The organism is Saccharomonospora amisosensis (assembly GCF_011761185.1).
Classification (GTDB): domain Bacteria; phylum Actinomycetota; class Actinomycetes; order Mycobacteriales; family Pseudonocardiaceae; genus Saccharomonospora_A; species Saccharomonospora_A amisosensis.
In genome coordinates this window covers 111009-166586 of sequence record NZ_JAAOYM010000003.1, presented here as the reverse complement: position 1 = coordinate 166586, position 55578 = coordinate 111009, and the positions used below count along the sequence as shown (strand labels likewise).

Sequence of the window (55578 nt, the reverse complement as noted above, 5' to 3'; positions counted from 1 at the left end):
GCTCACAACAGGGTGAGAAGCCCGATCACGGTCCCGGCCGCGAGGCCGAGCGCGGCAGCGAGCAGCAGTACCCATCTGGTATCCAGCGGCCGGTTTGCCTGGCCCGGTTCGGGTGAGGCTGCCGGTGCAGACTCCGCCTGAACGGCCTCGTCGAGCGCTGCTCGTTCTCGTTCGAGTGAACCTTCGCCTGCGCCGGACAGCAGGCCGTAGCCGCCGGGGGTCTCGACCACCGGCGGCGGGCTGTGTCTCGGCTCGGCAGCCTGCGGCGGCGCGTTCCTGGCCTGCGCGCGCAGTGCCTCGGCGAGGAGGCGCTCCGGGTCGTCACTCATCGCCGTCAAGCCTAGCCAGCACGTGGTGCGGGCATAACTCAGAAGCCCTCCCGAAGCACCCATTCGCCACGCCGCAGCACCCCACGCGGCCGCAGCTCGTCGTCGAGGACCACGAGGTCGGCGTACAGCCCCGGGCGCAGCGCGCCAGTCCGGTCGGCGATACCGAGCAGCTCGGCCACGTGGCCGGAGGTGGCTCTGACGGCTTCCTCGACGCTCATGCCGGCGCCGAGGACGAAGTTGCGGAACGCGAGGTCCATGGTGAGCGTGCTACCGGCGAGCGTGCCGTTGCCCGCCAGCGTCGCGACACCGTCGCTGACCTCTACGGCCAGCCTGCCCAGCCGGTAGGTGCCGTCGGCGGCGTCGGTGGCCGAGATCGCGTCGGTCACCAGCACCGTCCGTGCCGTACCGACGTGGCGGGCGGCCAGCCGCAGCACCGTTGGATGGACGTGAACCAGGTCGCAGATGAGTTCGACGGTGACCCGTTCGTCGTCAAGCAGCGCGCCGATCGGCCCGGGGTCGCGGTGATGCAGTGGCCGCATCCCGTTGAACAGGTGGGTGGCCACGGTGGCGCCCGCGTCGATCGCGGGCCGGATCTGTTCCTCGACCGCGTCGGTGTGTCCGATCGCGGCCACCACGCCCGACTCGGTGAGCTGCCGCACGGCCTTGATCCCACCGGTCAGCTCGGGCGCCAACGTGACCATCCTGATGTGGCCTCGCCCTGCCTCCAGCAGCGCGTCGACGGCGCTGGTGTCGGGCTCGCGCAGCATCGCGGGGTCGTGCGCGCCGCAGCGTGCGCTGGCGATGAACGGTCCTTCCAGGTGGACGCCCGCCAGCTCGCCGGTGGTGACGAACTCGGCGAGCACGGCCAGTTGGTCGGCCAGCGCCGGGATGGGGTCGGAGACAAGGCTCGCCAACATGGTGGTTGTGCCGTGTCTGCGGTGGGCGGCGATCGCCGTGGCCACCTCCTCGTTGTCGCCGCTGGAGAAGGACCCGCCCCCGCCGCCGTGACAGTGCATGTCGATGAAGCCGGGAACGACGAGCGCGCCGCCGAGATCCACGTGGTCGCCTTCGGGCGGGGCGGAGGTGCCGATGCCGGTGATCCGCGCTCCGGACACCGACACCCATGCGGCGTCGCGCACACCGTCCGGGCAGGCCACGCGCCCGCTCGTCAGCACGAACTCGTCAGCACCGTTCACGACCACATCCTATTGGTCCAGACCAGAATGTGGGCAGTCGAAGAGGTGCCGAGATCCCGGTCGCTCAGCCGCGGCCGTCGTGCATGGCTCTCTGCAACGCCTCCAGCGCGCGGCTGGCCGTGGACTTCACGGTGCCCTTGGATATCCCCGCGGCCTCGGAGATCTCCGCCTCCGACAACCCACCGTAGTAGCGTAGTACAAGCACTTCCCTTTGCCTCGGCGGCAGCTTGGACAGCGCGTTGACCACGGCCTGATGCTCGGTGGACAGCATGGCGAGACTCTCCGCCGAACGGGCGTTGACCGCGTGCGGGGGGACGTATTCCCGGGCGGTCTTGCGGCGGCGCAGCACGCTGCGTGACCCGTTGACCACCGCTGTCCGCAGATAGGCGACCGCGGCGGCGGCGTCCCGGAGCTTGCTCCAGTTGCGGTGCAGCCCGGTGAAGGCCTCCTGTACCACGTCCTCCGCTGTCGCAGGCTCGTCCACCAGCAGGATCGCCAGCCGCACGAGCCGCATCCGGTGCTGGCGGTACAGGTCTTCCAGCGTCAGCGGGCCGGACGGCTGCGCCTTCGGCGCGGGCGCGTCCAGCGTGCGCAGGTGGCTCAGCGTCTGCTCGACGCTGCTTTGCGCGCTTCGAGTGGTGTTTCGGTGGCGCATGGGCTCGGCACTGCCATGCATCGGAACCTGCCCATCCCTCGACGGCGTCTTTCGAGTCCCTCTCGCCCGTGGACTCACGCGCGCCAAGCGTATCGGTTCCACTCGGCGTGACCCAGCATGTTCGGTTCAACACCGGACCGGGCGATACGGTTCCGGGAACGGTGTACGGCCGTCGACGTCGGGAGGACCCAGTGGCCTGGTTCGTGGTGGAGATCCGGTACGTGCAGGACAAGTTCGGGCCGGTGCGACCTCGGCACCGCGAGTATCTCGCCTCGCTCGCCGAGCAGGGCAAGGTGCTGGTCGCGGGCCCGTTGCAGGACGACACCGGCGGACTCACGCTGTACGAGGCCGCCGACAGGCAGGAGTTGCAGCGGCTCATCGACGCCGACCCTTACCACATCGAGGGCGCGATCGCGGAGCGCACGGTCCGCGAGTTCAAACCGGTCCTCGGTTCCTGGGTGCCGAAGGGGTCGTGAGCGGTTCGCGGTCCCGCCGCACACTCACGACCCCGGGCTCACCTCAGTCGGCGTAGGTGATCACGCCGCGGATGTTCTTGCCGTCGCGCAGGTCCTGGTAACCCTCGTTGACCTGCTCGAGGTTGTACTTGGTGGTGACAAGCTCGTCGAGCTTCAACTGGCCGGCGTCGTAGAGCCGCAGGATCTTGAGGATGTCGTACTGCGGGTTAGCCGACCCGAACAGCGTGCCCTTGATGGTCTTCTCGAACAGCGTCAGCACGCCGCCGGAAACGTGCACGGTGAGTTTCTCCGGGTGGGCGAGTCCGGTGACTACCATCGTGCCGCCCTTGCCGAGCACGTTGAAGGCGTCGGTGATCACCTGCTCGTCCACGACTCCCACCGTGACGAGGGCCTGGTCCGCCAGTTGGCCCCAGGTGAGCTCGGCGACCTTCTCGGCCGCCTCCTGCGCGGTGGCGAAGGCATGGGTCGCGCCGAACTTCAGCGCGGTCTCCCGCTTGAACTCCACCGGGTCGACCACGACGACGTTCTTGGCGCCCGCGTGCGCGGCCCCCTGCACGGCGTTGATGCCGATGCCGCCGATGCCGTAGATGACGGTCGTGTCACCCGCGCGGACACCACCGGCGTAGTTGGCGCTGGCCCACCCGGTCGGCACACCACAGCCCACCAGCACAGCCGTCTCCAGCGGCAGCCAGTCGTCCACCTTGACCACCGAGTGCTCCGAGATGGTCGCGCGCTCGGAGAAGGTGCCGAGCATGCACATGCCGCCGAAGTCGGTGTCGCCGGAGTGGAAGCGGAAGGTGCCGTCGGGCATGTGCCCATCGAGGATCGTGGCGCCCATGTCGCACAGACTCGAACGGCCGGTGGCGCAGTAGCGGCAGTGGCCGCAGTTGGGAATGAAGCTGCACACCACGTGGTCGCCCGGCTTCACCTTGGTGACGCCCTCACCGACCTCCTCGATGATCCCGGCGCCTTCGTGGCCGCCGACTATCGGGTAGCGCGGTACGAGGTCACCGTCGATGAGGTGCAGATCGGAGTGGCAAAGACCTGCGGCCGCGTACTTGATCAGCACCTCGCCCGCCTTGGGTCCGTCCAGGTCCAACTCCATGATCTCGAACGGTTTGCCCGCGTCGAACAGGACCGCAGCCTTGGTCTTCATGAGGCCTCCTCGCGTGCGTCATTGCTACGTTGCCTTGCTCACAAGTCTGCGCCCGCTCGGCTTGCCGTGGGTGTGCAAATCCTGCACACCTCGGCTTGGCTAGCTGGTGATCCGCAGCGCCCGCATCCGGTTGTAAAGCGTCGAGCGGCTGATACCGAGGTGCTTGGCGGCGTGCACCTTGTTGCCTCGTGCGGCCGCCAGCGCGGCGGTGATGGCGTCGTGCTCGGCCTGTTCCCAGCCGCTGAGCGCTGGGGCGGCAGCGCTGACGGGGCAGCTCGGGGCGAGGTCACGTGCGGTGATGTCACCGCGGGTGCGGCGGCGGGCGGTCTCGGCGAGCACCGTCGCCAACTCCCGCAGGTTTCCCGGCCACGGTTGGGCCGCCAGCAATTCGAGGGCGCCAGCGGTTAGCCGAGGCGGGTCTTGTGGGACCTGCGCAGCGAGCACCGTCCTGGCCAGCATCGGGATATCGGCCCGGCGGTGCCGAAGCGCGGGCAGTTCGACCCTGCGATGCACCCTCGCCGCGAGCGCGGCCTGCTCACCGCTCAGCTCGGACAGCGGGCCCGTGGTCAGTGCCAGCCAGGCGCGCGACTCGTCGAGCAGGCGGGCGACCTTGGCGGCCAGCACGGGCCCGAGCAGGTGTGCGCCCTCGATCGCGACCAGCCCGGTGTGGGTGCGGGCCAGCTTCTCCAGCTCCGCGTACCAGCGTGACTGCCCTGTGGTGAGGACGTTCTCACCCGACACCGCTACCAGCGGGTGTGCCCCCGCCAGCGTGGCCAGCGCGGTGGTGCGGCCGGAACCCGGCTCGCCGCAGATCAGCACTCGGCGGCGGGAGTGTGCCGCGTTGCGTAGCCGTTCCTCGACGTCCGCGGGCAGCACGCCGCGATGCTCACGGCGGCGGGTGGTCCGCGAGTAGGCGGGTCGCACCGGCGCGATCTCGAACAGCATCCCCGCGTTGACGGAGACCGCCTCCATCCGCACCTCGACTTCGGTGCCGGAGGTCAACCGCAGTCGCCGCACCCCTCTCCTCGTCCGGCTCACGTCCCTGAGCAGGACGTGATCGGCCGGATCGATGAGGTCGACGGCGGCGCTGTTGGCCAGCGCGACGTCCTCGCCGAGCGCGAGCACCGCGCGGCAGCGGTGCTGTGCCGCCTGGAACGCGGCGAGCAGGTGCTGCTGTGCCTGGTTGGACCCCTCCAACAGGCGCTGTTCGATGTCGGCGACCGCGTGCACGAGGAATGGCGCGAGCAGCGGGTTGGTGTCCTCGGCGAGGCCGGTGATGTCGAGGACGCCTTCGAGCCGCTTCGTCGCCGGGTGCACGATCGGGTGGCCGTAGCAGGTGAACCGCTTGAGACCTTCGAGGTAGTGCTCGCTGCCGTGGACGGCGACGCCTCGGCGCAGCTCGAACGGTGTCGCGATTGAGTTGGTGCCGCTGGTGTCCTCGGTGTACCGGCAGCCTGGTATCGCGCTGACGTCGTCCAGTGCGCGTTCCACGGAGCGGCTGCCGAATCGCCTCGCCACGATGCGGCAGTCACGGTCGGCCAGCACCAGGCACAGGCTGGTGTCCCCGAGGTGCCTGGCGATGTCGTCGAGCACCGGGGTGGCCGCACGCAGCAACCTGCTGCGGGGGTCGATGTCGCGTACCTCGAGCCGGTCGGTCGGAGCGCTCGGCTTGAGGCCGCTGAGCTCCGACCGCCGCCATGACTGCGCGATTTCCGGGCGTAGCTCCACGGCGCACTCCTCGTCGAGCGGTGCCTCCATCATGACACCCCGACCTGGAACTGTTCGACTTCGTCGCGCCCGGTCGCCAGGTGCTTTCGGCGCGGTCAGCGAGCCGAGCGAGTCAACCGCCCTTGCTGGCCGGGTGGCCTGCTACTTGATCGCCGCCCTGCCGCCGTGACCGGTGACGGCCGCCTCCCGCGCACCCCTGGTGGCTATGTCTTCCAGCGCGGCCCTGTCGGCAGCGGGCACACGGGCACGTGAGCCCAGTTCGATGATCGGCGGCAGGAACGCGCGCATCAGCTTCAGCGCGCCGACCCATCTCGGCACGTGGATGGTGCGTGCCCGGCGGCGGATGCCCGCCTGCAGGCAGTCGAGCGCGATGTCGAGCGGGTAGGTCTTGCCGATCGGGCCGCCCATGCTCGCGCGGAGCTTGCCGAACACCGGGTGTGCGTCGGCGCTGGACACCAGGTCGGTCCTGATCCAGGTGGGGTGTGCGACGCCGACCTTCACTCCGAGGTGGGCGACCTCGGAGCGCAGGCTGTTGCAGAAGGCCTCGACGCCCGCCTTGGCGGCGGAGTAGTTGGCCATGCCCGGCGCGTGCGCGATCGCGGCGAGTGAGGAGATGGCGAGCAGGTAGCCGTTCCGCTCGATGACGTGCGGCAGGGTGACCCGGAAGGTCCGCCACACGCCGAGGAGGTCGACCTCGATCACCTTCTCGAAGGCCACCGGGTCGATCGAGCGGACGAACCCGGTGGTGGCTATCCCGGCGTTGGCGATGACGATGTCGATGCCGCCGAAGTGCTCCACGACGCCCTTGGTGGCCTGCTCCAGTGCGGTCCAGTCGGTGACGTCGGCTTCCCAGCAGCGAGCGGCCTCGCCGATGCGGGCTGCGACCTTCTCCTGCTCGGCCGCCTCCAGACCGACAAGCGCGACCTTCGCGCCGTCCTCGGCCAGCCGCTCGGCCAGTCCGGCGCCGATTCCTCTCGCTGCCCCGGTGATGAGCACAACCTTGTTCTTCACGCTCTTGCCGGCCAGGAACGCCATTCGTGCCTCCATCGGTGCGTCTCGAAGCGCACCGTACCGTAACTTACTCGCGGTAGGCTACTGCTTGGTAGGAACTTGTCGGGAATGCCCGCACCTCATCGGGCTGTTGCGGAGGACATGACTGCGAACCTGGGTGAGATCGGTATCTGGCGGTGGGCGAACGGGCTGAGCCCGGAACTGGCCGTGGAGGTCGAGCGGCTCGGCTACGGCACGATCTGGGTTGGCGGCTCGCCTCCTGCCGACCTCGAAGTCGTGGACACGCTGCTCGACGCCACCAGCACAATCACGGTGGCTACCGGGATCGTGAACATGTGGAAGGACGACGCCGCATCGGTGGCGCGTTCCTACCACCGAATCGTCGACAAGCACCCCGGCCGGTTCGTGCTCGGCGTCGGCGTGGGGCACCCGGAAGCGACGAAGGAGTACCGCAAGCCCTACGACAAGATGGTGGCCTACCTCGACGAGCTCGACCGCGCGGGCGTTGCCGCTTCGGACGTGGTCCTCGCCGCGCTCGGTCCCAAGGCACTCAGGCTCGCCGCCGAGCGCACCGCGGGGGCGCACCCGTACCTGACCACTCCGGACCACACTCGCTGGGCACGGCAGGTCGTGGGCGAGGGCGTGCTGCTGGCTCCTGAGCAGAAGGTGGTGCTCGACACCGATCCGGAGCGCGCGAGGAACATCGCTCGGCCGGTGGTCAGCAGGCCCTACCTCGGGCTGGTGAACTACGTGAACAACCTGAAGCGACTCGGCTGGTCCGAGCAGGACATCGCAGACGGAGGGAGCGACCGGCTCATCGACGCGCTGGCCGTGCACGGCGACGCCGAGACTGTCGCACGCGGGGTCAGGGAACACCTGCGAGCCGGTGCCGACCACGTTTGCGTACAGGCTCTTCCAGTCGACGCCGACCCGTTGCCCACCTACCGCGCGCTAGCCAAGGAGCTGCTGTGACCGGCGCCGTAACTGGCGCGCCGCGACGTGGCGGCGACCCTCGTAGGATTGCGGGGTAAAGCGCCCGCTCTCGAGGAGGACAGCCGATGCCCATCGCCACACCCGAGATCTACGCCGAGATGCTGGACCGGGCCAAGGCGAACGAGTTCGCGTACCCGGCCATCAACGTGACCTCGTCGGAAACCCTGAACGCGGCCCTGCGCGGCTTCGCGGAGGCTGAAAGCGACGGGATCATCCAGTTCTCCACCGGTGGCGCCGAGTTCGCATCGGGGCAGAAGGTGAAGGACATGGTGACGGGTGCGACCGCGCTGGCCGAGTTCGCGCACGTCGTCGCGGCCAAGTACCCGATCAACGTCGCGTTGCACACCGACCACTGTCCCAAGGACAAGCTCGACGGCTTCGTGAACCCGCTGATCGAGATCTCCAAGGAGCGCGTCAACGCGGGCAAGAACCCGCTGTTCCAGTCCCACATGTGGGACGGCTCCGCCATCGACCTCGACGAGAACCTCAAGGTAGCGGCCGACCTGCTGGAGCGCACCGCCGCCGCGAAGATCATCCTTGAGGTTGAGATCGGCGTCGTCGGCGGTGAGGAGGACGGCGTCTCCAACGAGATCAACGAGAAGCTCTACACCGCGGAGGGTGACTTCCTCAAGACCGTCGACGCGCTGGGAGCCGGTGAGAAGGGCAGGTACCTGCTCGCGGCGACGTTCGGCAACGTGCACGGCTCCTACAAGCCGGGCGCGGTGAAGCTGCGGCCCGACGTGCTAAGGCGCGGGCAGCGGGTGGCCGAGGAGAAGCTGGGGCTTGCTGAGGGCTCGAAGCCGTTTGAGCTGGTGTTCCACGGCGGGTCCGGGTCGCTGCTGGAGGAGATCCACGAGGCGGTCTCCTACGGCGTGGTGAAGATGAACGTGGACACCGACACCCAGTACGCGTTCAGCCGACCCATCGCGGATCACATGTTCAAGAACTACGACGGGGTGCTGAAGATCGACGGCGAGGTCGGCAACAAGAAGGTCTACGACCCGCGCAGCTACCTCAAGGTCGCGGAAGGCTCGATGGCTGCCCGGGTTGTCGAGGCGGCGCAGAACCTGAAGTCGGCGGGCAACAAGCTGTAGGCGCGACGGCGGTTCGTCGCGGGCGGTGTGCCCGCGACGAGCCGTTCCTTTTTACGATGGCTTTCCATGATGCCGAGACGAGTGGTGGCCGCGGTTCTGATCGTGGCCCTGGTGCTGGCAGGTGCCACCACTATGCTCACGTTGCTGCTGTGAAGGCTCGCTTCGACCGGTACGGCAGAATGACCTCATGATGCACGGCAACCTGTTGGAACCGGACGCGACCAAACTGCCGGATCGGCCGCAAGCGCAGGCCGCCATGGACACCGGCACCGACCCGGCCGAGGTCGCCGCGGAGTATCTCGACTTCAGTGAGGCGTGGGCCGCGCTCGCCGAGCGCGCTATCGCGCGGGAGGAACTGGTCGCCGCCTACGCCTACGCCCGCACCGGCTATCACCGTGGGCTCGACCAGTTGCGCAGGGCGGGTTGGAAGGGATTCGGTCCCGTGCCGTGGTCACACCGCCCCAACCAGGGTTTCCTGCGCGCACTCGCCGCACTCGCCAAGGCAGCCGGTCGCCTCGGCGAGGACGACGAGTACGAAAGGTGCAGGCAACTCCTCGCCGACTCCGACCCGGCCGCCGTCGAGGCGACCGGGCTGTAGTAGCGGCTTGCTGCTACTCGTTTCAGCGTGACTCGTCGCAGGATGACTCGTCACAGCGCTGCATCGCCGTTCAGCAGCGGTCGAGCATGTCGGCGAGTGCGGCGTGCTCGGCCTCGTCGACGGTGAGTTCCCAGCGGTACTTGACGTTGATCCACATGCTGGCGTAGGTGCACCAGTAGCTCTGCCTCGGCGGTTTCCACTCGTCGGGCGACTTGTCACCCTTCTCCTGGTTGACGTTGTCCGTCACCGCGATCAGTTGCGGGCCCTCGAGGTCGTTGGCGAAGCGTTCGCGTTTCGCGGTGGTCCACTCCGAGGCGCCGGTGCGCCAGGCGTCGGCGAGCGGCACGACGTGGTCGATGTCGACATCGGAAGGCTCCGACCACGTGTCCCCGTCGTAGGGGCTGGTCCAGGTTCCGGACGTGGGATAGCAGTCGTTGCCGGTTTCGACGTTGTCGCCGTCGCGTGCCAGCACGGTCTCGCGGGTGTTGCAGTTGTCGCCCTGGTCGCTCCAGTGCGGGAACTTGTCGCGGTCGTAGCCGTCCGGTGAGCCTTCCGGGGCCACCGTCAGTTCCGCCAGTTGCGCTCGTGCCGTGGCCTCGTCCGGGATTCCAGGAGGGTCGGCCACGGCGGTCACGTTGGCGCATGCCATGAGCGTGAAGGCGGCACTCAGCGTGGTCAGTCCTTGCCAGAGAGTGCGGGGTTTCGGCACTGCGAACCTCTCAGCCGTTTCCGTGGTGAGGTGGGTCGGTTCCAGACTGTGGCTGAGTAGGGTTACGTGATCAACACTTTCGGGTTAACTGGGGGGCCGGACGAGCCGAAGATCCTCCGTATGCCGGTACCAGGTCCAGCGGTCGATCGGCCGAGGGTGGGGTACGCCGTCGGACATCGGGACCAGCGGGTCGCAGCCGAGCTGGAACGCCCGCGAAGTGAAGACGTCCCTGCGCCTGCGCAGCCGCCCCCTGGTGACCGTGACGACGAGGCCTTCGGCGGCTACGTCACTCGGGTGCACGACTACCGAACGGGCCTCACCCCGCAACGCCACGGTGTCGTCGCAGTACGCGATCCCACGCACCCGGGGTAGTTCGCCCTGCCCGACCAGCACGCCGCCTACGTCGTCCCTGATCAGCGGTACCGGCCGGTCCGGGCCCGTCAGCGCGAGCCGCATGGCCTTCCCTGGGTCGGTCGGCAGCCGCCACAGCGCGGCGACAGCCGAGCGGGGGTCCGTGGGGACATAGCCGACCGTCGTCTCGGCCACCAGGTTCTTGCGTAGCAGCCGTAGCACCACGGCCGCGAGGTCGGCGTCGGTGCCCGCGACGACAAGCGCCGGGGTGAGCAGTGGATCGACGTCGGCCTTGCCGGGGCGGGCGGGAACCGATTCGATGCGAGCCTGCCCGGCGGGTGGCAGCGAGTCGGCGGCGTCACCGCAAGCCAGCACCAGTCCACGCACGCGAAACTCCTCGGTTAGGCTCATGCACCGGCAATTCTTGCGCCTGCCGTCTATTACCAGGAGTGTCACATGCCGGCGATCGTGCTCATCGGCGCCCAGTGGGGCGACGAAGGCAAGGGCAAGGCCACCGATCTGCTCGGCGACCGGGTTCAGTGGGTGGTCCGCTACCAGGGCGGCAACAACGCGGGACACACGGTGGTGCTGCCCGACGGGCAGGACTTCGCGCTGCACCTCATCCCTTCCGGAATCCTCACGCCAGGGGTGACCAACGTGATCGGCAACGGCGTGGTGGTCGACCCTGGTGTACTGCTCGACGAACTGGCGGGACTTGAGCAGCGCGGCGTCGACACCGCAGGGCTGTTGATCTCGGCGGACGCGCACCTGATCATGCCGTACCACGTGGCGATCGACAAAGTCACCGAGCGCTACCTGGGCGCGAAGAAGATCGGCACGACCGGGCGGGGTATCGGCCCGTGCTACCAGGACAAGGTCGCCAGGGTTGGCGTGCGGGTGCAGGACCTGCTGGACGAGAAGATCCTGCGGCAGAAGGTCGAGGCGGCGCTGGAGTTCAAGAACCAGGTGCTGGTCAAGGTCTACAACCGCAAGGCGCTCGACCCGGGCGAGGTCGCCGACACGGTGCTCGAGCAGGGCGAGCGGTTCGCCCACCGCATCGCCGATACCCGGCTTGAGCTGAACAAGGCGCTCGAACAGGGCCAGACCGTGCTGCTGGAGGGCTCGCAGGGAACCCTGCTCGACGTCGACCACGGCACCTACCCGTTCGTGACCTCCTCCAACCCGACCTCCGGCGGCGCGAGCGTCGGCTCGGGCATCGGACCGGGCCGCATCACGACGGTGCTCGGCATTCTCAAGGCCTACACCACCAGGGTCGGCTCCGGTCCCTTCCCTACGGAGTTGCTCGACGAGGCAGGTGAGAACCTGCGCAAGGCGGGCGGGGAATTCGGCGTCACCACAGGCCGCTCGCGGCGCACCGGCTGGTTCGACGCGGTCATCGGCCGCTACGCGGCGCGCGTGAACGGCATCACCGACTTCTTCCTCACCAAGCTCGACGTGCTTTCGGGGCTGGAGCGGGTGCCGGTGTGTGTGGCGTACGAGGTGGACGGCTTCCGCACCGACGACATGCCGATGACCCAGACGGACGTGCACCACGCGTTGCCGATCTACGAGGAACTGCCCGGCTGGTGGGAGGACATCAGCCAGTGCCGGTCCTTCGAGGAACTGCCCGCCAACGCGCGTGCCTACGTGGAGCGGCTGGAGGAACTCCTCGGCGCGCGGATCTCCGCCATCGGCGTGGGGCCGGGCCGCGAGCAGGCGATCGTGCGCCACCAGTTCATCTAGCCGAACCGTCGGCCCGAAGCAGTTCGTCGATCGCCTCCAGCACAGCGGCGACGGCCGGAGCGGCCCTCGCGCCTCGCCGGGTGCAGGTGAGGAACCGGCGCGACGGCGCCGTGCCGCTGACCCCCACGCCGCACACGTCCGCGCCAGGAGGAAGCTGTGCCAGGTTCGGGAACAGCGCCACGCCGAGTCCCAGCTCGACCAGCGAGGCGACGAGACTGGAGTCGCACGCCTCGTGCGCGATCGTGGGGCTGAAACCGGCAGCCGCGCAGGCGGCGAGCACGTGCACGCGCCACGCATCACCGGGCGGCCCGATGATCCACGGCTCTGCGGCCACCTCTGACAGTTCGACACAGCGCCGCCCCGCGAGCCGGTGACCGCAGGGCAGCAGCAGGTGAAACGGATCGTCCAGCAGCGGGCGCTGGTCGAACCGCTGGTCGCCTGCAGGCGGGTTGCCAGGGATGGCCTCCACCACCGCGATGTCGATCTCACCGTTGAACAGCAGGTCGAAGCACAGCGGTGTCTCGGCCTCTCGCAACCGCACCGTCAGCGCCGGGTATCGCTCCCGAAGCGCAGCGGTGACCGGACCGAGGAATCGGCACATGGCGGTGGGGAACCCGGCCAGCCGTACCACCCCGGCCGGCTGGCCGGCTGTGGCGTGCAGTTCCGTCTCCGCCTGCTGCCACCTGGCCTCGATGGCATCGGCGTGTGCGAGCAGGGTGCGGGCACCGCCGGTGAGCCTGACCTTGCGCCCGTGCGGCTCAAGCAGCGGGACACCGAGTTCTCTGCCCAGCTGGCGAATCTGCTGCGACGCCGCTGAGGGCGTCAGGTGCAGTGCCCTCGCCGCGGCGGTGACCGTGCCGTAGTAGTCGACCGCTCGCAGGACGGTGAGCCTGCGCAGGTCAATCATGTAGGTGATTCTTCACGATCGAATCCAGAAATCCAACCTGGACCTGCACGCCCGATGCCCCCATGCTGGCTTGCATGAGTACCTGCCCGTTCTGCGGCTGGCCCGACGAGGACCCGTACGCGGTGGTGTCACGGCACCGAACCCCGGATGGCGAGACGGTATGGACGCGTTGCGCGTGCGGCTCGCTCCAGGCTCGGGTGGTGAGTACGGGCGGGGTCGTGATCTCCGCGCGCGGCCGACCGTCGCGCGAGGTCGCACGCTGCGAGGACGGAGCTTGACCTGGAGTGCACTCCAGGTGCGACTCTGGTTCGGTGAGCTTCTATTCTCCGGCCGAGGTCGCCGAGAAGACCGGCTTCAGCATCGACACCCTCCGCTACTACGAGAAGATCGGCCTGCTGCGCGGCATCGACCGTACGCCGGGTGGGCGGCGCCGGTTCACCGACGAGGACCTGGGGCTGCTGCGGCTGCTGCGCTGCCTGCGCGACACCGAGATGCCGATCGCACAGATGTTGCGGTACGTGGATCTGTTGCACGACGGGCAGGCGGGGGTGCGGCAACGCCTCGCCATCCTCGTCGAACACGACCAGCGGGTGGAGCAACAGATCAACCGGCTGCTGGAGCACCGGCGGCTGATCCGGCGCAAGATCGAGAGGTACAGCGCGGCCGCCTGCGACGGTGACCGCATGCTCGAGGCCGCCGGACAGGGAAACTGAGCGGCGGCCTCGAGAGTGTGCTGAGTCAGCGCCGCTGCCGCGCCGCCTCCACCGCGATGTCCGGCTGATCCGCGAACACCCCGTCGATGCCGGTGGCGAGGAAGGTCTCGTACTCGGCGAGGATGTCGCCCCAAGCCGCCGGGTCGTCGGAGGAACGCAGCTCGGCGGGCAGGAACGCGTTCTCCGCGCGGAACGTCCACGGGTGCACGGCAAGGCCAAGCCGGTGCGCGTCGTCCACCAGCGCCGTCGGCTCGGTCAGGTAGCCGTTCTCGTCGCGCGGGATGATCCGGTCCTTGGTGGGGCCGAGGCCGTCGGCGTAGGTGGCGATCTCGGCAAGACCCTCCGGCGTCACCAGGTCGTCGTAGGTCCTTGGGTCACCAGAGGCGACGAAGTCGTAGGGCGCTCCTGAACCGCCGATCAGCTGCACCAGCGGAACCCGCAACGTGCGGTTCAGCTCGACGAGGTTGCCTACCTCGAACGACTGCACGTACACCTTCGCGTTGGGCCGGTCCAGCCCGTTTCGCCGCAGCGCGCGCACCAGCGCCGGTTCGAGCGCGAGCCCCTGCTGCCGGAAGTACGTCGGGTGCTTGGTCTCCGGGTAGATGCCGATCTCCCGGTGCAGTTCCCGCGACAGCCGCTTCGCCAGGTCGATGACCTCCTGCAGGGTCGGAATCTGGTAGCGGCCGTCGTAGATCGTGTTGTTCGGACGCAGTTGCGGAATCCGTTCCTGCGCACGCAGCGTCTTGAGTTCGGAGAGGGTGAAGTCCTCGGCGAACCACCCGGTCACCGGTTCGCCGTCCACCACCTTGGTGGTCTTGCGATCGGCGAACTCCGGGTGGCTGGCCACGTCGGTGGTGCCGCCGATCTCCGGTTCGTGTCTGGCGACCAGCACGCCGTCCTTCGTGGTCACCAGATCGGGCTCGATGTAGTCCGCGCCCATGCGCGCGGCGAGTTCGTAGCTGGCGAGCGTGTGTTCCGGTCGGTAACCGGACGCACCACGGTGTCCCACGACGACGAAGCCGCTTTCGGCACCCGCTTCCTTCGGTGCCGCGTCGGCCGGACTCGCAGGGCCCGCTACGCCGGTGATGCTCAGCACGGCGAAGCCGGCCATGGCGACGGCGGTCACTCGTCTTAGTGTCAACAGCGTCATTCTGCCTTCTCTCCTGTGCCGTCCTGGATCCGTCGCAACCTTGCTCGGGGATGGCGACCTTCGCACGACGGGGCGGCGGCAGTAAGGAGACATGCCGGTGAACGAAGGGCGACCCGCGCCGCTTACGCTGTGGCCGTGCGCGTCCTGGTTATCGGCTCCGGAGCCCGTGAGCACGCCCTGGCACTGGCCGCCTCCCACGACCCGGCGGTGACGGCGCTGGGCTGCGCGCCCGGCAACGCGGGCACGGCCGCGCTCGCGGAGGCCGTCGGTGTCGACCTGACCGAGGTGTCCGACATCGCCGCCGCGGCGGTGCGGTGGAAGGCCGACCTCGTCGTGATCGGTCCGGAGGTGCCGCTTGTCGCGGGCGCGGCCGACGCCGTACGCAAGGCGGGTATCGCTTGCTTCGGGCCGTCGGCGCGGGCGGCCCGCATCGAGGGTTCCAAGTCGCTCGCCAAGGAGATCATGGCGGCGGCCAAGGTGCCGACGGCACGCAGTGAGGTTGTGGACAACCCGGCCCACCTCGACGCCGCGCTCGGACGGTTCGGCCCCACCTGGGTGGTGAAGGACGACGGGCTGGCCGCTGGCAAGGGCGTGGTGGTGACCGGCGACGTCGAACGTGCCCGCAAGCACGCGCTGATGCTGCTCGACGGCGGCCACCCCGTGGTGCTGGAGTCCTTCCTGGACGGTCCGGAGGCTTCGCTGTTCTGTCTTGTCGACGGCCGAACCGTGGTGCCGTTGCTGCCCGCGCAGGACTTCAAGCGCGTCGGCGACGGTGACACCGGCCCCAACACCGGCGGCATGGGCGCCTACGCGCCGCTGCCGTGGGCGCCGCCCGGACTGGTCGACGACGTGGTGTCGGCCGTCGTGCAGCCCGTTGTCGACGAACTAGCGTCGCGAGGCACCCCGTTCTCAGGGCTGCTGTACGCCGGGTTGGCACTGACGACGCAAGGCCCACAGGTAATCGAGTTCAACTGCCGTTTCGGCGACCCGGAGACGCAGGCCGTGCTGGCTTTGCTTCGCACCCCGATCGCGGGGCTGCTGCACGCGACGGCCACGGGGTCGCTGGCCGATCACCCGCCACTGGAGTGGGCCGACGGCGCCGCCGTCACGGTCGTGATCGCCGCTGACGGTTACCCCGGAAGGCCGCGCACCGGCGACGTCGTCAGCGGAAGCGAGGCGGAAGGTGTGCTGCACGCGGGTACCCGCCGCCGCGACGACGGCGCCGTTGTCTCCAGCGGTGGCAGGGTGCTGTCGGTGGTGGGCACGGGCGACGACCTGGCGGCCGCGCGGGAACAGGCCTACGAGCGGGTCGCCAAGGTGCACCTGCCGGGTGCGCACCACCGCACGGACATCGCGCTGCGCGCCGTGCGTGGCGAGATCGTGGTGCCGACCGGTTAGCCCGGTTTCGCGCGCGCGAACGGAATCGGTGGCCAGGTTTCCGTCCCGAGTTCAGGCCACGGCCACACTCCGGTTGGTAGCCTGCTTACGGAAACCGGCTGGCTACCGCACGTAGCAGGGGGTGTGCAGATGTCACGGGACGGTGAGCTGCCTCGGTCGTTGACCACCATGTTCGGTTCCGCCGCCGACACTCAACTCGCCGCGAGCGTGCCACCGGTGCCCGGTGCCGCCGACCTCAGGGTGGCTCCTGACCAGATCCTCGCGGTCGCCAAGGTCATCGAAGAGCAGGCGGCTTCGTTGCAGCGCGAACTCGCGCAGCGGTTGGAGGCGTTGCGGATTCCCTCGCCATCGCAGGACATCGTGTCAACGCACGCCGTCGCGGCCTGGAACGAGGTGATCGCGGGTGGCGAGGGCTCGTACGAGCAACGCGTGCGCTCCTACGTGCGGCAACTGCGCGGCCTGGCCGAGCGGTTGCGGGCCGCGAGTGCCGAGTACGGGGCCAGCGAGGAAGAGAAGGCCGCCGCCTTCGGTGACCGCCGTGGCTTCGACGGCTAGCAGCGCCGCACCGGCCCGGCTCCCACCGGTCACCGCGGCCTTGGCATTCACCGGATTGGTCGCCGTGCTGGTTTCGAGCTGTACGGCCACCCGTACCGGCTCCGCGAGCTCGGGTCCGGCGGCAAGCGCCGAGTCCGCGCGGCCCACCCTCGACCGTCCCCACGAGCTGGCGCTGACCGGTCTGGACCCGTGCTCGCTGTTCACCGAGGAACAGTTGGACGAGCTGAAGGTGAACAGCACGCCGCATTCGGAACACTCAGGCAGACAGGGCCCGACGTGCTCACTGGATGTGGACCGGTCGTCGCCGTACTACAGCTATTACGTCGAACTCGTCACCGAAGCCGATCTCACCGAATGGACGCAGGGCCCACGCGCCGAAGAGGTCATGGTCAATGAGCGGATCGACGTGGAGTCCTATCCGGCGCTGCTGCACTACGCGAGAGGCTCCAGCGCAAGCGACTGCGAGACGCTCGTCGGGGTGGCGCGTGGGCAGACGTTGCGGGTGCAGTTCTACCCGACCGACCCCGGCGAGTTCAGCCAGGCACGGATGTGCGAGCTGGCGCGGCACGCGGCCACGCTCGCGGTGAAAACCCTGCAGGGCAGGAGGTAGGAACCGACATGGACAACCTCGACATCACCGCGCTGGCCGACCGGATCAGCAGCCACCGCTTCGACGGCTACACCGACAACATGCTGGCCGACGAGATCGACAGGTTCCGCTCCGGCGCGAGCACCAGTGGGATCGCCGACGCCGTCGACGCGTTGAAGGCGGTCGCGGCCACGCTCGCCGAGACCGAAGCCACCCTCAGAACCGAGCTCGGCAAGTTGGGTGTGCGGTGGCAGAGCCAGGCGGGCGCGGAGGCCGGCTCGGCGGTCGCGGCGCAGGCGTCGTTCTCCGAGCAGGCGGTCGAGAAGGTCAACGACTCCGCCGAGCGGATCTTCGCCCAGGGTGATGCCTTCAGCCGTACCCTGCATCAACTCCCCGATTCACAGACCCTGCGAGAAGGTTCCGGCGGCTACACCACGCTCGACTCCATGATCAGCCTGCTCGGCTTCGAGACCGACAACGTCGTCAAGGTCGCGCGGGCGCGGGAGGCGCGGGAACAGGCGACCAGGGCGTTGAACGACTACGCGGCGCTCAGCGGGGAGAACTTGGCAGGGGTTCGCAGGTTGGAGGCCGAGCCGAGGCCGTTGCGGGTCGAGACCTCGCCGCGCGTGCCCAGTTCGATCGACGCGGGCGGTGGTCCCGGCGACGTCACGGTCGCGGCCGGAGCGGGCGGCACCGCGCCGTACCCGTCGAAGCCGGCCGCTCCGACGGCCGTCACCGGGGGCGCGGGAACGCCGTGCCCGCCGTCGGTGGCGGCAGCACCAGTACCGCCTGCGTCGGCTCCGGCGAAGGGCAGCGGGGCTTCCTCGGTCCCCTCGCCGGTTTCACCCGCGACCACCGCACCGAGCAGCGCGCCGCCCGCTGCTGCCTCGGCACAGCCTTCGGGCTTGCCGGGGCCCGTCGGCGCCACGCCCGGCAAGCAGCCGGAACAGCTTCGCGGCGCACCGCCGGGAAGCGGGGCGGGGGTTCCGATCGGCCCCGGCTCGGGCGCGAGCGTGCCCGTCGAACGCGCGGACGGACAGCTCAGCGCGGGTATTTCCGGTGCCGGACAGCAGCCAGGGCGCGTGGGCGCTGCGCAGGGCGCGGTTCCGCCCGCTGCGGGGATCGTCGGCAAGCCGGGCGCTCCCGGCGCCGGGTCACCCGGTGATCAGCAGCCGGAGCCGCTGCCCAAGGGCAAGTCGTTCGGTGCGGCACCACAACCGCCCGGCCTGCAGCAGGGTGGGCTGAGTGGCGCCACGACGGCGGGCTCGGTCCCACGGCCCGGTGTGTCGGCGAACGACATCGGCGCGGGCGCCGCCGCGATCGGCGCCGGTGGTGTGGCGGGGGCGCTGAGCGGGGATGGTGAACGCAGGGGACGTGGTGTGGGGCGCAGCGCGCCGGGCGCGGCGCGTTCGCCGCACCAGCTGGCCATCGGTGACCTCCCGGAAGAGGAGTCCAGGGCGCAGCGCCACTCCGAGCGGCTCAACCCCGGTCACGGCGAGCGCACGACGGGGTTCCTGGAGCGCGCGGGAGCGGCGCAGGGGGAGGCCGACGACGCGCACGTGCGGCGGTACGGCGTGGACGACAGCGACCTGTTCGGTGACGACCGCATGGTGGCTCCCGACCTGATCGGCGACGACGACGCGGACGGCCGCCTGTGAGCACACCGGGGGGTGGCAGCCTCGTGCTGTCGGCCCTGGAGTTCGACGTGTTGTGGCAGGCGCAGCGGTTGCCACGGCGACACGTGGCGCTCGATGTTCCCAGCCCCGGGGTCACCCACGCCGAACGCGCGCGGCTGGTCGAGCAGGCATGGGAGTCGCTCGCGCGGCGCGGGTTGGCACGGGGTCGCGAACCGTCGGTGGAGCTGGTCGACATGCTCGGTCTGCTCGCCAACCCGAAGGTCAGCGTCGATGTCTGGGTGTGGGTCGAGCGGCAGATCTCAGGACTGGCGGCGGGCTCGGGTCGAGAGGCGCTGCTCGGCGTTGTCGACGGCGACGAGGTGTGGCTCATTCCGGTGAGTGACAGCGCGCTCGCGGAGGCGGCGGTGTCCGTGGCGGGTGAGCCGGCGCCCGGTGTCGGCCGTTCGGTGAGCGTGCCGCACGACGTGCTGGTCGCGGCCGACGCCGAGGCCAAAGGTAATGCGAAGGCACTGGTCACAGCCCTCGAGGATCGCGGTGTCGCGCTGTGGGAGGCGCAGGAACTGGCGGGAATGCTGCTGGGCACCCTCACCCGAGGTCAGTTCGGTGCGCAACGGCTTGGCAGGGACGGCCGCACCAGGCGTGCCGGCAGGGTGATCGCCTTCCACGACACCGACGCCGGGCGGTACCTGTTCCAGGTTCGGCCCGGTGAAGACGGCAGGGACTGGGCGACGGTGACGCCGTCGGACAACGCGTTGCTTGCCGAGCGCGTAAGGGAACTGCTCGACGAGGTCTGAACATGCCGGCCAGGGATGAAGGAACCACCGGGGTGGGGTGGACGTCGTATCGGCGCCAGCCGAAGTGATGCGAAGGAGAGGGCGAGACGGTGCCGGTGTACGACGCCGAGTCGATGAACATCACGGCGGGCCAGGTCGATCGCATCGCCGAGGACTTCCGCAGGTCGAAGGCGGCGATGCGGGGCGTGGAGGGGGTAAGCCCGTTCGGTGAGGTGGAGGACCCCGACAACCCGGAGCAGGTTTCGGCGACGCTTCACTCGTTCACCACGGGAATGCGGGCCGAGTTCGACGCGGCGGCTTCCCTGGTGTCCGCCGCGGGCACGGCGCTGCGCGACGCCGTGCGTGCCATGACCGAGACCGACACGGTCGCGGCCGACAACCTGACCCTTCGGGACGTGCGATGACCGGCGCGGGGATGCCGCCCGAGTGGGCCGATGTGGAACGTGCGGCGGCCAGGGTGGACAAAGTGGACCCTGGCCGGATTCAGGAGGTCGCGCGGCAGTTCGACGAGGCGTCGAGGAACACCGGTGATCACACGGCGGCGCTCACCGGCGCGGCGGCACCGCTTAGGGACGGTGGCGTGTGGGAAGGTCCTGCCGCCGACGCGTTCTTCGACTACGTCGCCAAGGTGGCGAACGCGGGGAACAAGGTCAGGGACAAGCTGGACGAGGTGGCGGTGGAGCTGACCTCGTTGCAGGAGACGCTGGCGAACACCAAACGCCAGATCGAGAGCATCAAGCACGACGCGAGGAGCGGCATCGACGACCGCAACAACGAGGCGCAGCGGCGGGCCGACGCCGCCGAAGCCGAAATGCGTGCCTATCGCGAAGGCGACCGGGACGCGCCACCTTCGCCGACGGCGGAGGAGATCATCCGCGCCGCGGGCGAGGCCAACAGCGCCACGGCGGCCCAGGCCGCTCGCCGCATCGACGACCTGCTGGGTCAATCAGGCGACGCGATCCGGCGGGCGCAGGAGCTGATGAAGACCCAGGTGTCCGGCGGCTTCTCCAGCGTTCCGCCTCCCGGTTCCGCCGGCTCGCGGCTGGGGTCCACGTCGGGTGCCGGTGGTGGCGGCGACGGTTCCGGGGGTGGTGGTTCCGGGGGTGGCGGCGGGCTCGCAGGGCTGGGCCCCAGCGGCGGTCCCCCCTCGAGTGGCCCCCCGCCCGGCAATGTCGAGCAGTGGATTCGCGAGGCGATCGAGATCCTGCGGGCAAGCGGCATTCCGGTCACCGAGGACAACATCGACGAGATCTGGACGATCATCGAGAAGGAGTCGGGCGGAAACCCGCACGCGCTCAACGACTGGGATTCCAACGCTGCGAAGGGAACCCCCTCCAAGGGATTGATGCAGTGCATCGACCCCACTTTCGACGCCTACAAGCTGCCAGGACACAGCGACATCTGGAACCCCGTGGACAACATCATCGCGGGCGTGCGCTACACCTTCGACCGCTACGGTGGTTTCGAGGGACACCCCGGGTTGAAGTCGATGGCGGCGGGCGGCGGTTACCAGGGCTACTGACCAGCCCGGCTACCGGTGCGGCACCTAAGGTGGCGTGCATGGTCGAGTTCGCCCCGTTCCCTGGCCCTTCCCACCGCAGCGACGTGGCTCCCTTCCACGTCATGGAGGTCCTTTCCGCCGCGCAGGCGCGGCAACGCAGCCACGGTGACGTCGTCTCGCTGTGCGCGGGACAGCCGACCGCGGGCGCGCCCGCCCCGGTCATCGAGGCCGCGCAGCGGGCACTGCGCGAAGGCGACCTCGGCTACACGGTCCAGTTGGGAATCCCCCGGCTGCGCGAGGCGATCGCCGGACACTACGAACGGTCCTACTCGCTGGAGGTAAGTGAGGCCGACGTCATCGTCACCACCGGCTCCTCCGGTGGTTTCCTGCTGGCGTTCCTGGCCGCGTTCGACGCGGGTGACCGGGTGGCGATGGCCCGACCAGGCTACCCGGCCTACCGCAACCTGCTGTCCGCGCTCGGCTGCGAGGTGGTCGAGTTCGCCGTCGACGAGAGCACGCGGTTCCAGCCCACAACCGAGCTGCTCGACGAACTCGGCGACATCAAAGGCCTGGTCGTGGCGAGCCCGAGCAACCCGACCGGCACGGTACTGCCACCCGGTGAGCTGGCCGCCATCGCGGGTTGGTGTTCGGCGCGAGGTGTGCAGCTGATCAGCGACGAGATCTATCACGGCATCTCCTACGAGTCGGAGGTCGGCTGCGCGTGGCAGACCTCGAACGAGGCGGTGGTGCTCGGCTCGTTCTCCAAGTACTTCGCGATGACGGGCTGGCGGCTCGGTTGGATGCTCGTGCCGCAGCGCCTGCACCGGGCGGTGGACGTGCTCACCGGCAACTTCAACATCTGCCCTCCCGCGCTCGCCCAGCACGCGGCGATCGCGGCGTTCACGCGGGAGTCCTACGCCGAACTCGACGCGAACGTCGCCCGCTACCGCGGCAACCGTGACGTGTTGCTCAGCGGGCTCGCCGGGATCGGTCTCGACCGGGTGGCACCGGTCGACGGCGCGTTCTACGCCTATGTCGACGTTTCGGCGCACACCGACGACAGCCTCAGCTGGTGCCAGCGACTGCTCGCGGACACGGGTGTGGCGATTACGCCGGGGATCGACTTCGACCCGGTGAACGGTGGACGTTTCGTGCGGTTCTCCTTCGCCGGGTCGCGGGCCGAGGTGGCCGAGGGGGTTCGCAGGCTGGGCGGCTGGCTGTGACCGGCTCAGGGGGAACCCCGAGTTGTCCCTGAACGTTGGTCTGGTATGGCGCCAGCCGCGCCAAGCCGTGCCACTCTGGGGTCAGCGAAGGGTTACACGCGACAGCAGCGGAGGAAGCACATGTTCTGGAAGATCGTCGGGGGCCTGCTCCTGGCCTGGGTCGCGTTCATGGTGATCGGTTCTGTCATCGGCTTCCTCGTGGAGGCGGTGTTCTGGATCGCGTTGATCGCGGGGGCCGCGTTCCTCGGTACGGCGGCGTACGGCGCTATCAAGGGTGGCGGCAAGAACAAGCAGATCCGCTCCTGATCGACCGGCGAGCATGTCGATCGTCGTCGGGGTGCTTTCGCTGCTGCTGACGATCGCTTTCGTTGGCGCGGGCGGCGCGCGGCTCGCCGGGGCGAAGCCGATGCGGGCATACTCCGAGCATCTCGGTCTGTCGGCAGGCGTGAGCAGGACGATCGGCGCGCTCGAACTCGCGGCCGCAGCTGGGCTGATCGCGGGCCTGTGGGTGCGTCCGGCCGGCCTGGTCGCTTCCATCGGACTGGTATTTCTGCTGGTGGCAACCGTGGCAAGGCACGTGAGCGCAGGTGATCCCCCGGCGTTGGCCGCGCCACCCGCCGCGCTCGGGGTGCTCGCGGTCGCCAACGCGGTGCTGCTCGGGCTGGTCTGAGCCGGCCGCGACGCTACAGCAGCGCGCGCGCGGCTTCGGCGCCCCGCCAGATGTGGGCGCGCAGTCCGGCCGCGCGGGCCGCCGCCACGTTGGTTTCCCGGTCGTCGAGGAACACGCACTCGCCGGGGTCACAGTCGAGCCGGGACAGCAACAGCTCGAAGATCTCGGCGTCGGGCTTGGCCATTCGCAACTCGCCTGAGAACAGCCGCAGCCGGAAGTGCTGTGCCCAAGGTTGCCGCCCCGCGAAGCTGGCGAACGAGGCGGGCGCGTTGGACAGCAGGGCCAGCGGTGAGCCGGCCCCCGACAGTGTCCGCAGCAGCCGCACACTGCTCGGCTCGATCCTTGACCAGCCGTGGATGTCGATGCGGGTCAGCTCCGTGACCGTCGCATCATCGACGTCCACACCCACGGTGTCGCCGACCGCCTGCCAGTAGTCGGTGTCGGAGGCGCCTCGATCGTAGGCGTCGCGGTGGGCCCAGTACGCGCGCCGGAAGTCCTCCTCCGGCACGTTCAGCCGCCGCGCAAGCACCGGCAACGCCGTGGTACGCGAGCACAGCACCTCCCCGTAGTCGAACACCACCCATCGACCGGTCACCGGCCGCCCTCCTTGATCCGCCGCAGTGCCTCGTCCACGTCTTCTCCTGTCACGTCCCGGTGCAGCACGAACCGCACCTTGCCCGCCATCGGCAGCGCGAGCACTCCGAGCTCGCGCAGCGACTCGAGCGTGAGCCGCACGTCGGGCACGGCGGCGAGCACGATGTTGGTCTGCGGCTTACTGACACTCCAGCCGAGCTCGGCGAGTCCGGTGGCCAGGGTGGTGGCTTTCTCGTGGTCCTCGGTGAGCTCGCCGACGCGGTCCAGCGCCACGAGGCAGGCGGCGGCGAGTACGCCGCCCTGCCTGACCCCGCCACCGAGCATCTGTCGCACCCGCCTTGCTTCGTCCACGAACTCGGCACTGCCCGCCACGACCGAGCCGACGGGGGCGCCGAGGCCCTTGGAGAAACAGGCGGACACGGTGTCCACACCTACGGTGAGGGCGGCGGGCGGCAAGCCGAGCGCCGCCGCCGCGTTCCACAGCCGCGCTCCGTCGAGGTGCACGTTCAGCCCCACGTCCCTGGCCGCCGCCACCAGTTGCGCGTGCTCGTCCGGCGGTGTGATGGCGCCGCCCGCGGCGTTGTGGGTGTTCTCAAGGCACAGCAGCGTTGTTCGCAGCACGTAGTAGGGCCCCGATCTGGTGCCCGCTGCCGCCCGTACCGTCGCGGGAGTGGGTCTGCCCGGTCCCGCGTCGTGTTCGAGCGGCTCGGGCATCCCGCCCGCGAGCCAGGCTGCCGAGCCCAGTTCGTTCGTCAACACGTGAGCGCCGCGCGTGGCGAGGAAACGGTCGCCCCGGCGCAGGTGCACGCTGAGCGCGATGAGGTTGGCCATCGTGCCGCTGGGTGTCCACAGTGCCGAGGCCGTCGCGAGTACGTCCGCTGCGCGGTCCTCCAACTCGCGAATGGTGGGATCGGTGTCGATGACGTTGTCGCCGACTTCCGCCCGCGCCATCGCCGAACGCATCGCGTCATCGGGCTGCGTGATGGTGTCCGAACGGAGGTCGATGGGCGGAAACGTTCCGAAGGTCACAGCTCGATCACATCACACGGTTAGTTGATCTCACAACAGGCACCGGGCAGGCGCCGCGGCGTGAACTCGTGCAACCTGTGGGCGGGGTCGCTCCGTCCTTGAAGCAGACAACACAACCGACCGGAGACCATCGCGTGGACCACCGCGACGAGCAGGAGTTCGCGGAGTACTTCGCTGCCAAGCGGGACTCCGTGCGCCGGACCGCGTACATGCTCTGTGGCGACTGGCACCGCGCCGACGATCTCGCGCAGACGGCGTTCGTCGCGCTGCACCGGCGGTGGCGCAAGATCCGCGACCGGGCGGCGACCGACGCCTACCTGCGCACAACGCTGGTGCGGGCGGCCATCGACGAGTCGCGCCGTCCCTGGCGCAGGGAGCGGCAGGCCGAGCAGCTTCCCGAACCGCCGGATGTGGACGACGCGCTCGCCGACCGCGTCGCGACCCGTGAGGACCTGCTCGCGGGCCTGCGGAAGGTGCCGTCCAGGCAGCGGGCGGTGCTCGTGCTGCGGTACTTCGAGGGACTCGACGTCGCCGGGGTGGCCAGGGTTCTCGGATGCAGCGAAGGAAACGTGAAGAGCCAGACCGCGCGGGGACTGGCGAACCTGCGTGAGGCGCTTGGAGAGGAGGTGGACACCCGTGGATGAGGGTGAGCTGCGGCAACTGTTCCGCGAAGCGCCGGGCGAGCCGCCCGAACCGACCTTCACCGCGCAGGACGTGGTCACCGCCTCGCGCAGGACGACCGCCAGGCGGCGCGCGGCCGTCGCGGGAGTGGCCGCCGCCGTCGTGCTGGTCGCCGGGGTGGGGGGCACCGTGGGTGTGCTGCTCGGCGACGGCTCGGGGTCGGAGACCGGGACTCTCTCGCCCGCGCTCGCGCCGGAACAGGGGCAACCGGGTGAGGGCCGGGCACGTCCCCCCAGCATCGAAGGCTTCCCCGGTGTCTCGCCGAAGCAGGGCGGCGAGGCAGGGGAGGACGGCCCTCGGGCCGACAGCACCGGACGGTGCGAAAAGGTCGATCGGGAGCTCGCCGCCGCCCTCGCTGGCGAGCTCCCGATCGGCGCCGCTGAGCAGGCCTCGACTAGCCCGGTGTGCCCCGCCGGTTCCCGCGCCGCGGCCTACCGCGTCGAGGAGGGGACGGTTTCCGTGGTGCTGGTGGCACCCGGGGTGGCGCCGCAGCTGCCGCGACAGCCGAGGGGCACTGCGATCGCCGAGCGCGACTCGCCGCAGGGTGGCACATTGCTCGTGGTCAGCATCCCCGCCCAGGAGTCGACCGTGGCCCCGTTCGCCGACCAGCTGGAACGCGTCGCCGCCGCGCTGGCCGCCCGGTTCTGAACCACCGGCCGCGGCGGGGAGTCAGCCGGTGGTTGGCGCACCCGGCTGGCAGACTAGCCGGCCATGACGTCAGCAGCGAGCACGCCGAAGGGCGAGCGGCGGCGGGCCGCGCTTGTCGCCGCCGCGGCAGAGCTGCTCGTGGAGGGTGGCTTCGACGCGATCCGGCACCGCGCCGTCGCTGATCGCGCGGGCCTCCCACTGGCCTCGACCACCTACTACTTCGACTCGCTCGACGACCTGGTGTATGCCGCCATGGAGCACTACGGCCGCTCCGAACTCGCGCGTGGCCGGGAACGGCTCGCCGGGCTGAGCGTCGAGCAGCGTGGCGTGGACACCCTGGTTGAACTCGTCCTGGACCAGTTACTCGGCGCCGACCCCGATTACGACGCGGTGCTGCTGCGATACGAGCGGCTGGTAGGTACCGGCCGTAGGCCGTACCTGCGTCCGCTGATGCGTACTCTGGCCGCCGAGTTGCGGGAACTGCTGACCGAAAGCTTCGTCAGGTCCGGTGTCGATGTGGACGCGCGGCGGCTGGAACAGCTCATCGCCTTGGTGGACGGTGCCGTGGTCAACGCGCTCATCGAGGTGGACCCCGACCCAAGGGCGGTGGCGGCGCGGATGCTGCGCGATGCGCTCAGCGATTGAGCACTGCGCCGAGTGGCAGGCCGAGGACACGTTCTTCGTTGCCGATGGCTTCGACGCTCGAGTACGACCAGCGCCTTGGTGGCATGCTGACAAGTGGTGGTTGTACCGGCGGATCACCTCGCGTGGCGCACCGAACACGGCACTGATCATCGCGAACTCCCCGCCGAGGTGGGCACCAAGTTGTGACCACCCCGGTGCCGCGAATGTGACCAGGCAGGCCGGATAGCCTGACGGGCGTGACCGAAAAGCCTCGGATCCCGAACGTCCTCGCGGGCCGCTACGCCTCGCCCGAGCTGGTGGTGCTGTGGTCGCCGGAGCACAAGGTCAGGCTGGAGCGGCAGTTGTGGCTGGCCGTGTTGCGTGCGCAGGCCGAACTGGGCGTGGCTGTGCCCGACGGCGTGCTCGCCGACTACGAGCGCGTGCTCGACCGCGTCGACCTCGGTTCCATCGCCGGGCGGGAACGGGTGACGCGTCACGACGTGAAGGCCCGCATCGAGGAGTTCAACGCGCTCGCCGGGCACGAGCACATCCACAAGGGCATGACCTCGCGCGATCTCACCGAGAACGTCGAGCAATTGCAGGTGCGCCGCTCGCTGGAGCTGGTGCGCGACCGGGTGGTGGCGGTGCTCGCCAGGCTCGGCTCGCTCGCGACCGAACACGCCGACCTGGTGCTGGCAGGCCGATCGCACAACGTCGCCGCACAGGCCACCACCCTCGGCAAGCGGTTCGCGACCGCGGCCGACGAGCTGCTGGTGGGCTTCGAGCGGCTGGAGGAGTTGCTCGCCCGCTACCCGCTGCGTGGTGTCAAGGGGCCGGTCGGCACCGCGCAGGACATGCTCGACCTGCTCGGCGGTGACGCCGCCGTGCTCGCTGAGCTGGAGCGGCGCGTTGCCGCGCACCTTGGTTTCGAGCGGGTGCTGACCAGCGTCGGCCAGGTCTACCCCCGGTCGCTGGACTTCGAGGTGGTTTCGGCACTGGCGCAGCTGGCGGCCGCCCCTTCCAATCTGGCCACCACCATCCGACTCATGGCGGGCCATGAGCTGGTCACCGAGGGATTCCAGCCCGGCCAGGTCGGTTCGTCCGCTATGCCGCACAAGATGAACACCCGCTCCTGCGAGCGGGTCAACGGCCTTGCCGTTGTGCTTCGCGGCCACCTCGCCATGGTGGGTGAGTTGGCGGGCGACCAGTGGAACGAGGGCGACGTGTCCGACTCGGTGGTGCGCAGGGTCGCGCTGCCGGACGCGTTCTTCGCTATCGACGGCCTGCTGGAGACCTTCCTGACCGTGCTCGGCGAGTTCGGGGCCTTCCCGGCCGTCGTCGAGACCGAGCTGGCCCGCTACCTGCCGTTTCTTGCCACCACGAGGGTGCTCATGGCGGCGGTTCGCGCCGGGGTGGGCAGGGAGACCGCTCACGAGGCGATCAAGGAACACGCCGTGGCGGTCGCGTTGGCGATGCGCGAGCGAGGGCAGGCCGAAAACGACCTGCTCGACCGGCTGGCGGCCGACGATCGAATCCCGCTGGACCGGGCCGAACTGGCCGAACTGCTCGCCGATCGGCTCTCGTTCACGGGGACGGCACGCACACAGCTCGACACGGTCGTCGGCAGGGTCGAGGAGATCCTGAAGCGCTACCCCGACGCTGCGGCGTACCGGCCTCGGCCGATCCTGTAGGCAGCGCGGCATGGGGGCGCTCCTGCTGTTCGGTTTGGCCGGGTTTCTCGCCCAGTTCGTCGCGGGCGTGCTCGGCATGGGCTACGGGATGACGTCGACGACCATGCTCGTGGCGTTCGGCACCGCTCCCGCGCTCGCGTCGGCCTCGGCTCACTTCGCGCAGGTGGGTACGTCACTGGCCGCTGGGCTCTCGCACTGGCGGTTTCGCAACGTCGATTGGCGGACGGTGGGAATCCTCGCCGTGCCCGGCGCGGTCGGTGCCGTGGTGGGTGCCTTCTTGCTGGCCTCATTCTCCGGAGACTTCGCGACCGGATGGATCAGCGTGATCCTGTTCGCGTTGGGGCTCTACGTGCTGGTCAGGTTCGCCTTCCTGCGGCTGGGCAAACTGATCACGAACAGGCGGCCGGGTGCGCGGTTCCTTGCCCCGCTCGGCTTCGTCGCCGGGTTCATCGACGCCACGGGAGGGGGCGGCTGGGGGCCGGTCGCCACTACGACGCTGCTGTCCAGCGGGCGATTGGCACCGCGCATGGTGGTGGGTTCGGTCGGCGCGGCGGAATTCGTGGTGACGGTCGCGGCCAGCCTGGCGTTCCTCGTGGCGCTCTCGCTGCACGAGATGAACTTCGTCGTCGTGATCGGCCTGCTGGTCGGCGGTGTGCTCGCGGCGCCCATCGCGGCGTGGCTGGTACACCGGATGCCACCGAGGTTGCTCGGCACGGCGGCTGGTGGGCTGATCATCCTCACCAACGGCTGGCTGTTGCTCGGTGTGCTCGGCTTATCCCAGCCCGCTGTCACGGTGGTGTACGCCGGTCTCACGCTGCTGATCGCGGCGGCGTTCGTCGCGGCGGTGCGCTCGATGCGCGCGGAGAAGCGGATGAACGCCCTGATCGGCGAGGACGGTTCGGTGGCGAACGAGATCGCGGGTCGCTGAGGTTACCGCTGGTCTTCACCCGGGGCTTACCCGCGCTTCCGTGGGCGGCCACTCCAGCCGTGCCTAATCCAAGGCGTGGCAGGTTCACTGCTGGTGTCGCTGAGCGGTATCACGGCGCGGACGCTGGACGGGTGCTTGGACCTGGCGACCGCGTTGGACGAGCGAGGAGTGCCGCTGTCGCTGCTCGTGACACCGAACGCGGAGGAAGGGCACCGGTCGGTGTCGGACTGGGTGCGCGAAAGGGTCGTGCAGGGCGACGCGGTGCTGCTGCACGGCTACGACCGGCGGGTGCGCGACGAGTTCGCCGACCTGCCCGCGCACGAGGCACGGCTGAGGCTGATCGCGGCGACCGCGGCGCTGGAGGACACCGGCCTGCGCACGAACGCCTTCGCCGCGCCGGGAAGGCGCGTCTCGGCAGGCACGCTGAAGGCGTTGCGGCTGCACGGGTTCGCGGTTTACTCAGACGGCTCGACCGTGCGTGACCTGCGTGGGGATCGCCTCCTCAGGGCGAGGCTGCACGGCTTCGGTGGGCGTGGCGGCGCGGGCGAGACCGCCCGGCGCAACGCCTTCGTGCTCGCTGCCGCGCGGCTGGTGAGGCGAGGCGAGTTGCTGCGCATCGGCTTGCGGGGAGCTGACCTGGACCGCCCGGGGCGGTGGAGCGCCCTGCTCGACGCCGTTGACACGGCACTGGAGTGTGGGGTGGTCGCGGCCACCTACGTCGGGCCCGCTCCCAGAGTGACCTGCTCGCCACGGGGGAGCACCCTGACCTCGGTGCCCTCCGGTGCGAGGTTGGTGAACAGGCCGTAGTGCATCTGCGGCCGGGACAGCACGGCCTCGTGGACGGGAACCGCGAGCCTCGGCGCGACGGCACGCAGGAAGTCCACCGCCTCGCCCGCCTTCAGCCAGGGCGCCGCGGTCGGCAGCGCAAGCACGGCCACGTGCTGCTCCGGCACGAAGAAGGCATCGCCAGGGTGGTAGAAGGCGCCGTGGTCGAACAGATAGCCGACGTTGGGCACGACCGGGATGTCGGCGTGGATCCTGGCGTGTTGGCCACCGACGACGGTCACCGAGGTGCCGTCGAGTTCGAAAGCGTCCCCGGATCGTGCCGTTACGGCGTTCAGTCCGAGCTTCTCCACCAGCTGCACCGTGCCGGGATCGACGACCAGTCTGGCGCCCGGGTTGGCCTTGAGCAGGTCGGGCAGGCGCTCGGTGTCGATGTGGTCGTAGTGCTGGTGGGTGATGAGTACGGCGGTCAGGTCGCGGACCGACTCGAATCCCGAGGAGAACGCGCCGGGGTCGAGCAGGATGCGGGCGTCCCCGGTGTCCAGTAGCAGACAGGAGTGTCCGTAGTGGGTTACCTGCACGGTGACTCACTCCTTGTTGACGCATTGCCAGTAACGTGGAGTCGTCGTAGGCTGTCAAGATGACCAGCACCGCGCGCGCCGTCGAGACCTTCGACTCCCTCAACCCGGCGACGGACGAGGTGGTCGGCACATACCCGGTGCACACAGACCAGGATGTCACCGAAGCCGTCGAGCGTGCCCGCGCTGCGGCCGCCTGGTGGAACTCCCTCGGTTTCGCTGGTCGCGCCGATAGGCTGCGCCAGTGGAAGAGTGTCGTCGCACGACGCATGGAGTCGTTGTGCCAGGTGGTCAGCGAGGAAACCGGTAAGCCGTTCGGCGACGCCCAACTGGAGACCGTGCTAGCCATCGAGCACATCGCCTGGGCGGCCCGCAACGCCCGCAAGGTGCTCGGCCCGCATCGCCGCTCCCCAGGCCTGCTGCTGTCCAACCAGGCCGCCACGGTCGAGTACCACCCGCTCGGCGTGGTCGGTGTGATCGGGCCGTGGAACTACCCGGTGTTCACGCCGCTCGGTTCGGTCAGCTACGCGCTGGCGGCGGGCAACGCCGTGGTGTTCAAGCCAAGCGAGTACACCCCCGGGGTCGGCAAGTGGCTTGTGGACGCCTTCGCCGAGGTCGTTCCCGAGTACCCCGTGCTGCAACTGATCACGGGCTTCGGCGCCACCGGTGCCGCGCTGACACGGGCGGACATCGACAAGATCGCGTTCACCGGCTCGGCCGCGACCGGCAAGAAGATCATGGCGACCGCCGCTGAGCGGCTCACCCCCGTGATCATCGAGGCGGGCGGCAAGGACCCGCTGCTCGTGGACTCCGACGCCGACCTCGACGCCGCCGCGGAGGCCGCCGTCTGGGGCGCCTTCTCCAACGCGGGGCAGACCTGCGTCGGTGTGGAACGCGTCTACGTGCACCAGCAGGTGTACGACACCTTCGTCTCCAAGGTCGTGCAGCGTGCCCAGCAGGTCCGCCCCGGCAGTGACTACGGCCCGATGACCATGCCGGCGCAGTTGGACGTGGTGCGCAGGCACATCGCCGACGCGCTCGGTAAGGGTGGGCGAGCGCTGGTCGGCGGTAAGGATGCCGTCGGTGACCGCTACGTGCAGCCGACCGTGCTGGTGGACGTGCCGGAGGACTCGCAGGCCGTGCGCGAGGAGACGTTCGGTCCCACGATCACCATCGCCAAGGTGGCCGACATGGACGAGGCTGTCGAGAAGGCCAACGACTCCAGTTACGGCCTTGGTTCGACGGTGTTCTCCAAGCGGCGTGGCATGGAGTTGGCGCGCAAGCTGCGGACCGGTCAGACGGCCATCAACGCGCCGCTGTCCTTCGCCGGTATCGCCTCGTTGCCGTTCGGCGGCATCGGCGACTCCGGTTTCGGCCGCATCCACGGGCCGGAAGGGCTGCGCGAGTTCGCCCGCCCGAAGGCGATCGCCAGGCAACGGTTCACCACCCCGCTGGCGCTGACCACCTTCGCGCGTACCGCCCGCACCGAGGCCCTTGTGAGCAAGCTGGTCAAGCGGCTGCACGGCAAACCCTGATCGCGGCGGCGCCTGCCGAGGCGTCCCGGGCGTGGACAAGCATTCGCGAGCGGCGGGGTTTCGTTGAGAACCTGGAGAACCCTTGAGAATCTCTGCCGCGCGGGTGCATCGCGTGCTATGAACGAGCCCAGCGTCCGCGCGCGTGGCGGGCGGCGGGGTCGTCCGCGGCACAAGGGGGAACGATGAACCAGCCCAACCCCGGGTGGTACCAGCAGCCCTACCAGCAGCAGCCCTACGGTCAGGCCGCGCCGTACGGTCAGCAACCGGGGTATCCGCAGCACCAGCAGCACGGCTATCCCATGCCGCCCGGCTACGGCCCGCCGCAGCGGCAGAGCAAGGCGATGGCCTACATCGCCACGGTGTTCTTCCTACCGGCGGTGATCTACTCCTACATAGCCGCTTTCGTGTCGTGGGACGGCGTAACCAGCGCCAACGCCGACGTCATCGACATCGCTGTGTCGACCATCGGTTTCGTCTTCGCCGACGACATCACCGGCAACATCGACTTCGCGATCTCGGTGACCCTGTCGGTGGCATCGACCGTCGCGGCCCTGCTCGTTCTGCTCGCTTGCAGGCTCGGCTTCTCGCGCTGGATACTCGCCGTGATCGCCGGGCTGATGGTGGGTTACTACGTCTACGCGATCATCTACCTGCTCTCCAACGAGGCGGGAGATTTCGTCGCGCTGCCGATCGTGGCGCTGTTGCTGTGGGTAGTGCCACTCGTGGCGGTCGTGCTGCCGCCGGTCGGCAGGGCCATGCGGGGCTACCGCCCGTCGCCTTCCGTCGCCCAGGGTCACTGGCGCTGAGCCGAACCGGCGATTTCGGCCCCCTCGGGCAACGGGCGGGAATGGTTGACCGTCTTTGGTGTGTAGGGACCCGGTGAAGCCGGGTCTGATGGGGCCGAGGGGTGTCGGGGGCCTCTCGGCCCCTTGGGTTACGCTGATAGGGCATCGACCTGCGAAAATCTAGGAGCAGCCAGTCGTGGCCCGAGTAGTCGTCGACGTCATGCCCAAGCCCGAGATCCTCGACCCGCAAGGCCAGGCTGTTGCCGGTGCGCTGCCGCGGCTCGGTTTCAACGGGGTCACCGAGGTCCGGCAAGGCAAGCATTTCGAGCTGGAGGTCGACGACTCCGTCGACGACGAGACGCTTGCCAAGATCGCGGAGGGTTTTCTCGCCAACCCGGTGATCGAGGAGTGGACGGTCCGGAGGATCGAGCAGTGAGCGCCCGTATCGGAGTCATCACCTTTCCCGGCACGCTCGACGATGTCGACGCCGCCCGTGCCGCCGCCCGCTCGGGAGCCGAAGCCGTGCCGCTCTGGCACGGCGACGCGGACCTCAAGGGTGTCGACGCGGTGATCGTGCCCGGCGGCTTCTCCTATGGCGACTACCTGCGCTGTGGTGCCATCGCCAGGTTTGCCCCCGTGATGAGTTCCGTGATCGACGCCGCCCGAGGCGGACTTCCAGTGCTGGGCATCTGCAACGGCTTCCAGATTCTGTGCGAGGCAGGCCTGTTGCCGGGCGCGCTGGTACGCAACGACAAGCTCCACTTCGTGTGCAAGGACCAGTGGCTGCGAGTGGAGAACAACAGCACCACCTGGACCACCCGCTACGAGCATGGTGCGGAGGTGCTGATCCCACTGAAGTCGGGTGAGGGTGGCTACGTCGCCGACCAGGACACGCTGGACCGGCTGGAGGGCGATGGCAGGGTTGTCTTCCGCTACGTCGGTGAGAACCCCAACGGCTCGCGCAATGACATCGCGGGTATCAGCAGCGCGGACGGCAGGATCGTCGGGCTCATGCCGCACCCCGAGCATGCCATCGACGCGCTGACTGGCCCCTCCGACGACGGCCTCGGGATGTTCTACTCGGCCGTCGACGCGTTGACTCCACTCGTCACCCCCGCCTGACGCAGCACACAGGGACTGCCGAAGCCTCCCGCCGCTGACGGCATACACCTGCCGGTTCGATCGCCGCCAGGTGCCTGGTTACGCGATTCTCGAATTCCTCAACCGATCGGTTGACTACGCGTGCGGTGATACTCTACGCTCGACTTATTCAACCGATTAGTTGAGGACGTAAGGGTGGACGAGAGCACGGAGCAGTTGAATCGGGTATTCGCGGCACTGGCCGACCCGACGCGGCGTGCGCTGGTGGCCAGGCTTGCCGGCGCGGACGCGACCGTTGGCGAGTTGGCGCAGCCGCACAACATGAGCCTCCAGGCGATCTCCAAGCACGTGAAGGTGCTCGAGGAGGCGGGACTGGTGAGGCGGAGCAAGGACGCGCAGCGTCGGCCCGTGCACCTGGACGCGGAGGTGTTCGACCTGATGACCAAGTGGATCGAGCGCTATCGCCAAGAGGCCGAGCAGCGCTACCGGCGCCTCGACGCCCTGCTGGACCGGATGGCTGACGACGACAGCCCACGAACCGACCTGGAGGACGCATCATGACAACGACCAAGCACCAGACCCAGATCCTGGCGGACAGCAACGTCCCGACCATCGAGATCGTCCGGGAGTTCGATGCGCCTGCCGAGCAGGTATTTCGGGCCCACGTAGACCCGGACCTCTACGCGCGATGGGTCGGGCCACGTTCGGTGACCACCAGGATCACCAGATGGGATGCCCGTACGGGCGGCGAGTGGGCGTTCGCCAACGATCGCGACGGCGAGGAGATCGCCACGTTCTACGGCAGCTTTCACGAGGTCCGCCCGCACGAGCGCATCGTGTGGACCTTCACCTACGAAGGCGTCCCGGATGGGGTCGCTCTGGAGACGCTGACCTTCGAGAAGCTGGAAGGCGGCAGGACGCGGCTCAGGGTGTTGAGCGTCGTCGAGGATTTCCAGACCCGTGACGGCATACTGGCCAGCGGCATGGACACCGGGGTGAACGAGGGCTACGACAAGCTCGACGAGCTACTCGCCGAAGAGTCCTGAGCCGACGGCCGCGCCCCGGACGCTGCGGGGCGCGGTCCGATTGGCCGTGCGAGCAGGTGTGGGAAGCGACCCGGCCGTGAGAATGGACACCACGAGCGCGCTCATCGGAGGCGAAAACCCGCATAAGCGGCCACGAGAGCCCGCCACAACCCACCTGCGCCGGGGGTGATCGAGTCCGGCCCGGCTAACCTGGATTCCGTGGCAGCACCTCACGCCGAACCCCCCGCCGACATCCACCCGGTCGACACCACAGCGAACGCGGAGCGGACCGCCAACCTCGACCAACCCTTCGCAGAGTTGGGCCTCGCCGAGGACGAGTACGCCCGCATCAGGGACATCCTCGGCCGCAGGCCCACCGAGGCCGAGCTGGCCATGTACGCGGTGATGTGGAGCGAACACTGCTCCTACAAGTCGTCCAAGAAGCACCTCGCCTACTTCGGACAGACCACGACGCCGGGTATGAAGGCCAAGATGCTCGCCGGGATCGGCGAGAACGCCGGTGTGGTGGGCATCGGGGACGGCTGGGCCGTGACCTTCAAGGTCGAGAGCCACAACCACCCCTCCTACGTCGAGCCGTACCAGGGCGCCGCGACCGGCGTCGGCGGCATCGTTCGCGACATCCTCGCGATGGGCGCGCGTCCGCTCGCCGTGGCCGACCCGCTGCGGTTCGGCCCCGCCGACGCACCCGACACCCGCAGGGTGCTGCCGGGCGTGGTGGCGGGTATCGCCGGGTACGGCAACTGCCTTGGCCTGCCCAACATCGGTGGTGAGGTGGTCTTCGACGAGAGCTACGCGGGAAACCCGCTGGTCAACGCCATGTGCGTGGGCGCGATGAAGGCCGATGACCTGCACCTGGCGCACGCCTCCGGTAAGGGCAACAAGATCATCCTGTTCGGTGCGCGGACCGGGCTGGACGGTATCGGCGGCGTTTCGGTGCTGGCGAGTGAAACCTTCTCCGGGGACGAGGCAGAGGGCGGCCGCAAGAAGTTGCCGAGCGTGCAGGTCGGCGACCCGTTCACCGAGAAGGTGCTCATCGAGTGTTGCCTTGAGCTGTACAACCGCGAACTGGTGCTCGGTATCCAGGACCTCGGTGGTGCGGGGCTGGCGTGCGCCACCTCCGAACTGGCGGCCGCCGGTGACGGCGGCATGCACGTCGACCTTGACCGGGTTCCGTTGCGGGCGCTGGGCATGACCCCCGCCGAGGTGCTCGCGAGCGAATCACAGGAACGCATGTGCGCTGTGGTGCGGCCGGAGGACGTGGCCGAGTTCATGGCGGTGTGCCGCAAGTGGGACGTGCTCGCCACCGAGATCGGCGAGGTCACCGATGGCGATCACCTCGTCATCGACTGGCACGGCGAGCGGGTCGTTGACGTGCCGCCGAGGACGGTCGCCCTCGAGGGGCCCGTCTACGACCGGCCGTACGCGCGCCCCGGCTACCAGGACGCGTTGCAGGCCGACACCCCCGACTCGCTGCCCCGCCCTTCCACCCCGGAGGAGCTGAGGGACACGCTGCTGCGGTTGATCTCCTCGCCGAACCTGGCCTCCAAGGAATGGGTCACCCAGCAGTACGACCGCTACGTGCGCGGCAACACGGTGCTCGCGCAGCCGTCCGACTCCGGTGTGGTCCGCATCGACGAGTCAACGGGGCGCGGCGTGGCGATCGCGACCGACTGCAACAGCCGCTTCGTCTACCTCGACCCGTATGCGGGCACGCAGCTGGCGCTGGCGGAGGCCTACCGCAACGTCGCCACCAGTGGTGCGATGCCGATCGCGGTCACCAACTGCCTCAACTTCGGCTCCCCTGAGGACCCGGATGTGATGTGGCAGTTCGAGCGCGCCGTGCACGGCCTCGCTGACGGCTGCGCCACGCTCGAGGTGCCGGTCACCGGCGGTAACGTCAGCTTCTACAACCAGACCGGCGAGCAGGCCATCCAGCCGACCCCGGTGGTGGGCGTGCTCGGCGTGCTGGACGACGTGCGGCGCCGCATCCCCACCGGCATCGGCGCGGAGGCGGGCGAGAGCCTGCTGCTGCTTGGCGAGACCCGCGACGAGTTCGGCGGCTCGGCATGGGCGCACGTCATCCACGGTCACCTCGGTGGGCTCCCGCCCGTCGTGGACCTGGAACGCGAGCGCCTGCTGGCCGAGGTGCTGGTGGCGGGCTCGCGCGACGGGATGATCTCGGCGGCGCACGACCTCGCAGACGGCGGGTTCGCGCAGGCCGTTGTGGAGATGGCCCTCATCGGCCAGTGTGGCGCCCGCGTCGTGCTCGACCCGGATGCTGACCCGTTCGTTCAGCTTTTCTCCGAGTCGGCGGGCCGGGTGCTGGTGGCCGTGCCGCGAACGGAGGAGCTGCGGTTCACGGAAATGTGTACCGCACGGGGACTGCCGTGGCGCAAGACGGGCGTGGTCGACCCCGAGTCGGGTGCGCTGGAGATCCAGGACGTGGCGACGCTGCCGCTCGACGAGCTTCGAACGGCGTGGGAGGGCACGTTGCCCGGGTTGTTCGGGCAGTGACATGTTCGGGCAGTGACCCGTTCTCCGGCAGGCGCTCAGCTCAGGTACGCGGTGAGGGCTTCCACAAGGCCCTGTTTGGCCTCTTCCAGGTCGATGTAGGTGCTCAGCCTGGCCTCGCTGTGTAGTCCGCGCATCGCGCCGGGCAGCAGCGCGCGGACGCGGCGCAGCCTGTCACGGTCAACCTCCAGGCCCTGGAACGCCTTCTCATAGGCTTCGGTCCAGCTGGCGTCCCATGCCCAGATCGCTGCCGCGGTGAGCGGGTAGTCGGCTTCGAGTTGCTCGCGATGTCGGGGTAGTGCCTGCCGCAGATTCTGAATGGCCAGTGCGCCGGGCGAGTCCAGCGCTCGCCACAGTCGTTCCACGATGCCGCCGACGCGCTGCTGCACCGATGACACCGTGCTGGGCACGGCGACGATAGGGCCTGCCGTGTCACAGATGTGGTGCAGCACGGCGGCCCACAACCCGTCGACATCGCCGAACTGGTGCTGAACGGTTCCCCACGTGACACCGGCGTCCCTGGCGATCCGGTTGGCGCTGGCCGCCTCCGGTCCCCCCGCCGCCAGCCTGCGCACTGCCGCGTCGAGCAGTGCCTGTCTGGTCTGAATTCCCTTGCGGTTGAGGCGAGTGCCTTTCGCGCTGTGCGTCATGCCTCCGCCGACTCCAATTCTCATAGAGGCCTTGCTGAGAGATTACTCGCTTGGCTACTGTCTGTCCCTGTTGGCTCGCGCGGCGAATCAGGCGGTGGCTCGGAATGGCAAGCAGGTACCGGACGCTGGAGCGGGCACGGCTGGCCAAGCTGCTTCCGGAGTTGTTGCTGGCAGGCCAGCTCATCGACCGTTCGGCCATGGCCTGGTGTATCTCGGCCTTCGGTCGCGACGAGATGGCCGCGATCGCCATCGAGGAGTGGATGGCGGCCAGTCCCATCTACACCCGCAGGATGCAGCGGGCGCTCGGTTACGAGGGCGACGACGTCATCACGATCTTCAAAGGGTTGCAGCTCGACATCGGTGCGCCGCCGCAGTTCATGGACTTCCGCTACACCGTCCACGACCGCAGGCACGGTGAGTTCCACCTCGACCACTGCGGTGCGCTGATGGATGTGGAACCGCTTGGCGAGGCCTATGTGCGCGCGATGTGCCACGACATCGAAGACCCCACCTTCGATGCCACCGCCGTGGCGACCAACCCGAGGGCGCAGGTACGGCCGATCCACCGCCCGCCGCGCACTCCGCCGGACCGGCAGCCGCACTGCGCGTGGACCGTCGTGATCGACGACTCCCATCCCCCGGTCTCCGAGTCGACGGGCTGCACGCGGTTGCGCCGGTCGAAAGCCGCGACGCTGGACCTGGAACCGATCGACCGCGGCGACGACGGGATGGCCGACTACTCCGGGCCGCTGCTGGCCGACCTGGACTTCGGCACCTTCTCCAGGTCGGCACTCGCACGCATGGCCGACGAGGTGTGCGTGCAGATGCACCTGCTCCACCTCGGCTTTCGCGACGCGGTGCGCGACCGCGTCGACGCCGAACAGTCGAGGAAGCTGTGCACCAAACAGCTGGTCGGCATCGCCGGTATCGCGGCGGAGCGGATTCACGCCGGGCTCGGCCTGCCCTGCGGCATCGAGGGCGCCCTGCGCACCCTTGAGCTCCACCCGCTGCTCAACCCGGCCGCGTACGTCGATGCGGAGCTCAGTGGCGACGCCGTCCGGGTGCGCCACTCGCCCGCACACGCCGACGGCTCGTGGATCACTCTGTGCGGCCCCGGCGACGTCGCCGCCTTGCAGGCCATCGTGCGTGCGGTAGACCCACACCTCGACGTGCGGGTGGAAGGGGACGCAACTGACTGGTCCGCCCGGGTGTTCCGCCGGGACGAGCCTGCGAAGGAGTTCGACGAGGTCGCGGTGACCAGGGTCAGCACGGGTGCCGCCTTCGTCTTCCAGCCCCGCCGTTCACTTCCGATCACGCCCGTCACCTCGACGACGCGAACAGGAGGGCAGCGCCCGTGAGCAAGGCGAACAAGCGACCGTCGCAACTGGACTCTCCGGTGGTCGGCCAGATCATCAAGTACGTCTCGCGGGCACACGCCTGGATCTACCGCAAAACTTCAGGCGCGGTCGGCATCAACTGGCGGATCGGGTCCGCGTTGCGCAAGCCGGTGCGCACGCTGCTGCTGCACCACCGTGGCAGAAGGAGCGGCAAGAGTTTCATCGCTCCGCTGCTCTACCTGCCAGACGGCGACAACATCGTCGTGGTCGCCTCGCAGGGTGGGCTTGCCAACCATCCACAGTGGTACTTCAACCTCCGTCACAATCCGGATACCACCGTCCAGATCGGCAAGCAGGTGCTGCCGGTCCGCGCGCGCGTGGCGCAGCAGCAGGAACGTGCGGCGCTCTGGCCGAAACTGGTCGAGCTCTATGCCGACTTCGACACTTACCAGGCATGGACCGACCGCGAGATCCCCGTCGTCATTCTCGAGCCTCGCGGATAGCGAGGCCGCCTCGCGGGCGAGAAAGGATTGGCCATGCGTCACGGCATCGTGCTGTTCACAAGCGGTCGCGGCATCACGCCCGCCGACGCGGCGGCTGCCGCGGAGCGGGCCGGGTTCGACACCTTCTACGTTCCCGAACACAGCCACATCCCGGTCAAGCGGCAGGCCGCCCACCCCGGCACCGGTGACGAGAGCCTGCCCGACGACCGCTACCTGCGCACGCTCGATCCGTGGGTCAGCCTTGCGACCGCGGCCACGGTGACCTCCCGCATCCGGCTCGCCACGGCGGTGGCGCTGCCCGTGGAGTCCGACCCGATCACGCTGGCCAAGACCATCGCCACGCTTGACCTGCTTTCCGGCGGCAGGGTGACGCTTGGCGCGGGGTTCGGGTGGAACACCGACGAGCTGACCGACCACGGCGTGCCTCCCGCGAAGCGGCGCACCGTGCTGCGCGAGTACATCGAGGCGATGCGGGCACTGTGGACCCAGGAGGAGGCCGCCTACGAGGGTCGGTTCGTCAGCTTCGCCGCCTCGTGGGCCTACCCCAAACCGGTGCAGCGGCACATCCCGGTGGTGATCGGTGCGGGAGCGGGCCCCAAGACGTTCGCCTGGATCGCGGCGAACGCCGACGGCTGGATGACCACGCCGATCGAGTCGGACATCACCGGCAAGGCGGACGCGCTGCGCCAGGCATGGGAGAAGGCAGGCAGGGCGGGGCAGCCGCGGATCGAGGTTCTCGCCACCACGAAGCCGACTCCGGAGCTGCTCGCCGCGTGGGAGCGGGCCGGTGTCACCGACGCGATCTGGGGTTTGCCGGACCGGCCGAAGCCCGAGGTGGAGGCGTTTCTGGAGCGGCACGCGGCCAGGCTCGGCATCGGTACCCGCAGCTGACGACCGCCGCGCTCCGGGGGCGGATGAACGTGTTCTTGATTCGCCACGCGGGCTGCCCCACGGCCCGTACGTGGCGCTGCCGGTCTTGTTGACCGCTTCCGTGTGCGTTGCACCGGTTGCGCTGGTAGCCGCCGCCGGCCGGTAGGCCGCCACCTTGTCGAGGCGCATCCGTTCGCTTCGCCGGCCGTTGGTATGAGGCGAGACGGTGTCCGGTGTGCCGGTGTAGAACTGGTTCTAACTATGGTCGCGATGGCGAATCGCCAGGCCAGCCGTGGTTCGAGACGGCGACGACACTGCGAACAAAAGTAGAACATGTACTTGTTTATTTGGCGGTAGGTGGTGTTGTCGCGGCAGCGAGCAGCGGATACTCAGAGGTATCGGTGTTGATCGTAGAGAGAATAAGTTCTACTCTTGGCCGGAGTTGGCGGGCCGACGGTGTCCGGCGCCGGTGAGCCGTTGGAGGCGAGGTCATGACCCTGACGATGCTGCCCCACCGTCAAGCGGCGGGGCTGAGATCCGGCAAGCTCCACATCGACGGCGAGTGGGTGGCTGCCGAGGGCGGCGCGACGTGGACCCACCACCACCCGGCGACCGGCGAGGAGATCGGTGAGGTCGCGGTGGCCTCACCCTCCGACGTCGATGCGGCCGTAGCCGCCGCACGGCGAGCGTTCGAATCGGGCGAATGGTCCCGGGCGAACGCGCAGACGAGGATCGCCGTGCTGCACCGGTTCGCCGACCTGCTTCGCGAGAACGCGGACCAACTGCGTGCGTTGCAGGCGCTGGACAACTCCGTGCCGGTGTCGTTCGGCAGCATCTACGCGGTCTCGGTGGCCGCGGCCGCCGATGCTTTCGACCACCATGCGGGTTGGATCGACAAGATCGGCGGGCAGACGCTGCCGCCCTACCAGGGCGGCGATCACCTGGCGATGTCGTTTCGGGAACCGATCGGAGTCGTCGCCGCCATCCTGCCGTGGAACGTACCGTTTCTGCTTTTCGCGCAGAAGGTCGCTCCCGCGCTGGCCGCGGGCTGCACCGTGGTGCTCAAGCCGAGCGAGTACGCCACGTTCTCGGTGCTTCGGATGGTCGAGTTGCTGATCGAGGCGGGGCTGCCCAAGGGCACCCTCAACGTCGTCACCGGCCCCGGCGATCCCACAGGGGAACGGCTGATCACCCACCCGGACATCGACAAGATCAGCTTCACCGGCAGCAGGGAGGTCGGCAAGCGGATCGTCGAGGCCTCCGCCGCGACACTGAAGCGGGTCTCGCTGGAACTCGGTGGCAAGAGCCCGGCGGTGGTGTTCGGCGACGCGCCCGACGTCGGCGTCGCGGCGGCGACCACGGTGGGAGCCGTGACCATGGGGCTCTCCGGGCAGGCCTGCGTGGCCAACACCCGCGCGCTGGTGCACCGCGACGTCTACGAGGAGTTCATCGCCGCCGCTCAAGGTGTCGCGGCGGCCGTGACCTACGGCGACCCCTTCGACCCCTCGGTGATATCCGCTCCGCTCATCAACGGCCGCCAACTCGACCGAGTGCTCGGCTACATAGAGAAGGGCAAGGCAGAGGGCGCGCGGTTGGTGACCGGCGGCGAGCGGCTGTCGGGCGAGTACGCGGCGGGCAACTTCGTGGCGCCGACGATCTTCGCTGACGTGGACAACTCCTCCACGATCGCGCAGGAGGAGATCTTCGGCCCGGTGCTGTCCGTCGTGCCGTTCTCCCAAGAGGACGAGGCGATCAGGCTGGCCAACGACACCGAGTACGGATTGGGCGCCAGCGTATTCACCTCCGACGCGCAGCGAGCGTTCCGCGTGGCACGCGGACTTCGGGCGGGCACGGTCGGTATCAACGGCTTTCAGATCGAACCGCACCTCCCCTTCGGTGGCTTCAAGCAGTCGGGGCTCGGCCGGGAGGGCGGCCGAACCGCTTTCGAGGCCTACACCGAGCTCAAGACCGTGTTGATGCCGCTCGGCGACGAGCTGATGTAGCTGGGGCACTTCGGGCAGGGCAAGGCGGGTAGGCGAGACAGCACGGAAAGGCAGGTACGCAGATGGGCAGGCTGTCGGGCAAGGTCGCGCTCCTCACCGGCGCCGCACGGGGCCAGGGCGCGGCGGCCGCTCGGCGCTTCGTTGCCGAGGGGGCACGGGTGATGATCACTGACATCACCGACGCGGAGGGTAAGGAGCTGGCGGACTCGCTCGGTGAGGCCGCCGCGTACCACCACCTCGACGTGAGCGACGAAGACCAGTGGCGGGGCGCGGTCGCTCGCACCGTCGAGGAGTTCGGTTCGCTGAACGTTCTGGTGAACAACGCAGGCCTGCTGCATTTCGCCGCGCTCACCGACACCACGCTCGCCGACTACGAGCGCGTGATCCGGGTGAATCAGGTCGGCACGTTTCTGGGGATGCGCTCGGTCGTTGAACCGATGACATCCGCAGGAGGCGGGTCCATCGTCAACATGTCGTCCGTCGAGGGGCTGGCTGGTATGCCGCTGGTGAGTGCCTATACCGCGAGCAAGTTCGCGATCAGGGGCATGACCAAGGTCGCCGCGCTGGAGCTCGGGGAACACGGAATCCGGGTCAATTCCGTACACCCCGGACTTATCGACACCGACATGGTGCGCAATTTCGTGGGAGCCGAAACGGACCTTTCGCCCGCGGGGCGCAAGGTGGCGCTTGGCAGGGTCGGGCAACCGGAGGAGATCGCGGGTGTGGTGGCGTTCCTGGCCAGCGACGACAGTTCGTACTGCACGGGAGCGGAGTTCGTCGCCGACGGAGGTTCGACGGCGACACATGCGTTGAAGGTCTGAGGCGGCACGGCGGCAAGGCGGCAACGCCGCCGGAGCTGGTCACTTCACGTTCAAGGGTGAGCGTTACGGAGGTTGCATGGGTGCGGCAACGGGTTCTCCACCTGTGCCGGGCGTTCGAGCGCTGACCCAGGTCGGTCGACTCTCGACACTCGGGTGGGAGGTGCTGCGGGCGATCCCGCGCAGGCCCTTCCAGTGGCGCGAATGGATCCAGCAGTGCTGGTTCTTCGCCAGCGTCACCATCCTGCCTACCGCACTCGTGGCGATTCCGTTCGGCGCCGTGATCGCGCTGCAACTTGGCTCGCTGACACAGCAGATCGGCGCTCAGTCGTTCACCGGTGCGGCCAGCGCGCTCGCCATCGTGCAACAGGCGAGCCCGCTTATCACCGCGCTGCTCGTGGCGGGAGCGGGTGGGAGTGCGGTCTGCGCCGACATCGGAGCACGCAAGATCCGCGAGGAGATCGATGCCATGCAGGTGCTCGGCGTCGATCCCATCCAGCGGCTCATCGTGCCGAGGGTGCTGGCCGCGATCGTGGTATCCGTGCTGCTCAACGGCCTTGTCAGCGTGGTCGGCGTGCTGGGAGGCTACTTCTTCAACGTCGTGCTGCAGGGCGGTACGCCGGGTGCCTACCTGGCGAGCTTCAACGCGTTGGCTCAGCTTCCCGACCTGTGGATCAGCGAGCTCAAGGCCTTCATCTACGGGTTCGTCGCCGGTGTGGTGGCGGCGTTTCGCGGGCTCAACCCCTCGGGCGGGCCCAAGGGCGTTGGTGACGCAGTGAACCAGGCGGTGGTCATCACGTTCCTGCTGCTGTTCCTGATCAATGTCGTGCTCACCGCGATCTACCTCAAGATCGTGCCACCGAAGGCCTTGTGAGGCCGATGTCGAACACGCGGCAGAGCGGGTCAGGACCAACCGACCGTACGCTGGAGATCATCGCGCGCCCCGGCGCGTCACTGGAGGGGCTCGGCGCCCAGCTGTTGTTCTACGTTCGCGCCCTGGTCTGGGTGCCGAGGACGCTGCGCAGGTACGGCAAGGAGACGCTGCGGCTGCTCACGGAGGTCATCTTCGGCACGGGCGGACTCGCGGTCATCGGCGGCACCCTCGGCGTGATGATCGGTATGACCCTGTTCACCGGCCTCATCGTCGGCATTCAGGGCTATGCCGCGCTGGACCAGCTCGGCACGGCGGCGCTCACCGGCTTTATCTCGGCGTACTTCAACACGAGGGAGGTGGCGCCGCTCTCGGCGGGATTGGCGCTTTCGGCCACGGTCGGCTGCGGTTTCACCGCACAGCTCGGTGCGATGCGGATCTCCGAGGAGATCGACGCGCTCGAGGTGATGGGCGTGCCGAGCCTGCCGTACCTGGTCACCACCCGTGTCATCGCGGGCGTTGTCGCCGTCATCCCGCTGTACGCCGTCGGGTTGCTTTCGTCCTACCTGGCGTCGCGGCAGATCACCATCTGGATGTACGGCCAGTCGGCGGGAACCTACGACCACTACTTCAACCTGTTTCTGCCACCGGAGGATGTGCTGTGGTCCTTCGGTAAGGTGCTGATCTTCAGCACGATCGTCATCATGTCCCACTGCTACTACGGTTTCACCGCCAGCGGCGGTCCCGCGGGAGTGGGTGTGGCCGTGGGCCGCGCGGTACGGACCTCCATCGTGCTGGTGGCCGTGCTCGACTTCTTCCTGAGCCTGGCGATCTGGGGGGCGACCACGACCGTGAGGATCTCCGGATGAGCACGACGAGGCGGCTGCTGCTGCGCAGGCTGTGGCACCAACTGCTGGGCCTGGTGTTCCTGGTCGTCGTCGCACTGTTCATCACGACGACGGTCGCGGTGTACAACAAGGCTTTCGCCGACGTCGTGATGGTGCAGCTCAAGACCGACCGCATCGGCACGCAACTGCGGGACGGTGCCGACGTCAAGATCAGGGGCGTGCGCGTCGGTGAGGTCCGCACCGTGTCGTCCTCCGGCAGCGGCGCGACGTTGCGGTTGGCGCTTGACCCGCGCAAGGTCGAGGTGATTCCGGCGGCGGTGTCGGCGCGGTTGGTGCCGAAGACACTGTTCGGGGAACGCTACGTGGCGTTGCAGCCGCCGAGCGGGGGCGGCGACGGGCACATCCAGGCGGGTGACGTGATCCGGCAGGACCGCAGCGCCGAGGCGGTGGAGGTCGAACAGGTACTTTCCGAGGTGCTGCCGCTGCTGCGCAGCGTGCGCCCTGAGAAGCTGTCCAGCACTCTGAACGCGGTGTCCACGGCGCTGGACGGGCAAGGGGAACGGCTCGGCGAGACGCTGGTACGGCTGTCGCACTACCTCGGTGAGCTGAACCCTGCGCTGCCGGACATCAAGGCGGACATCACCGGCCTCGCCGATGTGTCCGATGTGTACAACGAAGCCGCCCCCGAATTCCTGGAGGCGATGTCCGACCTCACCACCACAACACGGACCCTGCTCGAGAAGCGCGAGCGGCTGAACACGCTCTACACGAGCGTGTCGAGCGCTTCGGTCAACCTGGCGAGCTTCCTCGACGCCAACGAGAACAACCTCATCAGGCTGACCGCCACCGCGCAGCCGGTGCTGGACATCCTCGAGAAGTACGCCCCGCAGTACCCGTGCATGTTCGGACAGTTCGCGGCCAGCATCCCCGCTGCGAAGGCCGCGTTCGGGTACAAGGGCGACCAGATGAACCACGTCGTCATCAAGATCATCGCTTCCAATCGTGGCAAGTACCTTCCCGGGGTCGACGAGCCGAAGTACCTCGACAAGCGAGGCCCCCGCTGCTACCCGCAGGTACCCCCACCGGGCAAGTGGCCGCAGTACCCGCCCGACGGCCCCGTGCGTGACGGCTCGACGCACCCGGGCACCCAGTTCGACGACCCGTTGCCGGGGCCGGTTCAGGGGCTGGACGTGCCGTTCTCCTCAGGCGGAGGGTCCACGTCGGCGGGTGTTCCGCTGGTAGCCAACTCCCGCGCCGAGCAGGAACTGATCGCGCTGCTGCAGTCGCCGGGAACCGGTATCGCGCCCGGCGACGCGCCAGGGTGGTCGTCGTTGCTGCTAGGACCCCTCTACCGGGGCGCCACCGTGGAGGTCCGATGAGGAGCTTCGTTCCGGCGCTGCTCAAGATGGGCGTGTTCACGGTGGTCACCATGCTGCTGACCGCGGTGCTCGCGGCGACGATCGCCAACGCGAACTTCGGCAACGCCTCCGGCTACACCGCACGGTTCAGCAGTGCCTCGGGCCTGCACGTCGGTGACGACGTGCGAATCGCGGGGGTGAAGGTCGGTCAGGTCACCGGTATCGATGCCGTCGAAGGTGACGACGGGAGGGGCACCGTGGCCAAGGTGACCTTCCAGGTCGAGCAGGGGCGTGAACTGCCGGCACTGGTTACAGCGACGGTGAAGTTCCGCAACCTGGTCGGCCAGCGCTACCTCTCACTCGGCACCAACGTCGCCGGTGACTCCGTGCTGTCTGCCGGCGGCACGATCCCGCTGGAGCGAACCCAACCCGCGCTCGATCTCACCACGCTGTTCAACGGGTTCCGCCCGCTGCTGCGCGCGCTGGAACCCGAGCAGGTCAACCAGCTTTCCTACCAGCTCATCCGTGTCCTGCAGGGCGAAGGTGGCACGGTGCGCAGCCTGCTGACACACATCGCGTCGGTCACCACGACCGTGGCCGATCGCGACGAGGTCATCGGAAAGGTCATCGACAACCTCAACTCCGTGCTCGACACCGTCAACCAGCGCTCACCGCAGCTCGGGCAACTCGTAGACACGACGCAGCAGCTGGTGTCCGGCCTCGCGCGGCAACGCGAACCCATCGGCGAAGCGGTTTCCGGCCTGGCAGAGCTCACCGATGTCACCGCAGGCCTGCTCGAAGACGCTCGACCGCCGCTGAAGCGCGACATCGACGGACTGAACAGGCTGGCGGGAAACCTGCGCGACGCCGAGGACCTGCTCGCCACGATCCTGAACGATCTCCCGTCCAGCATGCGGAAGTTCACCAGGGTGACCAGCTACGGGAGCTGGTTCAACTACTACCTGTGCGGGCTGTCGGGCACGATCGGAATCGAGTCGCTCAACGTCACCGTGCCGGTGCTGCCGCTGCCCGGCACGCAGCAGCCAGAGAGGTGCAAGGTCTGATGAAACCTCTCAAGGAGCGAAACCAAGCTACCGTCGGGCTCGTCAGCCTGGTGTTGATCGTGCTCTCCGTGGTGGTCGCCTACCAGCTCGACGAGATCCCGCTGCTCAACAACTCGTCCACCTACTCCGCTCACTTCGCGGAGTCGGCGGGACTGCAGCCCGGTGACGAGGTTCAGGTCGCGGGTGTCAAGATCGGCGAGGTCGACGAGGTGGTTCTGGACGGCACGAGGGTGCTCGCCACCTTCTCGATCGACTCGTTCGACACCAGCAGGATCGGCGACCGCACCACGGCCTCCATCGAGATCAAGACGTTGCTGGGCGACAAGTACCTGGCACTTGTGCCGAGGGGCGACTCGCCGCAGGACCCGAACGAGCCGATCCCGGTGGAACGAACCAGGACCCCGTTCCAGCTCCAGGACGCCTTCGACGAGCTGTCAACCGCTGTCGAGGACATCGACACCCAGCAGCTCGCGAAGAGCTTCGACGTCGTGGCCGACACACTGCAAGGCACGTCGAAGCCGATGACCGACGCGCTCAACGGCCTCTCGGCGCTTTCGGAGACGGTGTCGTCGAGGGACCAGGAGCTGGCCAAGTTGCTGTCCAACACCAGCCGGGTCACGCGGACACTGAGTTCGCGCAACGAGCAGCTACGCGACATCGTCGAGTTCGGTAATCAGTTGCTGGCCGAGGTGCAACGCAGGGAGCAGGCCATCGACGCGCTGCTGCGGGGTGCCGAGCGGGTGTCGGCCGAGCTGACCGGTCTGGTTCGCGACAACGAGAAGGCGATCCGTCCCGCGCTGGACAAACTGGACTCGGTCACCGACATGTTGCAGCGCAACCGGGACAACCTGCGGCAGACGCTGCACCTGCTGGGGCCGTTCACAAGGACCGGCGTGAACGTGACCGGCAACGGCAGGTGGTTCGAGGGCTACATCTGCGGAATGCTCCCGCCGACCATCAATTCGGGCGGCGCCGAGTACAACCCACAGGGCTGCGACCCGACGATCGCCGCGCCGGACCAGGGTGTGAGGAGCGGCCGATGGTGATCGACAGCAGGGCTTCCCGGCGGACCTACCGATGGGTCGCCACGGCCGCCGTCGTGGTGCTGGTGCTCACCGGTGCGCTGTGGTGGGCCTTTGGCGACGGTGCCGGTACGAGGCTGTCCGCCTACTTCACCAAGGCGGTCGGCCTCTACCCGGGATCGTCGGTTCGGGTGCTCGGTATCGAGGTCGGTGAGATCACCGCTGTAGTTCCCGAGGGGCAGCGGGTCAGGGTGGACATGACCGTGGCCGACGACGTGCCGCTGCCTAGGAGCGCGGGCGCGGTGATCGTCGCGCCCAGCCTCGTCAGCGACCGCTACGTCCAGCTGACGCCACCCTACGACGGTGGGCCTCGGCTGCGCTCGGGAGACACGATCGCCCTCGACCGTACGGCCACGCCGATGGAGATCGACGACCTGTACCGCACGCTTGACGAGTTGTCGACCACGCTGGGCCCGAAGGGCGCCAACTCCGACGGCTCGCTTTCGCGGGTGCTCGATGCGGCGGCCGAATCCCTTGAGGGCAACGGAAAGAACCTCAACACCACGATCACGCACATGTCCGAACTGGCCGAGACGCTGAACAGTTCAAAGGGCGACCTGTTCTCGACGGTGCGCAACCTCAGTTCCTTCACCGAGGTCCTCGCGCGAAGCGAGGCCCAGCTGGAGGAGTTCTACGCCCGCCTCGACCAGGTCAGCGGGTTCCTCGCCGGTGAGTCCGACGAGGTTTCGGCCGCGCTGTCGTCGCTGGGGTCCGCGCTCGGGGACGTGAAACGCTTCGTCACCGACAACCGTGACCAACTCACTTCCAATGTGGACAAGCTGGCGAGTCTCACCCAGGTGCTCGTGGATGAACGCGCCTCGCTGGCCGAGACTCTCGATGTCGGGCCGACCGGTCTGACCAACTTCATCAACACCTACGACGCCAACTCCGGCAGCATCGCGATCAGGTACAACGCCAACGAGCTGACGAATCCGCTGGTAACCACGGCATGCAGGCTCGTGAAGCTGGCGTCGTCGCAACAGGTGCCGGAGTCGCTGAACAAGCTCTGCGAGGTGCTCGCGCCGGTCGTGGACGGCACCACCAAGATCCCGCCGGTTTCACAGCTGCTGCACGCGATCCAGACCGGTGAGCTGCCACCGTTGCCGCTACCACTGATTACCGCGGGGGCGCCGTGACCGTGACCAGCAGACTCAGGACAAAACTGGCCGCGCTGCTCGGGGTGGCGCTGCTGCTGGCGGGGTGCACCGACGGCGGGTTCACCGGGCTGTACAACGCACCGCTGCCGGGTGGGGCCGACGTCGGAGACGACCCGGTGCGAGTGCGGGTCGAGTTCACCGATGTGCTCGACCTCGTACCGCAGTCCTCGGTCAAAGTGGACGACGTGACCGTGGGGACGGTGCAGCGGATCGACCTGGCCCAGGATTCCAAGTCGGCCGTCGTGGAACTCACCATGCGCGGCGACGTCCAGCTTCCGGCCAACGCCCGTGCCGAGCTGAGGCAGTCGAGCCTGCTGGGCGAGAAGTTCGTCGAACTCAGCGCCCCCACCGGCGAGCAGCCGACTGGCAGGCTCAGCGACGGTGCCACGATCCCGTTACAGCGCACCAGCCGCAACCCCGAGGTGGAGGAGGTTCTCGGCGCGCTTTCGCTGCTGCTCAACGGCGGCGGCGTCGAGCAACTGCGCGAGATCGTCCGGGAGCTGAACAAGGCACTCGCGGGCAACGACGCCGAGTTCCGTGCCCTGCTCACCAGGGCCGACCGGCTTGCCGCCGAACTTGACTCGCAGCGTGGCGAGATCGTGCGCGCCATCGACGGGATGAACCGGCTCTCCGAGACGCTCGTCGCGCAGGAGGGCAATCTGGTCACCGCGCTGGAGCAGCTTGAGCCGGGACTGGGGGTGGTCAGCGAGCAGCGTGAGCAGCTCGTCGGCATGCTCTCCTCACTGGAGGAGCTGTCCAGGGTGGGCGCGCGCGTCGTCAACCGCAGCAGCGAGCAACTCGTCGCGAATCTCGAGTCGCTCGGCCCGGTGCTCGACAAGCTCGCCGAGTCGGGCTCCGACCTGCCCGAGGCACTACGAATCCTGCCCACCTACCCGTTGCCGCACTTCGCCGGGTCGATCGTGCGAGGCGACTACGCCAACGTGAAGGTTCGGCTGGACATGAATCTCGACACCATGCTGCGCAACATCCTCAACGCGGGGATGCCCATGGAGTTCCTCGGCAACGGCAGCGAGCCCGACACCGGCGGCGACGACGCCGCGCGGCAGCGCAGTGGCGACTCTGGCGAAGGGCCTTTCCTGCCACTGCCCCCATCCGGGGGCTCGCCGGGCGGGACAGCGAGCGGAGCCGGTGGCTTCGGCGATCTCCTCGGCAGCCTTCTCGGAGGGACGCCATGACACTGACCGGCAAGAACAAGCTGCTCCTGGTCGCCTTCGCGATCATCTCCGTGCTGGCGGTCGGCTACGCGGGCGCGCAGTACGCCGGCCTCGATCGCCTCGTGGACAGCCGGGGGTACCTGGTGCGGGTGGAACTGGCGTCGTCCGGCGGCATCTTCGCCAACGCGGAGGTGACCTACCGTGGTGTGACGGTAGGCAAGGTCAGGCAGCTGCACCTCACCGACGACGGTGTGACGCTGGATCTGGACATCGATGAGGACAGCCCGCAGATACCGGCGGACACCGACGCGGTCGTGGCCAACCGCTCCGCGGTCGGCGAGCAGTATGTCGACTTGCGGCCGCGCACCGGCAGCGGCCCCTACCTGCGGGAAGGCTCGGTGATCAGCCAGGACCGCACCCAGACCCCGGTCATGCCGGAGCAGTTGCTTGCCAACCTGTACGACCTGGTGTCCAGTGTGGACTCCGAATCGCTCGGCACCGTGGTGGACGAGACCTACGACGCCTTCGCCGATGTCGGACCCGACCTTCGGCGGTTACTCGACTCCGGCAGCGCGTTCACAGCGACGGCACAGCGGAACCTGCCACAAACGAAGAGTCTGCTCGCGAACGGCCGAGTCGTGCTGGACACCCAGCGAGACAACGGCGGTCGAATCCGTTCGATCGCCGAGGGCCTGAACGACATCGCGGCCGAGTTGAAACAGGCCGACCCGGACTTGCGGAAGGTGATCGACGAGGCCCCGCTGCTCGCGGCCGAGGTCGACAAGTTCCTCGCTGACTCCGGTACGAGCGCGAGCGTGGTGCTGGCGAACCTGCTGACGACAACCCAGATCGCCACCGTCCGGACGGACTCCGTCGAGCAGATGATGGTCGCGCTCCCCGTGGTGAGCGCGTTCTCGAAGTCGGTTTCGTCCAACGGAGAAGGTCACATCGGGTTCGTGGTGAACTTCTTCAACCCGCCCTCGTGCACCAAGGGCTACGAAGGCACGCATCGCAGGCCCGCCAACGAAACCGCCGAGATCCCAGCCAACACCGAGGCTTACTGCGCGGAGCCACCGGGCAGCCCGATCTCGGTGCGTGGCTCGCAGAACGCGCCCTACGGCGGGAAACCGGTCGAGGTTCCCCAGCCGGACCAGGAATCGGGCAACGACCGGCGTGCCGACTCCCGGCGGTCGCTTCCCGGCCTGCTCGAAGCGGCGCCAGGGTCGAGCGAGCGCGTCGGGCTCGACACGTTGCTCGGAACCGGAGGGTGAGCGTGCCGGGCGGCAACCGGTGGCGCGCCGCACTCGCGGCACTGGCGGTGGTGGCTGTATTGGCGTGTGCCTGGTTCGGCTGGTCGTGGTGGAGTGCCGAACACAGCGACTTTGCCCGCAGGGCCGACGACCGCGACGCCGCGTTGCAGGCGGGTACTGAGGGCCTCGCCAGGCTCTACACCATCGACCACGGCACCGCCGGGTCCGATGTGGACGCGTGGATCAACGTAACGGAGGGCTCACTGAGCGAGGAGTTCCGCAAGGATCGTCGATCGCACATCGAGCGCGCGCGCGAGCGCCGGATCAGCTCTACGGCGCAGGTCCGACACGGAGCGCTCTCGGCGCTCGACATCCAGGCTGGCAGGGCTTCTATGCTGGCCGTGCTCAACGTCGAGGTCGCCACGGACGGCGGCGAGCGCACCAACAAGCGCAGCACGCTGCTCGCCGAGCTACGGCGAACCGAGGGCGGCTGGAAGATCTCGTCGGTGCAGGCACAGCGATGAAGGGGAAGGAGAACCGCGACCACGCCAGGGCGGCGACCTGGCTCGCCGTTCTCGCCGCGATCACCGTGCTGGCGGGCGCAGGCGCCGTCTGGTCCGCGCTGCGGGCCGAAGCGGTGCGCGAGGGCAACGCCGCGCTAGCCGACGAGGCGGCCACCGCCGAGGTGTCGCGCCAGGTGGGCGAATCGGTGAAGGCCATCTTCTCGTACAGCTTCCGAGATCTAGGGCGCACCGAAAGAGCCGCGCGGGACGCCCTTGTCGACGCGGCCGTCGAGCAGTATCGCTCCCGTTTCGCCGAGGCGAGCAAGCAGGCGCTTCAGCAGCGGCTCGTACGCTCCAGCACCATCCGCGCTGTCGGGGTACGCAGCCTTTCGCCCGACCGCGCCCACCTGCTCGTCTTCGTCGACCAGCAGACCATCGCCGACGACGGCAAGCCAAGGCGGTCCACGTCGGCGTGCCTTGATGTCGTCGCACGCAGGGTCGACGGGGTATGGAAGCTCTCCCGACTCGCCGCCGTATGAGCTGGAATTGTTTTTCGTCACATCGAGGTCGTTATGCTCGACCGATGGTTGTGCCAGGCGAGAACGAATTCTAGCCTGGCAGGGTCGCCTTTTCGGAAAGGAGTGTATTTTAACGCCCTGAGGGGGTATGGGAAACAATTTATTTTTCGGCGAAAGCGCCAGAGAGGTACATCGTGCGAATCGCGCTGCTTTCCTACCGGAGCAAACCGCACTGCGGCGGGCAGGGAGTCTACGTCCGGCAGCTCAGCAGGGGTCTTGCCGAGTTGGGACACGAGGTGGAGGTCCTCTCCGGCCAGCCCTATCCCGAGCTCGATTCAGCGGTGAAGCTCACCGAGGTGCCGAGCCTGGATCTCTATCGCGAAACCGATCCGTTCCGCACCCCACGCCCCAGCGAGTTTCGCGACTGGCTTGATGTGCTGGAGGTTGCCACTATGTGGACGGCGGGTTTTCCGGAGCCGCTGACCTTCAGCATTCGCGCGGCACGATTGCTCGGTAAGCGCGCGCGGGACTTCGACATCGTGCACGACAATCAGAGCCTTGGCTACGGGCTGCTCCGGTTGCGTGCGGCGGGCCTGCCGTTGGTGGCGACCGTGCACCACCCGATCACCAGGGACCGCGTCGCCGATCTCGCCGCGGCGAAGTGGTGGCGCAAGCTCGCTGTGCGGCGCTGGTACGGCTTCGTCCGGATGCAGGCGCGGGTCGCGCGAAGGATCCCCGAGTTGATCACCGTGTCCTCGGCGTCCAGTGCCGACATCAGCGAGGACTTTCGCGTGCCGCCCGAGCGGATTCGCACCATTCCGCTTGGCGTGGACACCGAACTGTTCAAACCCACCGTGTCCCCCAGGGTCGACGGCCGCATCGTGGCGGTGGCAAGCGCCGACGTGCCGTTGAAGGGCGTGCGGCACCTGCTGGAGGCCACCGCGAAGCTGCGCACCGAGCGCAAGGTCGAGCTGGTCCTCGTTACAAGGTTGACAGCTGGCGGGCCGACGGAACGGTTGATCGAGCAACTCGGTATCGGGGACATCGTGCGCACCGTCACCGGAATCGACGACGCCGAACTTGCCGCACTGCTGGCCTCCGCGCAGGCGGCCTGCGTCCCCTCGCTTTACGAGGGCTTCTCGCTGCCGACGGTGGAAGCGATGGCCTGCGCCACGCCGCTCGTGGTGAGCAGGGCAGGCGCGTTGCCCGAGGTGGTCGGGCAGGAAGGGCAGTGCGCCCACCTGGTGCCGCCAGGAGACGCTCAGGCGCTGGCGGAGCGACTCGCGGGGCTGCTCGACGACGCGGGGCAGCGCCGCAGGCTCGGCGAGGCGGGCCGGAGGCGAGCGGTCGAACGCTACAGTTGGAGATCGGTCGCCGAGTCTACTGTGGACTGTTATGCCGATTCGATCGAGCGGACGCGACGAGAGGGTGCGGTGAACTGAATGCTGACGATTGACTTCGACCGGATCGGGGTTGGGCCGGGCAGCAAGGTGATCGACGTGGGCTGCGGCGCGGGGCGGCACTCCTTCGAGGCCTACCGCCGTGGGGCTGACGTCGTCGCGTTCGACCAGGACGAGCCGGAACTGGCCAACGTGGCGAGCATGTTCGAGGCAATGGCGAGTGAGGGCCAGGCGCCCGATGGTGCCGCCGCGCGAACAGTGCCCGGCGACGCGCTGGAACTGCCGTTCGCCGACGAGTCGTTCGACTGCGTCATCGCCTCGGAGATCCTCGAGCACATCCCGGAGGACGACAAGGCGATCTGGCAGCTCGCCAGGGTGGTGCGGCCGGGAGGGACGGTCGCGGTCACGGTTCCGCGCTGGTTGCCAGAGCGGGTCTGCTGGCTGCTTTCCGACGCCTACCA

At 68.6% G+C, this 55578-nt stretch carries 60 protein-coding genes (1 of these 60 cut by a window edge); 46 read left to right on the top strand and 14 right to left on the bottom strand.

The genetic code is table 11. The features are described 5' to 3' along the window. Positions 1-2 precede the first annotated feature (2 nt). The 3 genes from FHU38_RS26330 to FHU38_RS26320 all read right to left on the bottom strand — a co-directional run bounded on the left by FHU38_RS26330 (position 3) and on the right by FHU38_RS26320 (position 2201). Positions 3-329 (bottom strand): hypothetical protein, encoded by a 327-nt coding sequence (locus tag FHU38_RS26330; protein ID WP_167177521.1) that lies wholly within the window; start codon positions 327-329, stop codon positions 3-5. A gap of 38 nt (positions 330-367) precedes the next feature. Next, positions 368-1525: an N-acetylglucosamine-6-phosphate deacetylase gene (nagA, locus tag FHU38_RS26325; protein ID WP_390623347.1), complete on the bottom strand. Its 1158-nt coding sequence runs from the start codon at positions 1523-1525 to the stop codon at positions 368-370. Between the two features lie 64 nt (positions 1526-1589). Next, entirely contained in the window at positions 1590-2201 is a 612-nt protein-coding gene (locus FHU38_RS26320) for an RNA polymerase sigma factor (protein WP_167177518.1), read from the bottom strand. 170 nt (positions 2202-2371) lie between these two features. Between FHU38_RS26320 and FHU38_RS26315 the strand changes: the two genes are divergently transcribed. Then, a complete protein-coding gene (locus FHU38_RS26315) occupies positions 2372-2656 on the top strand; it encodes a YciI family protein (protein ID WP_167177516.1) in 285 nt (94 codons plus the stop codon). Positions 2657-2699: 43 nt separating this feature from the next. Here the strand turns inward: FHU38_RS26315 and FHU38_RS26310 are convergent, their stop codons facing one another. The 3 genes from FHU38_RS26310 to FHU38_RS26300 form a co-directional block, all read right to left on the bottom strand. Then, positions 2700-3812, bottom strand: coding sequence for an NDMA-dependent alcohol dehydrogenase (locus tag FHU38_RS26310; protein ID WP_167177513.1), 1113 nt, complete (start codon positions 3810-3812; stop codon positions 2700-2702). 99 nt (positions 3813-3911) lie between these two features. Next, on the bottom strand, positions 3912-5573 hold the full coding sequence (locus FHU38_RS26305; protein ID WP_243852812.1) for a sigma-54-dependent Fis family transcriptional regulator: 1662 nt from the start codon (positions 5571-5573) through the stop codon (positions 3912-3914). 108 nt (positions 5574-5681) lie between these two features. Further along, a complete protein-coding gene (locus tag FHU38_RS26300; RefSeq protein WP_208417063.1) occupies positions 5682-6575 on the bottom strand; it encodes an SDR family oxidoreductase in 894 nt (297 codons plus the stop codon). 117 nt (positions 6576-6692) lie between these two features. Between FHU38_RS26300 and FHU38_RS26295 the strand changes: the two genes are divergently transcribed. From FHU38_RS26295 to FHU38_RS26285, 3 genes are all read left to right on the top strand, one after another. After that, entirely contained in the window at positions 6693-7523 is an 831-nt protein-coding gene (locus FHU38_RS26295) for an LLM class F420-dependent oxidoreductase (RefSeq protein WP_167177509.1), read from the top strand. 86 nt (positions 7524-7609) lie between these two features. Beyond that, positions 7610-8638, top strand: a complete 1029-nt coding sequence (fbaA, locus tag FHU38_RS26290) for a class II fructose-bisphosphate aldolase (RefSeq protein ID WP_167177507.1) — start codon at positions 7610-7612, stop codon at positions 8636-8638. Between the two features lie 187 nt (positions 8639-8825). Next, positions 8826-9236 (top strand): DUF3151 domain-containing protein, encoded by a 411-nt coding sequence (locus tag FHU38_RS26285; RefSeq protein ID WP_208417062.1) that lies wholly within the window; start codon positions 8826-8828, stop codon positions 9234-9236. Between the two features lie 70 nt (positions 9237-9306). Here FHU38_RS26285 and FHU38_RS26280 read toward each other — a convergent pair whose 3' ends face one another. Together FHU38_RS26280 and FHU38_RS26275 are read right to left on the bottom strand one after the other, a co-directional pair. Then, positions 9307-9885 carry an HNH endonuclease family protein gene (locus FHU38_RS26280; RefSeq protein ID WP_208417098.1) on the bottom strand — a complete coding sequence of 193 codons (579 nt, stop codon included), beginning with the start codon at positions 9883-9885 and terminating at the stop codon, positions 9307-9309. 144 nt (positions 9886-10029) lie between these two features. Continuing rightward, complete coding sequence (locus FHU38_RS26275) at positions 10030-10683, bottom strand: hypothetical protein (RefSeq protein ID WP_167177728.1); 654 nt, start codon at positions 10681-10683, stop codon at positions 10030-10032. Between the two features lie 69 nt (positions 10684-10752). Here FHU38_RS26275 and FHU38_RS26270 point away from each other — a divergent pair, with 69 nt between their 5' ends. After that, entirely contained in the window at positions 10753-12039 is a 1287-nt protein-coding gene (locus tag FHU38_RS26270) for an adenylosuccinate synthase (RefSeq protein WP_167177503.1), read from the top strand. Here FHU38_RS26270 and FHU38_RS26265 read toward each other — a convergent pair. After that, complete coding sequence (locus FHU38_RS26265; protein WP_167177501.1) at positions 12032-12946, bottom strand: LysR family transcriptional regulator; 915 nt, start codon at positions 12944-12946, stop codon at positions 12032-12034. The genes FHU38_RS26270 and FHU38_RS26265 overlap by 8 nt on opposite strands. Before the next feature lie 311 nt (positions 12947-13257). Between FHU38_RS26265 and FHU38_RS26255 the strand changes: the two genes are divergently transcribed. Next, positions 13258-13659: a MerR family transcriptional regulator gene (locus FHU38_RS26255; RefSeq protein WP_167177497.1), complete on the top strand. Its 402-nt coding sequence runs from the start codon at positions 13258-13260 to the stop codon at positions 13657-13659. A 25-nt stretch (positions 13660-13684) separates the two neighbouring features. Here the strand turns inward: FHU38_RS26255 and FHU38_RS26250 are convergent, their stop codons facing one another. Next, positions 13685-14770 (bottom strand): glycerophosphodiester phosphodiesterase, encoded by a 1086-nt coding sequence (locus FHU38_RS26250; protein ID WP_167177727.1) that lies wholly within the window; start codon positions 14768-14770, stop codon positions 13685-13687. A gap of 174 nt (positions 14771-14944) precedes the next feature. On the opposite strand from FHU38_RS26250, the gene purD reads away from it, so the two are divergent. From purD to FHU38_RS26200, 10 genes are all read left to right on the top strand, one after another. After that, positions 14945-16207, top strand: a complete 1263-nt coding sequence (gene purD, locus FHU38_RS26245; RefSeq protein ID WP_167177495.1) for a phosphoribosylamine--glycine ligase — start codon at positions 14945-14947, stop codon at positions 16205-16207. 129 nt (positions 16208-16336) lie between these two features. Next, complete coding sequence (locus FHU38_RS26240; RefSeq protein ID WP_243852811.1) at positions 16337-16762, top strand: PE domain-containing protein; 426 nt, start codon at positions 16337-16339, stop codon at positions 16760-16762. Beyond that, positions 16746-17372, top strand: a complete 627-nt coding sequence (locus tag FHU38_RS26235; RefSeq protein WP_313886913.1) for a DUF3558 domain-containing protein — start codon at positions 16746-16748, stop codon at positions 17370-17372. The genes FHU38_RS26240 and FHU38_RS26235 overlap by 17 nt, the downstream gene beginning before the upstream one ends. Before the next feature lie 8 nt (positions 17373-17380). Further along, positions 17381-19009, top strand: a complete 1629-nt coding sequence (locus FHU38_RS26230) for a magnesium chelatase (protein ID WP_167177491.1) — start codon at positions 17381-17383, stop codon at positions 19007-19009. Then, positions 19006-19782, top strand: coding sequence for an ESX secretion-associated protein EspG (locus tag FHU38_RS26225; protein ID WP_167177489.1), 777 nt, complete (start codon positions 19006-19008; stop codon positions 19780-19782). Before FHU38_RS26230 ends, FHU38_RS26225 begins: the two co-directional genes overlap by 4 nt. A gap of 89 nt (positions 19783-19871) precedes the next feature. After that, the gene (locus FHU38_RS26220) at positions 19872-20186 is read left to right on the top strand and encodes a hypothetical protein (protein ID WP_167177487.1); all 315 of its coding nucleotides are present in this window, start codon (positions 19872-19874) and stop codon (positions 20184-20186) included. Then, complete coding sequence (locus FHU38_RS26215; RefSeq protein WP_167177485.1) at positions 20183-21304, top strand: transglycosylase SLT domain-containing protein; 1122 nt, start codon at positions 20183-20185, stop codon at positions 21302-21304. Before FHU38_RS26220 ends, FHU38_RS26215 begins: the two co-directional genes overlap by 4 nt. A gap of 38 nt (positions 21305-21342) precedes the next feature. Continuing rightward, entirely contained in the window at positions 21343-22506 is a 1164-nt protein-coding gene (locus FHU38_RS26210; RefSeq protein ID WP_167177483.1) for a pyridoxal phosphate-dependent aminotransferase, read from the top strand. A 120-nt stretch (positions 22507-22626) separates the two neighbouring features. Next, on the top strand, positions 22627-22812 hold the full coding sequence (locus FHU38_RS26205) for a hypothetical protein (RefSeq protein WP_009157080.1): 186 nt from the start codon (positions 22627-22629) through the stop codon (positions 22810-22812). A 13-nt stretch (positions 22813-22825) separates the two neighbouring features. After that, the gene (locus tag FHU38_RS26200) at positions 22826-23176 is read left to right on the top strand and encodes a DoxX family protein (RefSeq protein ID WP_167177481.1); all 351 of its coding nucleotides are present in this window, start codon (positions 22826-22828) and stop codon (positions 23174-23176) included. Positions 23177-23189: 13 nt separating this feature from the next. Here the strand turns inward: FHU38_RS26200 and FHU38_RS26195 are convergent, their stop codons facing one another. Together FHU38_RS26195 and FHU38_RS26190 are read right to left on the bottom strand one after the other, a co-directional pair. Further along, positions 23190-23771, bottom strand: coding sequence for an HAD-IA family hydrolase (locus tag FHU38_RS26195; protein WP_167177479.1), 582 nt, complete (start codon positions 23769-23771; stop codon positions 23190-23192). Beyond that, positions 23768-24799 (bottom strand): threonine aldolase family protein, encoded by a 1032-nt coding sequence (locus FHU38_RS26190; protein WP_167177477.1) that lies wholly within the window; start codon positions 24797-24799, stop codon positions 23768-23770. Before FHU38_RS26190 ends, FHU38_RS26195 begins: the two co-directional genes overlap by 4 nt. A gap of 134 nt (positions 24800-24933) precedes the next feature. Between FHU38_RS26190 and FHU38_RS26185 the strand changes: the two genes are divergently transcribed. From FHU38_RS26185 to FHU38_RS26160, 6 genes are all read left to right on the top strand, one after another. Continuing rightward, entirely contained in the window at positions 24934-25443 is a 510-nt protein-coding gene (locus FHU38_RS26185) for a SigE family RNA polymerase sigma factor (protein WP_167177475.1), read from the top strand. Then, positions 25436-26128: a hypothetical protein gene (locus FHU38_RS26180; RefSeq protein WP_167177473.1), complete on the top strand. Its 693-nt coding sequence runs from the start codon at positions 25436-25438 to the stop codon at positions 26126-26128. The genes FHU38_RS26185 and FHU38_RS26180 overlap by 8 nt, the downstream gene beginning before the upstream one ends. Positions 26129-26191: 63 nt before the next feature. Further along, positions 26192-26773 carry a TetR/AcrR family transcriptional regulator gene (locus tag FHU38_RS26175; RefSeq protein WP_167177471.1) on the top strand — a complete coding sequence of 194 codons (582 nt, stop codon included), beginning with the start codon at positions 26192-26194 and terminating at the stop codon, positions 26771-26773. 236 nt (positions 26774-27009) lie between these two features. Further along, positions 27010-28443 carry an adenylosuccinate lyase gene (gene purB, locus FHU38_RS26170; protein WP_167177469.1) on the top strand — a complete coding sequence of 478 codons (1434 nt, stop codon included), beginning with the start codon at positions 27010-27012 and terminating at the stop codon, positions 28441-28443. 10 nt (positions 28444-28453) lie between these two features. Next, the gene (locus FHU38_RS26165) at positions 28454-29371 is read left to right on the top strand and encodes a sulfite exporter TauE/SafE family protein (RefSeq protein WP_167177467.1); all 918 of its coding nucleotides are present in this window, start codon (positions 28454-28456) and stop codon (positions 29369-29371) included. Positions 29372-29446: 75 nt separating this feature from the next. Then, entirely contained in the window at positions 29447-30178 is a 732-nt protein-coding gene (locus tag FHU38_RS26160) for a DUF2334 domain-containing protein (protein ID WP_313886912.1), read from the top strand. On the opposite strand, the gene FHU38_RS26155 is transcribed toward FHU38_RS26160, so the two are convergent. After that, positions 30085-30735: an MBL fold metallo-hydrolase gene (locus tag FHU38_RS26155; protein ID WP_167177465.1), complete on the bottom strand. Its 651-nt coding sequence runs from the start codon at positions 30733-30735 to the stop codon at positions 30085-30087. The two genes, FHU38_RS26160 and FHU38_RS26155, sit on opposite strands and share 94 nt — an antisense overlap. 59 nt (positions 30736-30794) lie before the next feature. Here FHU38_RS26155 and FHU38_RS26150 point away from each other — a divergent pair, with 59 nt between their 5' ends. From FHU38_RS26150 to purL, 7 genes are all read left to right on the top strand, one after another. Next, a complete protein-coding gene (locus FHU38_RS26150) occupies positions 30795-32267 on the top strand; it encodes an aldehyde dehydrogenase family protein (protein ID WP_167177463.1) in 1473 nt (490 codons plus the stop codon). Positions 32268-32449: 182 nt separating this feature from the next. Beyond that, entirely contained in the window at positions 32450-33073 is a 624-nt protein-coding gene (locus tag FHU38_RS26145) for a hypothetical protein (protein ID WP_167177256.1), read from the top strand. Between the two features lie 175 nt (positions 33074-33248). Continuing rightward, positions 33249-33488, top strand: coding sequence for a phosphoribosylformylglycinamidine synthase subunit PurS (gene purS / locus FHU38_RS26140; RefSeq protein WP_167177460.1), 240 nt, complete (start codon positions 33249-33251; stop codon positions 33486-33488). Next, a complete protein-coding gene (gene purQ / locus FHU38_RS26135) occupies positions 33485-34174 on the top strand; it encodes a phosphoribosylformylglycinamidine synthase subunit PurQ (protein WP_167177458.1) in 690 nt (229 codons plus the stop codon). Before purS ends, purQ begins: the two co-directional genes overlap by 4 nt. Positions 34175-34348: 174 nt before the next feature. Continuing rightward, entirely contained in the window at positions 34349-34714 is a 366-nt protein-coding gene (locus tag FHU38_RS26130; protein ID WP_167177456.1) for an ArsR/SmtB family transcription factor, read from the top strand. Then, positions 34711-35199: an SRPBCC family protein gene (locus FHU38_RS26125; RefSeq protein ID WP_167177454.1), complete on the top strand. Its 489-nt coding sequence runs from the start codon at positions 34711-34713 to the stop codon at positions 35197-35199. Before FHU38_RS26130 ends, FHU38_RS26125 begins: the two co-directional genes overlap by 4 nt. Positions 35200-35397: 198 nt before the next feature. Continuing rightward, entirely contained in the window at positions 35398-37713 is a 2316-nt protein-coding gene (gene purL / locus FHU38_RS26120) for a phosphoribosylformylglycinamidine synthase subunit PurL (RefSeq protein WP_390623346.1), read from the top strand. A gap of 35 nt (positions 37714-37748) precedes the next feature. Here the strand turns inward: purL and FHU38_RS26115 are convergent, their stop codons facing one another. Beyond that, positions 37749-38360, bottom strand: coding sequence for a TetR/AcrR family transcriptional regulator (locus FHU38_RS26115; protein ID WP_167177452.1), 612 nt, complete (start codon positions 38358-38360; stop codon positions 37749-37751). Between the two features lie 104 nt (positions 38361-38464). Here FHU38_RS26115 and FHU38_RS26110 point away from each other — a divergent pair, with 104 nt between their 5' ends. From FHU38_RS26110 to FHU38_RS26030, 17 genes are all read left to right on the top strand, one after another. Further along, positions 38465-39718: a hypothetical protein gene (locus FHU38_RS26110; protein ID WP_167177450.1), complete on the top strand. Its 1254-nt coding sequence runs from the start codon at positions 38465-38467 to the stop codon at positions 39716-39718. Beyond that, positions 39715-40200 carry a nitroreductase family deazaflavin-dependent oxidoreductase gene (locus FHU38_RS26105; protein WP_167177448.1) on the top strand — a complete coding sequence of 162 codons (486 nt, stop codon included), beginning with the start codon at positions 39715-39717 and terminating at the stop codon, positions 40198-40200. Before FHU38_RS26110 ends, FHU38_RS26105 begins: the two co-directional genes overlap by 4 nt. A 33-nt stretch (positions 40201-40233) precedes the next feature. Continuing rightward, on the top strand, positions 40234-41091 hold the full coding sequence (locus tag FHU38_RS26100; RefSeq protein WP_167177446.1) for an LLM class F420-dependent oxidoreductase: 858 nt from the start codon (positions 40234-40236) through the stop codon (positions 41089-41091). 470 nt (positions 41092-41561) lie between these two features. Then, positions 41562-43073 (top strand): aldehyde dehydrogenase family protein, encoded by a 1512-nt coding sequence (locus FHU38_RS26095; protein ID WP_167177444.1) that lies wholly within the window; start codon positions 41562-41564, stop codon positions 43071-43073. A 62-nt stretch (positions 43074-43135) separates the two neighbouring features. After that, positions 43136-43894 carry a glucose 1-dehydrogenase gene (locus FHU38_RS26090; RefSeq protein ID WP_167177442.1) on the top strand — a complete coding sequence of 253 codons (759 nt, stop codon included), beginning with the start codon at positions 43136-43138 and terminating at the stop codon, positions 43892-43894. Between the two features lie 76 nt (positions 43895-43970). Next, the gene (locus tag FHU38_RS26085) at positions 43971-44765 is read left to right on the top strand and encodes an MlaE family ABC transporter permease (RefSeq protein WP_167177440.1); all 795 of its coding nucleotides are present in this window, start codon (positions 43971-43973) and stop codon (positions 44763-44765) included. A gap of 5 nt (positions 44766-44770) precedes the next feature. Further along, positions 44771-45631 (top strand): MlaE family ABC transporter permease, encoded by an 861-nt coding sequence (locus FHU38_RS26080; protein WP_167177438.1) that lies wholly within the window; start codon positions 44771-44773, stop codon positions 45629-45631. Then, complete coding sequence (locus FHU38_RS26075) at positions 45628-46989, top strand: MCE family protein (protein ID WP_167177436.1); 1362 nt, start codon at positions 45628-45630, stop codon at positions 46987-46989. Before FHU38_RS26080 ends, FHU38_RS26075 begins: the two co-directional genes overlap by 4 nt. Beyond that, positions 46986-48032 carry an MCE family protein gene (locus tag FHU38_RS26070; RefSeq protein ID WP_167177434.1) on the top strand — a complete coding sequence of 349 codons (1047 nt, stop codon included), beginning with the start codon at positions 46986-46988 and terminating at the stop codon, positions 48030-48032. Before FHU38_RS26075 ends, FHU38_RS26070 begins: the two co-directional genes overlap by 4 nt. Next, a complete protein-coding gene (locus tag FHU38_RS26065; protein WP_167177432.1) occupies positions 48032-49078 on the top strand; it encodes an MCE family protein in 1047 nt (348 codons plus the stop codon). Before FHU38_RS26070 ends, FHU38_RS26065 begins: the two co-directional genes overlap by 1 nt. Then, positions 49072-50250, top strand: coding sequence for an MCE family protein (locus tag FHU38_RS26060; protein ID WP_167177429.1), 1179 nt, complete (start codon positions 49072-49074; stop codon positions 50248-50250). The genes FHU38_RS26065 and FHU38_RS26060 overlap by 7 nt, the downstream gene beginning before the upstream one ends. Then, a complete protein-coding gene (locus FHU38_RS26055; RefSeq protein ID WP_167177427.1) occupies positions 50247-51467 on the top strand; it encodes an MCE family protein in 1221 nt (406 codons plus the stop codon). The genes FHU38_RS26060 and FHU38_RS26055 overlap by 4 nt, the downstream gene beginning before the upstream one ends. After that, complete coding sequence (locus FHU38_RS26050; RefSeq protein ID WP_167177425.1) at positions 51464-52717, top strand: MCE family protein; 1254 nt, start codon at positions 51464-51466, stop codon at positions 52715-52717. Before FHU38_RS26055 ends, FHU38_RS26050 begins: the two co-directional genes overlap by 4 nt. Beyond that, positions 52714-53220: a hypothetical protein gene (locus FHU38_RS26045; RefSeq protein ID WP_167177423.1), complete on the top strand. Its 507-nt coding sequence runs from the start codon at positions 52714-52716 to the stop codon at positions 53218-53220. Before FHU38_RS26050 ends, FHU38_RS26045 begins: the two co-directional genes overlap by 4 nt. Next, positions 53217-53738 carry a hypothetical protein gene (locus tag FHU38_RS26040; protein ID WP_167177421.1) on the top strand — a complete coding sequence of 174 codons (522 nt, stop codon included), beginning with the start codon at positions 53217-53219 and terminating at the stop codon, positions 53736-53738. The genes FHU38_RS26045 and FHU38_RS26040 overlap by 4 nt, the downstream gene beginning before the upstream one ends. Before the next feature lie 173 nt (positions 53739-53911). Continuing rightward, complete coding sequence (locus tag FHU38_RS26035; RefSeq protein ID WP_167177419.1) at positions 53912-55159, top strand: glycosyltransferase family 4 protein; 1248 nt, start codon at positions 53912-53914, stop codon at positions 55157-55159. Then, on the top strand, positions 55160-55578 hold the 5' portion of the coding sequence (locus FHU38_RS26030; RefSeq protein ID WP_167177417.1) for a class I SAM-dependent methyltransferase. Its footprint extends 313 nt past the window's final position; the window shows 419 of its 732 coding nt (coding positions 1-419); its start codon is at positions 55160-55162; its stop codon lies beyond the right edge, outside the window.

Excerpts from the sequence above, each read along its gene's own strand:
- FHU38_RS26060 (WP_167177429.1), top strand. The coding sequence starts at position 49,072 with ATGGTGATCGACAGCAGGGCTTCCCGGCGGACCTACCGATGGGTCGCC.
- FHU38_RS26285 (WP_208417062.1), top strand. The coding sequence starts at position 8,826 with ATGATGCACGGCAACCTGTTGGAACCGGACGCGACCAAACTGCCGGAT.
- FHU38_RS26150 (WP_167177463.1), top strand. The coding sequence starts at position 30,795 with ATGACCAGCACCGCGCGCGCCGTCGAGACCTTCGACTCCCTCAACCCG.
- FHU38_RS26295 (WP_167177509.1), top strand. The coding sequence starts at position 6,693 with ATGACTGCGAACCTGGGTGAGATCGGTATCTGGCGGTGGGCGAACGGG.
- FHU38_RS26330 (WP_167177521.1), bottom strand. The coding sequence starts at position 329 with ATGAGTGACGACCCGGAGCGCCTCCTCGCCGAGGCACTGCGCGCGCAG.
- FHU38_RS26165 (WP_167177467.1), top strand. The coding sequence starts at position 28,454 with ATGGGGGCGCTCCTGCTGTTCGGTTTGGCCGGGTTTCTCGCCCAGTTC.
- FHU38_RS26090 (WP_167177442.1), top strand. The coding sequence starts at position 43,136 with ATGGGCAGGCTGTCGGGCAAGGTCGCGCTCCTCACCGGCGCCGCACGG.
- FHU38_RS26125 (WP_167177454.1), top strand. The coding sequence starts at position 34,711 with ATGACAACGACCAAGCACCAGACCCAGATCCTGGCGGACAGCAACGTC.
- FHU38_RS26075 (WP_167177436.1), top strand. The coding sequence starts at position 45,628 with ATGAGCACGACGAGGCGGCTGCTGCTGCGCAGGCTGTGGCACCAACTG.
- FHU38_RS26250 (WP_167177727.1), bottom strand. The coding sequence starts at position 14,770 with ATGGCCGGCTTCGCCGTGCTGAGCATCACCGGCGTAGCGGGCCCTGCG.
- FHU38_RS26320 (WP_167177518.1), bottom strand. The coding sequence starts at position 2,201 with ATGCATGGCAGTGCCGAGCCCATGCGCCACCGAAACACCACTCGAAGC.
- FHU38_RS26110 (WP_167177450.1), top strand. The coding sequence starts at position 38,465 with ATGGCAAGCAGGTACCGGACGCTGGAGCGGGCACGGCTGGCCAAGCTG.
- FHU38_RS26240 (WP_243852811.1), top strand. The coding sequence starts at position 16,337 with ATGTCACGGGACGGTGAGCTGCCTCGGTCGTTGACCACCATGTTCGGT.
- FHU38_RS26095 (WP_167177444.1), top strand. The coding sequence starts at position 41,562 with ATGACCCTGACGATGCTGCCCCACCGTCAAGCGGCGGGGCTGAGATCC.
- FHU38_RS26050 (WP_167177425.1), top strand. The coding sequence starts at position 51,464 with ATGACACTGACCGGCAAGAACAAGCTGCTCCTGGTCGCCTTCGCGATC.
- FHU38_RS26065 (WP_167177432.1), top strand. The coding sequence starts at position 48,032 with ATGAAACCTCTCAAGGAGCGAAACCAAGCTACCGTCGGGCTCGTCAGC.
- FHU38_RS26040 (WP_167177421.1), top strand. The coding sequence starts at position 53,217 with ATGAAGGGGAAGGAGAACCGCGACCACGCCAGGGCGGCGACCTGGCTC.
- FHU38_RS26175 (WP_167177471.1), top strand. The coding sequence starts at position 26,192 with ATGACGTCAGCAGCGAGCACGCCGAAGGGCGAGCGGCGGCGGGCCGCG.
- FHU38_RS26310 (WP_167177513.1), bottom strand. The coding sequence starts at position 3,812 with ATGAAGACCAAGGCTGCGGTCCTGTTCGACGCGGGCAAACCGTTCGAG.
- fbaA (WP_167177507.1), top strand. The coding sequence starts at position 7,610 with ATGCCCATCGCCACACCCGAGATCTACGCCGAGATGCTGGACCGGGCC.
- FHU38_RS26230 (WP_167177491.1), top strand. The coding sequence starts at position 17,381 with ATGGACAACCTCGACATCACCGCGCTGGCCGACCGGATCAGCAGCCAC.
- FHU38_RS26270 (WP_167177503.1), top strand. The coding sequence starts at position 10,753 with ATGCCGGCGATCGTGCTCATCGGCGCCCAGTGGGGCGACGAAGGCAAG.
- FHU38_RS26085 (WP_167177440.1), top strand. The coding sequence starts at position 43,971 with ATGGGTGCGGCAACGGGTTCTCCACCTGTGCCGGGCGTTCGAGCGCTG.
- FHU38_RS26115 (WP_167177452.1), bottom strand. The coding sequence starts at position 38,360 with ATGACGCACAGCGCGAAAGGCACTCGCCTCAACCGCAAGGGAATTCAG.
- FHU38_RS26280 (WP_208417098.1), bottom strand. The coding sequence starts at position 9,885 with ATGGCATGCGCCAACGTGACCGCCGTGGCCGACCCTCCTGGAATCCCG.
- FHU38_RS26070 (WP_167177434.1), top strand. The coding sequence starts at position 46,986 with ATGAGGAGCTTCGTTCCGGCGCTGCTCAAGATGGGCGTGTTCACGGTG.
- FHU38_RS26210 (WP_167177483.1), top strand. The coding sequence starts at position 21,343 with ATGGTCGAGTTCGCCCCGTTCCCTGGCCCTTCCCACCGCAGCGACGTG.
- FHU38_RS26305 (WP_243852812.1), bottom strand. The coding sequence starts at position 5,573 with ATGATGGAGGCACCGCTCGACGAGGAGTGCGCCGTGGAGCTACGCCCG.
- FHU38_RS26215 (WP_167177485.1), top strand. The coding sequence starts at position 20,183 with ATGACCGGCGCGGGGATGCCGCCCGAGTGGGCCGATGTGGAACGTGCG.
- FHU38_RS26300 (WP_208417063.1), bottom strand. The coding sequence starts at position 6,575 with ATGGCGTTCCTGGCCGGCAAGAGCGTGAAGAACAAGGTTGTGCTCATC.
- FHU38_RS26205 (WP_009157080.1), top strand. The coding sequence starts at position 22,627 with ATGTTCTGGAAGATCGTCGGGGGCCTGCTCCTGGCCTGGGTCGCGTTC.
- FHU38_RS26100 (WP_167177446.1), top strand. The coding sequence starts at position 40,234 with ATGCGTCACGGCATCGTGCTGTTCACAAGCGGTCGCGGCATCACGCCC.
- FHU38_RS26080 (WP_167177438.1), top strand. The coding sequence starts at position 44,771 with ATGTCGAACACGCGGCAGAGCGGGTCAGGACCAACCGACCGTACGCTG.
- FHU38_RS26200 (WP_167177481.1), top strand. The coding sequence starts at position 22,826 with ATGTCGATCGTCGTCGGGGTGCTTTCGCTGCTGCTGACGATCGCTTTC.
- FHU38_RS26145 (WP_167177256.1), top strand. The coding sequence starts at position 32,450 with ATGAACCAGCCCAACCCCGGGTGGTACCAGCAGCCCTACCAGCAGCAG.
- FHU38_RS26265 (WP_167177501.1), bottom strand. The coding sequence starts at position 12,946 with ATGATTGACCTGCGCAGGCTCACCGTCCTGCGAGCGGTCGACTACTAC.